Origin of the sequence: Vibrio toranzoniae (genome assembly GCF_024347655.1) — a bacterium.
In the GTDB taxonomy this organism is placed as follows: Bacteria; Pseudomonadota; Gammaproteobacteria; order Enterobacterales; family Vibrionaceae; genus Vibrio; species Vibrio toranzoniae.
Genome location: NZ_AP025514.1, coordinates 2,940,691 through 2,998,361 on the forward strand (window position 1 = coordinate 2,940,691; position 57,671 = coordinate 2,998,361).

General features: G+C 45.7%; 39 protein-coding genes, 9 tRNA genes and 6 rRNA genes (2 of these 54 only partly in view). 20 read left to right on the forward strand and 34 right to left on the reverse strand.

Annotation, left to right across the window (positions count from 1 at the left end; genetic code table 11):
* Both OCU50_RS13385 and OCU50_RS13390 read right to left on the reverse strand, forming a co-directional pair.
* On the reverse strand, positions 1–2,818 hold the 5' portion of the coding sequence (locus tag OCU50_RS13385; protein WP_167346766.1) for a hybrid sensor histidine kinase/response regulator. The gene continues 614 nt to the left of window position 1, outside the view; 2,818 of the gene's 3,432 nt are visible here — the first part of the coding sequence; it begins with the start codon at positions 2,816–2,818; its stop codon lies beyond the left edge, outside the window.
* A gap of 129 nt (positions 2,819–2,947) precedes the next feature.
* Complete coding sequence (locus OCU50_RS13390; protein ID WP_060468786.1) at positions 2,948–4,138, reverse strand: 3-phenylpropionate MFS transporter; 1,191 nt, start codon at positions 4,136–4,138, stop codon at positions 2,948–2,950.
* A gap of 228 nt (positions 4,139–4,366) precedes the next feature.
* Between OCU50_RS13390 and OCU50_RS13395 the strand changes: the two genes are divergently transcribed.
* From OCU50_RS13395 to fis, 9 genes are all read left to right on the forward strand, one after another.
* Complete coding sequence (locus OCU50_RS13395) at positions 4,367–6,196, forward strand: DUF294 nucleotidyltransferase-like domain-containing protein (RefSeq protein ID WP_060468787.1); 1,830 nt, start codon at positions 4,367–4,369, stop codon at positions 6,194–6,196.
* A gap of 11 nt (positions 6,197–6,207) precedes the next feature.
* Positions 6,208–6,840: a 3'-5' exonuclease gene (locus OCU50_RS13400; RefSeq protein WP_060468788.1), complete on the forward strand. Its 633-nt coding sequence runs from the start codon at positions 6,208–6,210 to the stop codon at positions 6,838–6,840.
* Positions 6,841–7,056: 216 nt separating this feature from the next.
* Entirely contained in the window at positions 7,057–9,006 is a 1,950-nt protein-coding gene (gene acs / locus OCU50_RS13405; RefSeq protein ID WP_046225014.1) for an acetate--CoA ligase, read from the forward strand.
* 326 nt (positions 9,007–9,332) lie between these two features.
* Positions 9,333–9,782 carry a type II 3-dehydroquinate dehydratase gene (gene aroQ, locus OCU50_RS13410; RefSeq protein WP_017055898.1) on the forward strand — a complete coding sequence of 150 codons (450 nt, stop codon included), beginning with the start codon at positions 9,333–9,335 and terminating at the stop codon, positions 9,780–9,782.
* Positions 9,783–9,855: 73 nt separating this feature from the next.
* Positions 9,856–10,308, forward strand: a complete 453-nt coding sequence (accB, locus tag OCU50_RS13415; RefSeq protein ID WP_046225013.1) for an acetyl-CoA carboxylase biotin carboxyl carrier protein — start codon at positions 9,856–9,858, stop codon at positions 10,306–10,308.
* 15 nt (positions 10,309–10,323) lie between these two features.
* A complete protein-coding gene (gene accC, locus OCU50_RS13420; protein WP_060468789.1) occupies positions 10,324–11,667 on the forward strand; it encodes an acetyl-CoA carboxylase biotin carboxylase subunit in 1,344 nt (447 codons plus the stop codon).
* A gap of 189 nt (positions 11,668–11,856) precedes the next feature.
* Positions 11,857–12,744, forward strand: coding sequence for a 50S ribosomal protein L11 methyltransferase (gene prmA / locus OCU50_RS13425; protein WP_060468790.1), 888 nt, complete (start codon positions 11,857–11,859; stop codon positions 12,742–12,744).
* A gap of 140 nt (positions 12,745–12,884) precedes the next feature.
* Positions 12,885–13,853, forward strand: coding sequence for a tRNA dihydrouridine synthase DusB (dusB, locus tag OCU50_RS13430; protein WP_060468812.1), 969 nt, complete (start codon positions 12,885–12,887; stop codon positions 13,851–13,853).
* Positions 13,854–13,876: 23 nt separating this feature from the next.
* Complete coding sequence (gene fis, locus OCU50_RS13435) at positions 13,877–14,173, forward strand: DNA-binding transcriptional regulator Fis (RefSeq protein ID WP_004729744.1); 297 nt, start codon at positions 13,877–13,879, stop codon at positions 14,171–14,173.
* A gap of 137 nt (positions 14,174–14,310) precedes the next feature.
* Here the strand turns inward: fis and zntR are convergent, their stop codons facing one another.
* Positions 14,311–14,736 (reverse strand): Zn(2+)-responsive transcriptional regulator, encoded by a 426-nt coding sequence (zntR, locus tag OCU50_RS13440; RefSeq protein ID WP_060468791.1) that lies wholly within the window; start codon positions 14,734–14,736, stop codon positions 14,311–14,313.
* A 324-nt stretch (positions 14,737–15,060) separates the two neighbouring features.
* On the opposite strand from zntR, the gene purH reads away from it, so the two are divergent.
* Complete coding sequence (purH, locus tag OCU50_RS13445) at positions 15,061–16,668, forward strand: bifunctional phosphoribosylaminoimidazolecarboxamide formyltransferase/IMP cyclohydrolase (RefSeq protein ID WP_060468792.1); 1,608 nt, start codon at positions 15,061–15,063, stop codon at positions 16,666–16,668.
* Between the two features lie 282 nt (positions 16,669–16,950).
* Positions 16,951–18,240 carry a phosphoribosylamine--glycine ligase gene (purD, locus tag OCU50_RS13450; RefSeq protein WP_060468793.1) on the forward strand — a complete coding sequence of 430 codons (1,290 nt, stop codon included), beginning with the start codon at positions 16,951–16,953 and terminating at the stop codon, positions 18,238–18,240.
* A 168-nt stretch (positions 18,241–18,408) separates the two neighbouring features.
* Here the strand turns inward: purD and OCU50_RS13455 are convergent, their stop codons facing one another.
* The gene (locus tag OCU50_RS13455) at positions 18,409–19,107 is read right to left on the reverse strand and encodes a DUF1481 domain-containing protein (RefSeq protein ID WP_060468794.1); all 699 of its coding nucleotides are present in this window, start codon (positions 19,105–19,107) and stop codon (positions 18,409–18,411) included.
* Between the two features lie 47 nt (positions 19,108–19,154).
* Positions 19,155–19,427, reverse strand: coding sequence for a nucleoid-associated protein HU-alpha (gene hupA, locus OCU50_RS13460; RefSeq protein ID WP_004729753.1), 273 nt, complete (start codon positions 19,425–19,427; stop codon positions 19,155–19,157).
* Positions 19,428–19,697: 270 nt separating this feature from the next.
* On the opposite strand from hupA, the gene OCU50_RS13465 reads away from it, so the two are divergent.
* Positions 19,698–20,846, forward strand: a complete 1,149-nt coding sequence (locus OCU50_RS13465) for a CNNM domain-containing protein (protein ID WP_060468795.1) — start codon at positions 19,698–19,700, stop codon at positions 20,844–20,846.
* Between the two features lie 80 nt (positions 20,847–20,926).
* Here OCU50_RS13465 and OCU50_RS13470 read toward each other — a convergent pair whose 3' ends face one another.
* The gene (locus tag OCU50_RS13470) at positions 20,927–21,514 is read right to left on the reverse strand and encodes a YjaG family protein (protein ID WP_017055908.1); all 588 of its coding nucleotides are present in this window, start codon (positions 21,512–21,514) and stop codon (positions 20,927–20,929) included.
* 71 nt (positions 21,515–21,585) lie between these two features.
* On the opposite strand from OCU50_RS13470, the gene OCU50_RS13475 reads away from it, so the two are divergent.
* A complete protein-coding gene (locus OCU50_RS13475; protein WP_060468796.1) occupies positions 21,586–22,512 on the forward strand; it encodes a D-2-hydroxyacid dehydrogenase in 927 nt (308 codons plus the stop codon).
* Positions 22,512–23,105 carry a uracil-DNA glycosylase family protein gene (locus OCU50_RS13480; RefSeq protein WP_060468797.1) on the forward strand — a complete coding sequence of 198 codons (594 nt, stop codon included), beginning with the start codon at positions 22,512–22,514 and terminating at the stop codon, positions 23,103–23,105. The genes OCU50_RS13475 and OCU50_RS13480 overlap by 1 nt, the downstream gene beginning before the upstream one ends.
* 102 nt (positions 23,106–23,207) lie before the next feature.
* Here OCU50_RS13480 and hemE read toward each other — a convergent pair whose 3' ends face one another.
* Positions 23,208–24,275 carry a uroporphyrinogen decarboxylase gene (gene hemE / locus OCU50_RS13485; protein WP_017060530.1) on the reverse strand — a complete coding sequence of 356 codons (1,068 nt, stop codon included), beginning with the start codon at positions 24,273–24,275 and terminating at the stop codon, positions 23,208–23,210.
* Between the two features lie 299 nt (positions 24,276–24,574).
* On the reverse strand, positions 24,575–25,381 hold the full coding sequence (gene nudC / locus OCU50_RS13490; RefSeq protein ID WP_060468798.1) for an NAD(+) diphosphatase: 807 nt from the start codon (positions 25,379–25,381) through the stop codon (positions 24,575–24,577).
* 164 nt (positions 25,382–25,545) lie between these two features.
* Here nudC and OCU50_RS13495 point away from each other — a divergent pair, with 164 nt between their 5' ends.
* Complete coding sequence (locus OCU50_RS13495) at positions 25,546–26,043, forward strand: Rsd/AlgQ family anti-sigma factor (protein ID WP_060468799.1); 498 nt, start codon at positions 25,546–25,548, stop codon at positions 26,041–26,043.
* Between the two features lie 333 nt (positions 26,044–26,376).
* On the opposite strand, the gene rpoC is transcribed toward OCU50_RS13495, so the two are convergent.
* The 12 genes from rpoC to OCU50_RS13555 all read right to left on the reverse strand — a co-directional run bounded on the left by rpoC (position 26,377) and on the right by OCU50_RS13555 (position 40,307).
* Positions 26,377–30,579, reverse strand: a complete 4,203-nt coding sequence (gene rpoC / locus OCU50_RS13500) for a DNA-directed RNA polymerase subunit beta' (RefSeq protein ID WP_046225005.1) — start codon at positions 30,577–30,579, stop codon at positions 26,377–26,379.
* A 91-nt stretch (positions 30,580–30,670) separates the two neighbouring features.
* Positions 30,671–34,699, reverse strand: coding sequence for a DNA-directed RNA polymerase subunit beta (rpoB, locus tag OCU50_RS13505; RefSeq protein ID WP_060468800.1), 4,029 nt, complete (start codon positions 34,697–34,699; stop codon positions 30,671–30,673).
* Between the two features lie 234 nt (positions 34,700–34,933).
* Positions 34,934–35,302: a 50S ribosomal protein L7/L12 gene (gene rplL, locus OCU50_RS13510; protein ID WP_017055916.1), complete on the reverse strand. Its 369-nt coding sequence runs from the start codon at positions 35,300–35,302 to the stop codon at positions 34,934–34,936.
* Between the two features lie 57 nt (positions 35,303–35,359).
* Positions 35,360–35,854 carry a 50S ribosomal protein L10 gene (rplJ, locus tag OCU50_RS13515; RefSeq protein WP_010435550.1) on the reverse strand — a complete coding sequence of 165 codons (495 nt, stop codon included), beginning with the start codon at positions 35,852–35,854 and terminating at the stop codon, positions 35,360–35,362.
* Positions 35,855–36,104: 250 nt separating this feature from the next.
* Complete coding sequence (rplA, locus tag OCU50_RS13520; RefSeq protein ID WP_017055917.1) at positions 36,105–36,809, reverse strand: 50S ribosomal protein L1; 705 nt, start codon at positions 36,807–36,809, stop codon at positions 36,105–36,107.
* Positions 36,810–36,813: 4 nt separating this feature from the next.
* Positions 36,814–37,242, reverse strand: coding sequence for a 50S ribosomal protein L11 (rplK, locus tag OCU50_RS13525; protein ID WP_026084318.1), 429 nt, complete (start codon positions 37,240–37,242; stop codon positions 36,814–36,816).
* Between the two features lie 213 nt (positions 37,243–37,455).
* Positions 37,456–38,004, reverse strand: a complete 549-nt coding sequence (gene nusG, locus OCU50_RS13530; protein WP_010435556.1) for a transcription termination/antitermination protein NusG — start codon at positions 38,002–38,004, stop codon at positions 37,456–37,458.
* A 13-nt stretch (positions 38,005–38,017) separates the two neighbouring features.
* Positions 38,018–38,395 (reverse strand): preprotein translocase subunit SecE, encoded by a 378-nt coding sequence (gene secE / locus OCU50_RS13535; RefSeq protein WP_017055920.1) that lies wholly within the window; start codon positions 38,393–38,395, stop codon positions 38,018–38,020.
* A 223-nt stretch (positions 38,396–38,618) separates the two neighbouring features.
* A complete protein-coding gene (tuf, locus tag OCU50_RS13540) occupies positions 38,619–39,803 on the reverse strand; it encodes an elongation factor Tu (protein WP_060468717.1) in 1,185 nt (394 codons plus the stop codon).
* A 185-nt stretch (positions 39,804–39,988) separates the two neighbouring features.
* Positions 39,989–40,063 (reverse strand) — tRNA-Gly (locus OCU50_RS13545).
* 39 nt (positions 40,064–40,102) lie between these two features.
* Positions 40,103–40,187, reverse strand: a tRNA-Tyr gene (locus OCU50_RS13550).
* 44 nt (positions 40,188–40,231) lie between these two features.
* Positions 40,232–40,307, reverse strand: a tRNA-Thr gene (locus OCU50_RS13555).
* A 210-nt stretch (positions 40,308–40,517) separates the two neighbouring features.
* Here OCU50_RS13555 and coaA point away from each other — a divergent pair.
* On the forward strand, positions 40,518–41,441 hold the full coding sequence (gene coaA / locus OCU50_RS13560) for a type I pantothenate kinase (protein ID WP_060468801.1): 924 nt from the start codon (positions 40,518–40,520) through the stop codon (positions 41,439–41,441).
* Between the two features lie 6 nt (positions 41,442–41,447).
* Here the strand turns inward: coaA and birA are convergent, their stop codons facing one another.
* Both birA and murB read right to left on the reverse strand, forming a co-directional pair.
* Complete coding sequence (birA, locus tag OCU50_RS13565) at positions 41,448–42,413, reverse strand: bifunctional biotin--[acetyl-CoA-carboxylase] ligase/biotin operon repressor BirA (protein WP_060468802.1); 966 nt, start codon at positions 42,411–42,413, stop codon at positions 41,448–41,450.
* A complete protein-coding gene (gene murB / locus OCU50_RS13570) occupies positions 42,410–43,456 on the reverse strand; it encodes a UDP-N-acetylmuramate dehydrogenase (protein WP_060468803.1) in 1,047 nt (348 codons plus the stop codon). Before murB ends, birA begins: the two co-directional genes overlap by 4 nt.
* A 66-nt stretch (positions 43,457–43,522) precedes the next feature.
* Between murB and OCU50_RS13575 the strand changes: the two genes are divergently transcribed.
* The 4 genes from OCU50_RS13575 (at position 43,523) to OCU50_RS13590 (ending at position 47,106) form a co-directional block, all read left to right on the forward strand.
* Positions 43,523–43,954, forward strand: a complete 432-nt coding sequence (locus OCU50_RS13575) for a GNAT family N-acetyltransferase (protein ID WP_060468813.1) — start codon at positions 43,523–43,525, stop codon at positions 43,952–43,954.
* Between the two features lie 91 nt (positions 43,955–44,045).
* Complete coding sequence (pssA, locus tag OCU50_RS13580) at positions 44,046–45,386, forward strand: CDP-diacylglycerol--serine O-phosphatidyltransferase (protein WP_060468804.1); 1,341 nt, start codon at positions 44,046–44,048, stop codon at positions 45,384–45,386.
* Between the two features lie 247 nt (positions 45,387–45,633).
* The gene (locus OCU50_RS13585; RefSeq protein ID WP_065311206.1) at positions 45,634–46,053 is read left to right on the forward strand and encodes a helix-turn-helix domain-containing protein; all 420 of its coding nucleotides are present in this window, start codon (positions 45,634–45,636) and stop codon (positions 46,051–46,053) included.
* 29 nt (positions 46,054–46,082) lie between these two features.
* Positions 46,083–47,106 (forward strand): IS630 family transposase gene (locus OCU50_RS13590; protein ID WP_167350337.1). Its coding sequence is split into 2 segments (ribosomal slippage): positions 46,083–46,537 and positions 46,536–47,106, totalling 1,026 coding nucleotides; the frame shifts between segments, so codons are not numbered across the junction.
* A 78-nt stretch (positions 47,107–47,184) separates the two neighbouring features.
* On the opposite strand, the gene OCU50_RS13595 is transcribed toward OCU50_RS13590, so the two are convergent.
* From OCU50_RS13595 to OCU50_RS13650, 12 genes are all read right to left on the reverse strand, one after another.
* Positions 47,185–47,261 (reverse strand) — tRNA-Asp (locus OCU50_RS13595).
* Between the two features lie 67 nt (positions 47,262–47,328).
* Positions 47,329–47,444, reverse strand: a 5S ribosomal RNA gene (gene rrf, locus OCU50_RS13600).
* 122 nt (positions 47,445–47,566) lie between these two features.
* Positions 47,567–50,459: ribosomal RNA gene (locus tag OCU50_RS13605) — 23S ribosomal RNA — on the reverse strand.
* A 456-nt stretch (positions 50,460–50,915) separates the two neighbouring features.
* Positions 50,916–50,991 (reverse strand) — tRNA-Val (locus tag OCU50_RS13610).
* A gap of 33 nt (positions 50,992–51,024) precedes the next feature.
* A tRNA-Lys gene (locus tag OCU50_RS13615) sits at positions 51,025–51,100 on the reverse strand.
* 2 nt (positions 51,101–51,102) lie between these two features.
* Positions 51,103–51,178: transfer RNA gene (locus OCU50_RS13620), tRNA-Glu, on the reverse strand.
* Positions 51,179–51,301: 123 nt separating this feature from the next.
* Positions 51,302–52,854, reverse strand: a 16S ribosomal RNA gene (locus OCU50_RS13625).
* 460 nt (positions 52,855–53,314) lie between these two features.
* Positions 53,315–53,430 (reverse strand): 5S ribosomal RNA (rrf, locus tag OCU50_RS13630).
* Between the two features lie 127 nt (positions 53,431–53,557).
* A 23S ribosomal RNA gene (locus OCU50_RS13635) occupies positions 53,558–56,451 on the reverse strand.
* A gap of 411 nt (positions 56,452–56,862) precedes the next feature.
* Positions 56,863–56,938: transfer RNA gene (locus OCU50_RS13640), tRNA-Ala, on the reverse strand.
* Positions 56,939–56,952: 14 nt separating this feature from the next.
* A tRNA-Ile gene (locus OCU50_RS13645) sits at positions 56,953–57,029 on the reverse strand.
* A gap of 67 nt (positions 57,030–57,096) precedes the next feature.
* Positions 57,097–57,671: ribosomal RNA gene (locus OCU50_RS13650) — 16S ribosomal RNA — on the reverse strand (it continues 978 nt past the right edge of the window).
* The 16S, 23S and 5S rRNA genes sit together here with 6 tRNA genes alongside, the layout of an rRNA operon.

Sequence of the window (57,671 nt, forward strand, 5' to 3'; positions counted from 1 at the left end):
TATCCCATACATCGATTCGAACCTGACCGTTAATTCGTTTCGCTCCGAGTATCACTTTACCTTCTGGGTTATAACGAAATGCATTGCTCAAAAAATTCTGAATAACACGCCTTAATAACTTCGGATCAGAGTGAATAAATAGCGACGATGGGACCATCTTAAACTCAATGTTCTGCTGCGTGGCTAGGGCGCTAAACTCGGCATTCAAATTGGCTAGTACATCACGCACTGCGATCGCGTGGATGTTGGTTTCTAATTTCCCCGATTCCAATCGAGAGATATCCAGCAGGTCACCAATCAGATCTTCCGCGGCTCCGAGTGCACTCTCGATATGGGACGAAAGCTGCTTCACTTCTTGATCTTTTGCCATCTCCGAAAGTGACGAAGCAAACAAGCGTGCCGCATTCAATGGCTGCATCAAATCGTGGCTTACTGCCGCGAGAAAACGACTCTTAGATTGAGATTCTTGATCAGAGATCTGTGTCGCCTTGACCAAGCGATGGTTAAGTTTTTCTAATTCTTGAGTTCGCTCGTGTACTCGCCACTCTAAGGTTTCATTAGCATCTTTTAGCGCTTGTTCTGCTTGTCTGAATACCGTGATGTCGGTAAAGCTCATCACAAAACCACCACTTGGCATCGGATTACCTTGCACTTCAATGACTCGTCCATCGGGGCGAATACGTGAAGAGGTATGTCGAGTACCTTGTTCAAGGTGATAGACACGACGTCGAACGTGATCTTCTGGGTCACCCGGGCCACATAGACCTTGCTGCGCATTGTGACGAATCACATCTGAAATGGGTCGGCCAACTTGAATCAAGCCTGCAGGGAATTCAAACAGTTCTAAATAACGTTGATTCCACGCCACCAACCTCATTTGTTTATCGATCACTGCGATACCTTGGCCAATATGTTCAATCGCACCTTGCAATAAGCCACGGCTGAAATCGTACAGCTCAGAGGCTTCATCAACGATAGTCGCGACCTCTTCAAGCTGCATGTTTCTTCCGCGCAAAGCCGAAGTAAGTACTAACTTAGCAGAAGAAGCGCCGAACACCCCAGCGAGTACGCGCTCTGCATGTCGGATCAGGCTTGCTGGTGCTTGTTGGTTAGGAAGCAGCGGCTGTCCGTGTTGCTGCCAATAACTGTGTAAGGCACTTTTCGCACGCTTTCGGCCCACAAAACGCGACGCCAACATCTCTAATTCAGCCACCGTCACGCGGCTCTGATACAGACTGATGTTCTCATTTTCAGGTAACGGTGTGCCAATAAAAGTGGCTGATTGCAAGCGCTCACTTAGGCTTGGTCTGGTCGATATCGAGACCACCGAGTAGCACAAGGTATTGAGTAAAATGCTCATCACAATTCCCCAGTTTGAGCTGCTGACACCCCAACTAATCAGCAGTTCAGGGGGCGTGATGATCCACAGTAGTAAGTTACTTTCACTATCGCCAGCCAGCATACTGGTTTGACTCATCAGGGTAATAAGCCAGATCACCGATCCGACGAGCAACCCCACATAAACCCCCTTTCGATTTCCGGGGCGCCAATACAAACCACCAATTAATGCTGGAGCAAACTGAGCAATAGCCGCAAACGAAAGAAACCCGATCGCTGACAGTGAATGAATGGTATCGAGTGCCTGATAAAACGCCCACGCACCAAGTAAAAGCAATAGGATTAATCCGCGACGAATCACCAACAACAAACCAGAAAAATGCTTATGCGTTCTCTGAGTTAGGCGCATACGACGCAACAACAACGGCATCACTAAATCATTCGACACCATGATCGCTAATGCGATAGTCGATACGATCACCATCCCACTCGCAGCTGATGTGCCGCCCAGAAAAGCGAGCAAAGCAACGTGGTTCGCTCCCACCGCCATTGGCACACTTATCACATAGGTATCTGCTGGCATGTTGGTGAGTAACCCCTGACCGGCCCAGGCAATGGGTAGTACAAACAACCCCATCAAGATCAAGTAAACCGGAAATAACCAACGTGCTGTGTGTAAATCCTGAGGGCGTTCGTTCTCCACAACCATGGTATGAAACTGACGCGGTAAACAAACAATCGCCAACATGGTCAAAACGGTATGAATGACTAAGGTAGGAATATTGGGGGATTCATACGTGGATGCAGCAACATCAAGCAAGTCAATTTTATCGTGACTCATCGCCAGATAAATAATAAACAAGCCGACAATCAAGAATGCCGCAAGCTTAACAATAGATTCAAACGCCACAGCCATCATCATACCGCGGTGATGTTCTGTGTTATCGATGTGCCGGGTACCAAACAGCATGGTAAAAATGGCCAATGCACCGACCACAAACCAAGAAACGTGATAGTCCTGATAGCCAAAATCAGTGGCTAGGTTTGGCGCAACAATATCCAATCCCATGGTAATGCCACGAAGTTGCAGTGCGATATAAGGAAGGATACCCACCACAGCAATAATGGTGACAGCAACGGCTAAGCCTTGAGATTTTCCGTAGCGAGCCGCGATAAAGTCGGCAATAGAAGTGATGTGCTCGCGCTTCGCAATAAGGATCAGCCGAGCTAAGATCCGCCACCCCAACGTAAACACTAAAATGGGGGCGAGATAGATAGGAAGAAAAGACCAAGGATTATCACTCGCCTGCCCGACCGTTCCATAAAACGTCCAAGAGGTACAATACACCGCAATGGAGAGACTATAAATCCATGGGCGCCAACGCGAAAGCCAACGCACCTGTCGGTCTCCATACCAAGCGATCAGAAATAACACGCCCAAATAGGCTAAAGAGACTGGAATTACTATCCATCCTTGCATTAACAACCCTTTTTCATCCATAAAAAAACCTCTCCATAAGGGAGAGGTTTCATTTAACTAAGGATGCACCATTAACTCAATCGCATCACTTAAATTCTGTGCTTTGGGCTTTAATAATGTACTTCGCCACTAACTTTTTGCTTCAGATTGTTCAGACCCAATTTGATTAACTTCAACAACCGAGCTTCTTTCATCAAGCTTAATAAATAACGCAAGAGCCCCCATCGCAGCCATACCCCAGAAAATATTAGCCCCCCATAACTCATAGCCCCAGCCACTCAACGTTGTCATTAGAGCAATAAACGCCCCCAATGGAATGGCGTTATAAAGCGCTTGTAAAGCCACCATTTTGTTTTGCTCTTCAGACTGAATGTACTGAATCGCCGCAATATGAGCCATTGCGAATGTCACGCCGTGCAACAGTTGAACCAAAATCAAAGCACCAATTGCCGTAGTCGATGCCGTAATTCCCCAACGAGCCATCACCCCTATTGCCGCGACCACAAAAAGAGTGCGCAGTGACCAACCAGAAAATAAGCGCTTACTTAAAGCAAACACAGCCACCTCTGCAACAACACCTAGGCTCCACAAATAACCGATGATCGCCTCTGAGTGCCCTGCTTCTTTCCAATAAATCGCACTAAAGCTGTAATAAGCCGCATGGCTACCTTGCAACAACGCCATCAAGGCTAAGAATTTCACCACTGACGACTCACGTAGTAACTCTCCTAACTTCGGTCGCACCGTTTGTTGCTCAGATTGCGTGACTGGCATCACGTTAGGGCTTCTCATCGCCAACACCAGTGACAACAACACGCCCGCAAGTGCTGTATACAAAATCATGTCTGTACCAAATTCAGCAACCAGATAGCCAACCACTGTAGAGCCCGCGATAAAGGCAATCGAACCCCATAATCGAGTACGCCCGTAATCAAGCATTTTTAGGCGGCTGTAATGATTCGCCATGGCGTCAGACAACGGAATAATTGGGCCACAACATAGATTGAATAATACCGTGGCTAGCAACATCAGCAGAAAGCTGCCACCGGTGAAGAAGTGGAAACCGACAAACAAGAGCGCGGCAAAACTCAGACAACGCAGAGCTGGCATTAAGTGCTCCACTTTATGGATGCGCGGCGTAATCACTAGGTTTGCAACACAACGCGTCGCAAAGCCGATACCAATTAAAACCCCAATATCACCAGCCGAGACGCCTTGATCTTCAAACCACAACGCCCAAAATGGCAAATAAACACCATAGGCAAAAAAGAAACCAAGGAAATACTGGGAAATCCAACCATAAGGTGAAGGGCTAAACATAAATAACCTATAAAGTGTATGGAAAAAGGCAGCACCAATTATGCCTATCTCGCATACAATGAAAAAGGGAATTATTACTAAGATAGCGTTCCCATATTGACTCAACTCGTCACTTCACTCTCCAGCAAAATCATACTTCAACCGAGAACTGCATTTGCGTTTAGACTAAAGTCGTCTGGAGGTTCGCTGGTAATTTGTCAGACTGAAAAGAGATTCCTAATTCTTTCGATGTTTATGCCTGATAAATTTAATATGCAGCACCCACCCTTCGATAGCCTGTCCGATACAGAACAGCTAACGCTGCGATCAGCATTAGATGTGGTTTACTACCGAACACACGAAGTGATATTGGAGGCCGACCGACCAAGTCGTCATTTGCATATTCTTATTAAAGGGGCTGTTGAAGAACGAGCCAGCAGCGATGGGGAAATCTACGCGCACTATGCCAATGACGATATTTTTGATGTCCGTAGCCAGTTTGAGTCTCATACCAAGCACCAATATGTCGCGCTTGAAGATACCTTAAGTTATTTGCTGCCAACCGATGTATTCCTTGAGCTTTACCATGCCAACGGCCAATTTTCGGCTTATTTTGATAGCAACCTATCGACCCGAAAAGCACTGATTGAAGCCGCTCAACAGCAACAGAATCTTGCCGAGTTCATACTGACCAAAGTAGACGACTCTATTTATCACCCACCGCTAATATTGGAACCAACCCAGCCGATTAACCAAGTCACTCAAACCCTAAAAGAACAGGGATTAGATTCGGCCTTAGTCCACCTAGATCATCAACTCAATACTTTTGGAACATCATCTATTTTCCCGTATGCCATCGTCACTCGGACCAATTTATTGCATGCTGTGATGCTCGACAATCGCCCGCTCGATAGCGCAGTTGGCGAGATAGCTACTTTCCCAGTGTTGCACGTTAACCAAGGTGACTTCTTGTTCAATGCCATGATTACTATGACCAGAAACAAGGTGAAAAGGCTGATGGTTTGTGATGACCAAAATGCTGTGGGTATGTTGGACATGACGCAGATTCTCAGTGCGTTCTCGACTCACTCGCACGTGCTGACTTTGCGAATCGCGCGAGCCACCAACATTGAAGAATTGGCCATGGCTTCTAACAAACAGCGTCAACTGGTCGAGAGCTTGCTCAGTAACGGGATTCGCACACGCTTTATCATGGAGCTGATTTCTGCTGTTAATGAACAGATCATAGAGAAGGCGTTTGAGTTGGTTATCCCACCCGCATTGCATAATCATTGCTGCTTAATCGTGTTGGGCTCAGAAGGGCGTGGAGAGCAAATTCTCAAAACCGATCAAGACAACGCTCTGATTATTCAAGATGGTTTGGAGTGGCATCAATGCCAAAGTGCCATGAACGACCTCACCCACACATTGCAGCAATTGGGCTATCCACTCTGCCCTGGCAACGTGATGGTCAACAATCCGAAATGGGTACACTCACAGCAAGAATGGAAACACATCCTCACAAGTTGGGTGAAGAAAGCCTCTCCCGATAGCGTGATGGAGGTTGCGATTATGGCGGATGCGCACGCCGTCGCGGGTAATAGAGAATTATTAAAACCGGTGAAACAGCACCTCAGTGATTTAATGCTAGGACAGGAATTAATTCTGACCGAGTTCTGCCGTCCAGCCCTGAACTTTTCAGTTCCCTTGACCCTGTTTGGTAACGTGAAACAGTCCAAATCAGGGCTCGACATCAAACAAGGCGGTATTTTCCCTATCGTGCATGGCATTAGAGCACTCTGTCTTGAACACGGCGTGACCGTAAACAACACCTTTGAGCGCATTGAACAGCTAGTCAGCAAGAATGTACTAGAGCAAAGCACAGCCGATAACCTCGGTGAAGCGCTCAAACAGTTCTTTAAGTGGCGTTTGGCCCAACGACTATCGCAACAGCACAGCAGCAATAAGATCAACATTAAATTGATGGATCGAGCAGACAGAGATTTGCTGCGTCATAGCCTGCATGTCGTTAAAAAGTTCAAGCAATGGCTCGGCTATCACTATCAGATACGGGATTAGACGACTGAACGATGAATAGACTGGTTCGCTATTACTGGCATTACAAGCTCAAAGACTCTCCGTATCAGCCTCTGTTTGCTGCGCCTGTTTTTCATGAATATGTATCACTCGACTGTGAAACCACCAGCCTCGACCCTAATCAGGCGGAATTAGTCACTATTGCCGCGACCAAGATCATCGGTAACCGAATCATTACCAGCCAACCTTTTGAAGTTCGACTACGAGCACCTCAATCGCTCGATTGCAATTCCATAAAAATCCACCGTATTCGCCATCAAGATCTTAAGCACGGCATTGAAGAAAAACAGGCTTTAATCGAGCTACTGAACTTCATCGGTAATAGACCTTTAGTCGGCTATCACATCCGCTATGATAAAAAGATTCTCGACCGCGCCTGTTTAAAACAGCTTGGATTTCCGCTGCCTAACCGATTAGTCGAAGTGAGCCAACTTTATCAAGACACACTCGAAAGACAGCTGCCTAATGCCTATTTCGATCTCAGTATGGACGCCATCTGTCGTCAGCTCGATTTGCCTATCTCCACCAATAAACATGATGCATTACAAGACGCTATCTCTGCTGCACTGATCTTTATTCGTCTAAAACACGGTGCTCTACCTCGCTTCAACTCCTCTTATTCTTAATTCAACTAGTGCATTTCCACATAGAGAGCAATCTCGCAAAAATGAACTTAACTCGCTATTTTGTAAGTAGAAAGCAGCATCTCATCCTAAAGTCTAATTGTGGAAATCATCGTCCTAGCTGAGAGTGATAACACAGACAGTCCTGTAATAGACTTAGAAACTGAACACAAAGGAAGTTGCCAGTTCATTAGGAATGTAGGCACAAGGAGAGATACAATGAGTGAAGCCCACGTTTATCCGGTAAAAGAAAATATTAAATCAACCACACACGCGGATAATGACACTTACCTAGCCATGTACCAGCAATCTGTTTCTGACCCTGAAGGCTTTTGGGGTGAACACGGAAAAATCGTTGATTGGATTAAGCCTTTCACACAAGTAAAAAATACCTCTTTCGACCCTGGCCACATCGACATCCGCTGGTTTGAAGATGGCACGCTTAACGTTTCGGCTAACTGTATCGACCGCCATCTTGCTGAGCGCGGTGATGAAGTCGCTATCATCTGGGAAGGCGATGACCCTGCTGATGATAAAACCCTAACCTTTAACGAACTACACAAAGAAGTGTGCCTGTTTTCAAATGCTCTAAAAGAGCAAGGCGTACGCAAAGGTGATGTGGTTTGTTTATACATGCCAATGGTGCCTGAAGCGGCAGTTGCTATGCTGGCGTGTACCCGTATCGGTGCGGTTCACACGGTAGTATTTGGTGGTTTCTCACCAGAAGCACTGTCTGGTCGTATTATCGATTCAAACTCTAAAGTCGTGATCACTGCCGATGAAGGCGTGCGTGGCGGCCGCGCGGTTCCACTGAAGAAAAATGTTGATGAAGCACTGACGAATCCTGAAGTGAAAAACATCGAGAAGGTTGTCGTATTCAAACGCACTGGCGGTGATGTTGCTTGGCATGAACACCGTGATGTGTGGTGGCATGATGCTATCGCAAACGTATCGGCAGATTGCCCACCAGAAGAGATGAACGCAGAAGACCCACTATTCATCCTTTATACGTCAGGATCTACGGGCAAACCTAAGGGTGTTATGCACACCACAGGTGGCTACCTAGTATATGCAGCAATGACCTTCAAATACGTATTCGACTACCAAGAAGGCGAGACTTTCTGGTGTACTGCGGATGTGGGGTGGATTACCGGCCACACCTACCTTGTTTACGGACCGCTTGCCAATGGTGCAAAAACCATTCTGTTTGAAGGCGTGCCGAACTACCCGAACACTAACCGCATGAGCGAAGTGGTCGATAAGCACCAAGTTAATATTCTTTATACTGCACCAACGGCGATTCGTGCGCTGATGGCGAAAGGTAACGAAGCCGTTGAAGGTACTTCTCGTGACAGCCTAAGAATCATGGGCTCCGTAGGTGAGCCTATCAACCCAGAAGCGTGGGAGTGGTACTACAAAACGATTGGTAATGAGCAATCTCCAATTGTCGATACTTGGTGGCAAACAGAAACGGGCGGCATCTTAATCGCACCACTACCGGGCGCAACCGATCTAAAGCCGGGTTCGGCGACTCGCCCATTCTTCGGTGTGCAACCAGCGCTTGTCGACAACATGGGTAACATCATTGAGGGCGCGACTGACGGCAACCTTGTGATTCTTGACTCTTGGCCAGGCCAAATGCGTACTGTCCATGGCGATCATGATCGTTTTGAACAGACTTACTTCTCTACTTTTAAAGGCATGTACTTTACCAGTGATGGTGCTCGTCGTGATGAAGACGGTTACTACTGGATCACTGGCCGTGTGGATGACGTGCTTAATGTATCTGGTCACCGTATGGGTACCGCTGAGATTGAATCGGCTCTAGTGGCGTTCGACAAAATTGCAGAGGCAGCGATTGTCGGTATTCCTCACGATATTAAAGGCCAAGCCATTTATGCTTATATCACCCTTAATGATGGTGAGTTTCCAACCGCAGAGCTACACAAAGAAGTGAAAGATTGGGTACGTAAAGAGATTGGCCCAATCGCAACACCCGACGTACTGCATTGGACAGACTCTTTGCCAAAAACTCGTTCGGGTAAAATCATGCGTCGTATCCTACGTAAGATAGCCACAGGTGATACGGGTAACTTAGGTGATACTTCGACACTGGCAGATCCTGGTGTGGTAGATAAGCTCATCGCCGAGAAAGCCGAACTGGCATAATCATCAACCAGTCACATCAGCTAATTACTGTTTAAAACAGGTTCATCCTAAACCGTCACCTATGTGGCGGTTTTTTTATGGCTGATCTTGATCTCAAATATCCTGCCCCAAATTAAGGCTAAGGCGCTTTTTTGTTAAGTTGGTAACAATTCCATGTTGTATCAATAGGAGATTAGACCAGTAAATTGCTGCGATTTGCGCTGAATTAGCTATAATCTGGTTCTAATTTTTAAATTTGGGTTTTCCTTACTGGAAATTAACCCCAAATTTTCAATAAAATGGCAACATTCACGTTCGTAATCACGATAAAGGAAGATAGCCCCATAATGTCTACAAAGTTTCGCATTCTAGTTTTAAATGGCCCAAACCTTAACCTGTTAGGCCTTCGAGAACCTGCACATTACGGTTCTCAAACACTTGACCAGATTATTAGCTCATTGACCGAGCAAGCGAAAACACATGATGTTGAGCTATCTCACTTACAGTCAAATCGCGAGTATGAACTGATTGAAGCTATCCATAGTGCTTCTCAAAGCGTTGATTTCATTATTATCAACCCAGCCGCCTTTACACATACCAGTGTGGCACTGCGAGATGCACTACTTGGTGTTGCTATCCCATTTATTGAGGTTCACCTATCGAATGTTCACGCGCGTGAACCATTCCGTCACCACTCTTACCTATCTGATAAAGCAGAAGGTGTGATTTGTGGCTTAGGGGCCCAAGGTTATCAATTTGCTTTGACCGCTGCGCTCAGCAAGCTCAACTCAAAGTAAACATAAACAACGAACTATACTAACCTACTCAGTCATAGAGTAAGTTCAATTAACAGATAAAGAGAAAGATACAATGGATATTCGCAAAATCAAAAAGCTAATCGAATTGGTTGAAGAGTCTGGTATTTCTGAACTAGAAATCTCTGAAGGTGAAGAGTCAGTACGAATCAGTCGTAACAGCACAGCACCTGTAGCACCGGTTCAATATGCAGCAGCTCCTGCACCTGTAGCGGCTCCAGCTCCTGCAGCGGCACCTGTAGCAGTGGAAGCAGCAGCTCCCGCAGCTCCAACTGGTCACCAAGTTCTTTCTCCAATGGTTGGTACTTTCTACGGTGCTCCAAGCCCAGATGCAAAACCATTCGTTAAGGTTGGTCAATCTGTAACGGCTGGCGAAACTCTATGTATCGTTGAAGCAATGAAAATGATGAACCAAATCGAAGCTGATAAGTCTGGTATTGTGACAGCGATTCTAGTTGAAGATGGTCAACCAGTAGAATTCGACCAAGCTCTAGTAATTATCGAATAATAGAGAGCACTCATTATGTTAGATAAATTAGTAATCGCAAACCGTGGTGAGATTGCACTACGTATTCTACGTGCATGTAAAGAACTTGGTATCAAAACGGTAGCGGTTCACTCAACGGCTGACCGCGATCTTAAGCACGTACTTCTTGCAGACGAAACCATCTGTATCGGCCCAGCTCGTGGTATCGATAGCTACCTGAACATTCCTCGTATCATCAGCGCAGCTGAAGTTACAGGTGCTGTTGCTATCCATCCAGGCTACGGTTTCCTATCTGAAAATGCAGATTTTGCAGAGCAGGTAGAGCGCAGTGGTTTTATCTTCGTTGGTCCTAAAGCTGAAACCATTCGTATTATGGGTGACAAAGTGTCAGCTATCACGTCAATGAAGAAAGCAGGCGTACCTTGTGTACCAGGTTCTGACGGTCCTCTTGATAACGACGACGCGAAAAACAAAGCGCATGCTAAGCGCATTGGTTTCCCAGTAATCATCAAGGCATCTGGCGGCGGCGGCGGTCGTGGTATGCGTGTTGTTCGTTCTGAAGCAGAACTAACAGAAGCTATCGCAATGACTCGTGCAGAAGCAAAAGCTTGTTTCAACAACGATATGGTTTACATGGAGAAATTCCTAGAAAACCCACGTCACATTGAAGTACAAGTACTTGCAGATGGCCAAGGCAATGCTATCCACCTCGGTGAGCGTGACTGTTCAATGCAGCGTCGTCACCAGAAAGTTGTGGAAGAAGCACCAGCGCCAGGTATTACTGAAGAGATGCGTAAGTACATCGGCGAACGTTGTACTCGTGCTTGTCTTGAGATTGGTTACCGCGGCGCAGGTACATTTGAATTCCTATACGAGAACGGTGAGTTCTACTTCATCGAAATGAACACTCGTATCCAGGTTGAGCACACGATTACTGAAATGGTAACGGGTATCGATCTAGTGAAAGAGCAACTGCGTATTGCTGCTGGTCAGCCTCTATCATTTACTCAAGATGATATTAAGCTGCGCGGTCACTCAATCGAATGTCGTATCAACGCGGAAGATCCCGTTCGTTTCCTACCTTCACCAGGTAAGATTCAACGTTTCCATGCTCCAGGCGGCATGGGTGTACGTTGGGAATCTCATATCTACAGTGGTTACACAGTGCCACCACACTACGATTCAATGATTGGTAAGCTGATCACTTACGGTGAGAACCGTGATGTTGCTATCGCTCGTATGAAGAACGCATTGGGTGAGATGATTATTGAAGGCATTAACGTTAATACTGAGCTTCAATTGGCTATTATGAACGACGAAAACTTCCAACACGGTGGTGCAAACATCCACTACCTTGAGAAGAAGCTCGGTCTACAATAGAAGCTAGCCTTCAATCATTCGTTCTTAAAAGAACAGGTAAAATGCTCACTTCGGTGGGCATTTTTTGTTTTTAGAGCACTCGAAAAAATCAATCGATAATCCCTTCTATATTCCATGGGGTTTTGGTGAATTTGCTCATATTTTCTGCTAGACTCGCCATCCAATTTTTCTCATATAGAAGATGCAGCCATGCCTTGGATTCAAATCAAGCTTAATGCTACCAATGAAAATGCCGAACAGATCGGCGACATGTTAATGGAAGAGACAGGTGCTCTTTCTGTAACTTTCCTGGATGCACAAGATACCCCTGTATTTGAGCCTCTGCCGGGTGAAACTCGTCTTTGGGGTGATACTGATATCCTCGCGCTTTACGACGCTGAGACTGATACTAGTGTCGTCCTAGCACAGATTAAAGCAAGCAACATGTTCCCAGCAGACTTTGCTCATAAAGTAGAGCAAATTGAAGACAAAGATTGGGAACGTGAATGGATGGACAACTTCCACCCGATGAAGTTTGGTGAGCGTTTATGGATCTGCCCTAGCTGGCGCGATATCCCTGAACCTGACGCAGTAAACGTCATGCTAGACCCAGGTCTTGCATTTGGTACCGGTACTCACCCAACAACGGCATTGTGTCTTGAGTGGCTTGAAGGCTTAGACCTGACAGGCAAAACCGTGATCGACTTCGGTTGTGGTTCAGGTATCCTCGCGATCGCTGCGATCAAACTTGGCGCTGCAAGAGTTATCGGGATCGACATTGATCCTCAAGCTCTGCTGGCTTCAAAAGACAACGCACAGCGCAACGGCGTGGCAGATCAATTAGACGTATTCTTACCGCAAGATCAACCGGAAGGTTTGCTCGCTGACGTTGTGGTTGCCAACATTCTTGCCGGTCCATTACGTGATCTTTCAGGCATCATCAAAGGCTTAGTGAAACCAAATGGTGTGCTAGCAATGTCGGGTGTTTTAGATACACAAGCGGAAGATGTAGCGACTTATTATCGTGATGAGCTTCACATTGATCCGATCATTGAGCAACAAGAATGGTGTCGCATCTCAGGTCGCAAGCAAGGCTAGACAAGACTTTGAGCGCTAATTGACTGATATTTAAACAAATTACAAAAACAAATTGTAAATGCTCAAATATTAGTCTTTTCACGCAGCGAAAAAATGCGTAAAATGCGCGCCCTTGCTGGTACAGAACTGTGATGACATTTTTGAAAATCGGAAATTATCAACTTAAGAACAATCTAATCGTCGCTCCTATGGCTGGCGTAACGGATAGACCATTCCGTGAGTTGTGTCTTCGCTACGGTGCGGGGATGGCAGTCAGTGAAATGATGTCCTCCAATCCGAAAGTTTGGAAAACGTCAAAATCTCAGCAGCGTATGGTACATGAAGGCGAATCGGGCATTCGTTCAGTACAAATCGCTGGTGCAGATCCACAGCTTATGGCCGAGGCTGCTCAATTTAATGTCGATAACGGTGCGCAAATCATCGATATCAACATGGGTTGTCCAGCCAAAAAAGTGAATAAGAAGCTTGCGGGCTCAGCCCTACTACAGCATCCAGAACTCATTGAAGACATTCTGAAAGCGGTGGTAAATGCTGTCAACGTTCCAGTAACGTTGAAAACGCGCACAGGCTGGGATACAGACAATAGAAACTGTGTCCAAATCGCTAAAATAGCCGAAGACTGCGGCATACAAGCTCTTGCCCTCCATGGAAGAACACGCGCTTGTATGTACAAAGGTGAGGCAGAATACAAACACATTAAAGCAGCGAAACAAGCAGTATCTATTCCGGTTATCGCTAACGGTGATATCGATAGCCCGGAAAAAGCGAAGTTTGTGCTGGAGTACACCGGCGCTGATGCTTTAATGATAGGTCGACCTGCCCAAGGGCGCCCTTGGATTTTTAACGAAATCCTACACTATTTGGAAAACGGTACCACGATGGATCCACTCCCGATTTCGGAAGTGAAAGACATCATGCTTGGTCATGTGAACGCTCTACATGAATTTTATGGCGAGTTTTTAGGCCCCCGAATTGCTCGTAAGCATGTGGGTTGGTACCTAAAAGAACATGAACAAGCGAGTGAGTTTCGCCGTACCTTTAACGCATTCGAAGCAGGTGATCTGCAGCTTGAAGCGCTAGAAGGTTTTTTTGATAACGTTGCACCATAATTACGAGAAGAGCTAGACCGAATATGTTCGAACAAAATCTGACTTCAGAAGCATTGACAGTAACTACAGTTACATCACAAGACCAAATCACGCAGAAGCCACTACGTGACTCAGTTAAAGCATCATTGAAAAATTACCTTGCTCAATTAAACGGTCAAGAAGTCAGCGAGTTATACGAATTAGTATTAGCTGAAGTTGAACAGCCACTACTAGACACCATCATGCAGTACACTCGCGGTAATCAAACTCGCGCAGCAACCATGATGGGTATTAACCGCGGTACTCTTCGCAAGAAACTTAAAAAATACGGCATGAACTAATCGTTCTTTCGTAATTTATTAAATTGAAAGCCAAACTCATTGATTGAGTTTGGCTTTTTTTTGGCTTGTCACTTGTGTCATTGAACCCTATGGATGTAAACAGGTGCTAGATCCCACTCCACAGCCACTGTTAGTTGCTACAATGGCCTTTTATCAAGATTGGCTGAGTCCAAGGCGGCCAAAATCGAACAATGGCTCGCATCTTCATCTATGTGGCCACAGCACGCATCATTAATTTTTTTAAGTGCAGTGCGAATCTTAGTTAATTCGGTAATCTTCTCATCGATCATCTCTAGTTTCGCTGTGGTAATCGACTTCACTTCGGCACAACTGTGCTGTGTTGCTTCCAAGCGAATCTCAAGCAATTCTTTAATCTCACCCAAACTCAATCCCAATGCTTTAGATTTGAGAATAAACGTCACCTGTTTCTGGTTATTTTCGTCATACAGGCGATAACCCGACTCACTGCGGCTGGCTGGAGCAATCAATTTATTCTTCTCATAAAATCGCAAGGTATCGGCCGTCACACCGCATCGTTTCGCTAATTCACCGATCTGAAACATGTTTTATCCTACTCTGTCGTCTAATGCACAATTAACCTTATCGTTACTTTTCAGGCTAAAATGGCACTTTTCATAATTAATTTTGAGATGCCAAACGATTGCGCGAGCTTTTTTGTAATAAATTAGTTAGAATCTGCGCCATCAAATTTGGAGTTGGTTATCTTATAGCGTGATCATAAGACTAACCCAAAGGTCTTTACCAAAACTGGCCAATATTTTATCTCTTACTGGTATCTAAGATAATCCACGCTGAGAAGATAGAAACAAGTTCTTTTTTGGCAAATATCTTTATTTTAACCCCATGAATTTGAGGAAGATGGAAGCATGAATAACGCTCGTCCAATTCGCCGCGCTCTCATCAGCGTATCAGACAAAACTGGTATCGTTGAATTTGCACAAGCTCTTGCTAACCGTGGTGTAGATATCTTATCTACTGGTGGCACTGCTCGCCTACTTGCTGAAAAAGGCATCTCTGTTACAGAAGTATCTGACTACACTGGTTTCCCTGAAATGATGGATGGCCGTGTTAAGACTCTACACCCAAAAGTTCATGGTGGTGTTCTAGGCCGTCGTGGTCAAGACGATGACGTGATGGAAACTCACGGTATCAACCCTATCGATATGGTTGTTGTAAACCTATACCCATTCGCAGAAACCGTTGCTAAAGAAGGTTGTACCCTTGCTGACGCCGTTGAAAACATCGACATCGGTGGCCCAACAATGGTTCGCTCTGCTGCGAAAAACCACAAAGACGTAACGATCGTTGTAAACGCACACGACTACGAACGCGTTGTTGCAGAAATGGACGCGAACGAGAAGTCTCTAACCTTAGAGACTCGCTTCGATCTCGCTATCGCAGCATTCGAGCACACCGCTTCTTACGACGGCATGATCGCCAACTACTTCGGCACTATGGTTCCTAGCTACGGCGCGAACAAGGAAGGTGATGAACCTTCTCCTGAAAACAAGAGCAAATTCCCTCGCACGTTCAACCAACAGTTCGAGAAGAAGCAAGACATGCGCTACGGTGAAAACAGCCACCAAGCCGCTGCATTCTACGTTGAAGCAAACCCTGAAGAGGCATCAGTTTCAACGGCTCATCAAATCCAAGGTAAAGCACTTTCTTACAACAACATCGCTGATACTGATGCAGCACTTGAGTGTGTGAAAGAGTTCGACCAGCCAGCATGTGTGATTGTTAAGCACGCTAACCCATGTGGTGTTGCACTAGGTAAAGACATCCTAGAAGCTTACGACCGTGCATTCAAAACAGACCCAACGTCTGCATTTGGCGGCATCATCGCATTCAACCGTGAACTAGACGCAGCTACGGCAACGGCTATCACTGAGCGTCAATTTGTTGAAGTGATCATTGCACCATCAGTTTCTGATGAAGCCGTAGCAATCGTCGCGGCTAAGAAAAACCTTCGCCTACTTGAATGTGGTGAGTGGACAACGAAGACAACTGGTTTTGACGTGAAACGCGTTAACGGTGGCTTGCTCGTTCAAGACCGCGACCAAGGCATGGCTTCTGAAGATGACCTTAAAGTGGTTTCTAAGCGCCAACCAACCGCTGAAGAGCTAAAAGATGCTCTATTCTGCTGGAAAGTAGCGAAATACGTGAAATCTAACGCGATTGTTTACTCGAAAGGCGACATGACGATTGGTGTGGGCGCAGGCCAAATGAGCCGCGTTTACTCTGCGAAAATCGCAGGCATCAAAGCGGCAGACGAAGGTCTGCAAGTTGAAGGTTGTGTGATGGCATCAGATGCATTCTTCCCATTCCGTGACGGTATCGACGCGGCAGCAGAAGCGGGTATCAAGTGTGTTATCCAACCGGGCGGCTCTATGCGTGATGACGAAGTTATCGCAGCAGCAGACGAACACGGCATGGCGATGATCTTTACGGGCATGCGTCACTTCCGCCACTAATTTCCTCTTCGTATTTGGCACTGTGGCATCGTTAGCTGCTTTCGCCCACCCCGGTCACATAGCGAGCTATGCTCCCGGGGATGGGCTCAATTGCTGCCTAGCCACATCACCAACTACTTTGAGCAAAACTTATAATTTTGTTTTTTGAATATTCCGATATTTGAAATACGTAGAGCAAGTCAGTGACTTTAGTTCAAGGAAAACACGCGGAGCTTATGACCATAAGTGAGCATGTTTGACACAGAAATAAAGGCTCTGAAGCAGCTATAAGGATTTTAAAACATGAATGTATTGATTATCGGTGCTGGCGGTCGTGAGCATGCACTTGGCTGGAAAGCAGCACAAAACCCAAACGTTGAAACAGTATTCATTGCTCCAGGTAATGCAGGTACTGCACTTGAGCCGAAACTTGAGAACGTAAACATCGGTGTTGAAGACATCGCAGGTTTAATCGCGTTTGCTCAAGAGAAAAAAATCGAACTGACTATCGTTGGCCCTGAAGCACCATTAGTTATTGGTGTGGTTGACGCATTCCGCGAAGTGGGTCTTCCTATCTTTGGCCCAACTCAAGCAGCAGCACAGCTTGAAGGTTCAAAAGCATTCACTAAAGACTTCCTAGCTCGTCATGACATCCCAACGGGTTACTACGCAAACTTCACTGAGATTGACCCAGCTATCGCTTACGTACGTGAGCAAGGTGCGCCAATCGTAGTAAAAGCTGATGGCCTTGCGGCTGGTAAAGGCGTTATCGTTGCGATGACGCTTGAAGAAGCAGAAGACGCAATCAAAGACATGCTAGCGGGCAACGCATTTGGCGAAGCTGGCAGCCGCGTGGTTATCGAAGAGTTCCTGGAAGGCGAAGAAGCAAGCTTCATCGTAATGGTTGACGGTTCTAGCGTATTGCCAATGGCCACCAGCCAAGATCACAAACGTGTTGGCGACAAAGACACTGGTCCTAATACTGGCGGCATGGGTGCTTACTCTCCAGCGCCAGTCGTGACTCCAGAAATCCATAACCGTATCCTTGAAGAAGTTATCTACCCAACGGTACGTGGTATGGACGCTGAAGGCGCACCTTACACTGGTTTCCTATACGCTGGCCTTATGATCGATGCTGACGACACGCCTAAGGTTATCGAATACAACTGCCGCTTCGGCGATCCAGAAACGCAACCTATCATGATGCGTATGGAGTCAGACCTTGTTGAGCTTTGCCTAATGGCTATCGACGAGAAGCTCGACGAAGCAGAGTCTAAGTGGGATCCTCGCGCTTCTATCGGTGTTGTTCTTGCGGCTGGCGGTTACCCTGCCGACTACGCAAAAGGTGACGTTATTTCACTACCAACAAGCGAAGTTGAAGGCCAAAAGGTATTTCACGCGGGCACCACAAATAACGAAGCTGGCGATGTGGTAACAAACGGTGGCCGCGTACTGTGTGCGACCGCACTAGGGAACACGGTTTCTGAAGCGCAGGAGCGCGCTTACGCGTTAACGAAGCAAGTTAGCTGGAATGGTATGTTCCACCGCAATGACATTGGTTACCGTGCGATTGCGCGTGAGCAAGAGCAGTAATCAATCTTGTTACTCGCTTACTTTCCAATAACAGTAAGCAAATGACAGCAAAAGGCGTCTCGATAGGCGCCTTTTTATTACTCAATCTTTCTAGAAATCTGTATCTGTACAGACAAATCAGCATTTGGCCTACAGTAGACCAAATGCTCTCCATCCTTTGATTGCTTGCTATTCTTTCAACAATGATGGCCTAACAACACAATCATGGCTATCTTCAGCCAGCATCAGTAACTCTTCAACCGTCATTTTACCGAGCGAGTCACTGCCCAGAAATGCCGCATAGCTTTCCACAGACGCCAATCGGTCAACCACGAAATTTGGCAAGGTCTGGTTAAACTCAAAGGTCTCAAACTCACCGCCAGAGCACGTTTCGAAAGAGCTGCCATTCCAGTACCCCTGAATCAATCGAAACCCTTCGTCATATTGTTTCATTGTGGTTTCTAGAGCCGACTTGGCTTCTTTCTGGTAGCCCTCCAACTGCTTAGTTTGAATAGGTAAGATCTTGTTGTTAAGACGATACTGTTGATACACAGCTTCGCCTGACTTATTGAAACGCACATGGACGCGATAAGGAACCAACTCATTCGATGAATTACGCAGTTCGCCCTCACGAATGAACTCACGTAGTACACCTTCCGACCAAGCATAGTCAGTTTGGTACCAGCCATAATCGCCCACAGTGACGTAGTCAGCTGAAGTATGAGGTTGTGTTAGCTTGTTGGTGACCCAGTAGAAACTTGTCGCGTCGCCCATCACTTGGCCGCCGGTGTAGGTTTCAAATTGCTCTAGGTTTTTGCGAGGACTGGTTGAAGAACAGCCAATGAGAAATGTAGATAACAGTGAAACGAGAAGAAATGCTTTTTTCATAAAAACCTGTACCGAGGTGGAATACGACTACCTCGGTACAGTTTAGATTATTTCACTGAATCTTTCAGCGCTTTACCTGCAACAAATGCTGGAACATTTGCAGCAGCGATTTGGATCTCATCACCAGTTTTTGGGTTACGACCAGTGCGAGCTGCGCGGTGGTTTACTTTAAAAGTACCAAAACCAATTAGCTGAACTTGATCGCCATCTTTAAGCGCATCTGTAACACCACCAAGAGTCGCTTCTAGAGCAGCTTTAGCTTGTGCTTTAGAAAGGTCCGCTTTTTCAGCAATAAAGTCGATTAATTGAGTCTTGTTCATTTTAGGTTTCCCTTCTTTGTATTTTTGAATTCAATTCACTCTAAAACATAAATGCCCCATCTGGCAAAGGTTTGTCGTCGATCTTTAGCTCTAATGCCGCAGTTTTAGCCATAATATGAGTAATCACTCACAATTTGTTACTGATTTTATTGAGTAAGCCCTTGTTTAAAAGGGGCTGAGCGCGAAATTAATGATGACCTAACCACTACTTTTTATCTATAATCCACGCTGAATCGCTGACAAAGCGTACAATTTAATTTAAGGGCAAACATGCTGCTGCTAACTATTTACGTCTCCATTGCTATTGGAGTTTCTTTTATTTGTTCTGTTTTGGAAGCTGTACTTTTGAGTATTAGTCCGAGCTACATTGCTCAACTAAAACAAAATGGGCACCCTGCAGCAAAGTCATTAGACAAACTGAAAACAGACATTGACCGTCCACTCGCGTCAATTTTAACGCTCAACACCATTGCACACACTATCGGAGCTGCGACAGCAGGTGCACAAGCAGCGGTTGTTTTTGGTAGCCAATGGCTGGGAGTATTTTCTGCCGTCCTCACTTTGGGTATTTTGGTTTTGTCTGAGATTGTTCCAAAAACAATTGGGGCAACCTATTGGCGCCAACTTGCTCCTGCATCATCAACCGTACTTCGCTGGATGGTGTTCTTCCTAACACCGTTTGTTTGGTTCTCAGAGCAAATTACCAAACGTCTGGCTCGCGGCCATCAGGCGCCCAAAATGCGTGACGAGCTATCTGCAATGGCTATTTTAGCAACAGAAAGTGGTGAGTTTGCTGAAGGCGAATCAAAAATTCTAAGTAACCTACTAGGCATTCAAGATGTACCCGTGACTCAAGTGATGACACCACGCCCAGTCGTGTTTCGTGTCGATGCAGAAATGAATGTGAATACGTTCTTAGAACAACATAAAGACACACCATTCTCACGTCCGCTGGTCTATAGCGAGCAGAGCGACAACATCATTGGTTTTGTTCACCGCTTGGAACTGTTTAAGCTACAGCAAACCGGTTGTGGTGAAAAAGCACTAGGTGATGTGATGCGCCCTATCCATGTATTACTGAACAATATGGGCTTAGCGAAGGCATTTGAGCAAATGATGGCAAACCGTTTGCAACTCTCTTTGGTTGTTGATGAGTACGGTACGATTCAGGGCATCATCACTCTAGAAGACATCTTTGAGCATTTAGTCGGTGAAGAGATCGTTGACGAAGCGGATAAAACGACCGATATGCAAGAATTGGCGTTTCAACGTTGGGAAAAGTGGAAAGAGACACACGGTGTTATCGAAAACCGCGATGAGGAAGAGGAGCTAGAAGAAGCTCTCGCTGACAACGATACCTCTCATTCAAAGCCAGCGGATGATTGCAAAGGACAGAAAGAAGAGAAAAAAGACGCTTAATCTAAACTTGAGATCGTCAGAGACAACAAAGGCTCCTTAGGGAGCCTTTGTTTTTATTCGTACTTTCGAACGATAGCGAATTATAAAGCCACACCAATGTTACTCACTGGGTCTTCACGCAGTTCGTGGCGCAAATCTTTGATAAGCTCTAGGTCACGCTCAGTCGTTTCACGTAGAGGTCTGAAGATGGCCCATTGCACATCCCACTCTTCACACACCGCTTCGTTTTCTTTCTGATTTTCGTTCGTCACTTCTTCAGCGCCCTGCGCAAACTCAAGCTCAGCAACTGTCTTTACTGACTGTTGGCTCACTTTAATCACAGCTTCAAGCATATGTTCACGATCTAGCAAGCCATGAATGAGCGTTGCTAAGCCTTGGCATGCATCCATTGCTGGGTAAACACCATAGAAATCAAAATCATCTGCGCTAGGGAATAGTTCTTCGACTTTCTCTAGTTGGCGTTCAAAGTTCACCTTTGCCGTTTTAACCGTTAAGATTTCCCAAATGCTATCCAAAACATCACGATAGATTCGAGCTTCCGCAAATTCTGTATTCTCACAAAACATGGCATAGTTAGGGTACATACGCTCACATAGACACGCCATAAAGGTAATTTGTTGCCAAGGTTCTAACTTTTCAAGACGAACCTGCAGTGGATTCTGAAGCATAGTCACTCAATAATTGCAGAAAAAGACAGCGAAAGTGTACTTGATAAACCTAGGATGGAAAAGGTAGGCCGATGAACAATTTTACGAATAAGCTCTATATTCTTACAGAGCATGACAATACCTATACGCAACTGATTCAAAACCAAGAGTTACCAGACCTCGAAATCACTCAAACCCCCGAATCAGCACAGATTATCTTAGCGTCACCTCCCCTGCTCGCTGAGCGTCTCGACGAGTTTAAAGCACTAGATTGGGTACAAAGTACCTATGCAGGCATCAATAAACTCACTCAGCCGGATCTACGTCAAGATTACACTCTGACCAATGTCAGAGGCATCTTCGGCCCCGCTATCGCAGAATACGTCTTAGGCTACACAATCAGCCATTTTAGACACTTTCCTCATTACCACCAGCAGCAACAGCAGCGAAACTGGCAGCCTCAGCTTTATTCTAGCCTAACAAGCAAAACCATGGTGATTTTAGGAACAGGCTCAATTGGCAGTCATTTGGCCAAAGCCGCTTCAGCGCTTGGCATCCATACCATTGGCGTCAATCGTACTGGTATCCCATCCCAACAAGAGACCTTTAAAGATACATTTCACATCAATGAGATGGAAGCCGCCCTTAAACAAGCAGATATTGTGGTCAATACTCTACCATCAACGGCCGAAACCTATCAGTTGCTCAATCAAACCACATTAAGTTACTGCTCAAATGTACTGCTGTTTAATGTCGGCAGAGGAGAAAGCCTCGATAATAAAGCTTTGCTGCTAGCAATTAAGAACCGATGGGTAGAACACGCTTTCTTAGATGTGTTTGAAAGCGAGCCCCTTTCGCAAGATCACCCTTTCTGGAAACTGCCTCAAGTGACGATTACGCCACACATTGCGGCACTCAGTGAGCCAAGACAAGTGGTGGAGATCTTCGCCGATAATTATCAGCAATGGCGAGATGGTTTTACACTGAACCATGTTATTGATTTTGATAAAGGCTACTGATGTCCTCACCGTTACTCACTCAAGTACGACAATGCAAAGCGTGTGAGCCTCACCTCTCACACGGTGCCAACCCTGTCATTCAAGCACATCCAAACGCGCGCTTGCTGATCATAGGTCAAGCGCCAGGTATCAAGGTGCATGAGTCATCCATCCCTTGGAACGATGCCAGTGGTGAAAGACTAAGAGAATGGCTAGGGATAGACAGCGATACCTTTTATGACGAGCAAAAAGTCGCGATTGTACCGATGGGGCTTTGTTACCCGGGCAAAGGAAAAAGTGGCGACCTCCCTCCAAGACCAGAGTGTGCTGAGTTGTGGCATCAGAAAGTACTGCAATCACTACCCAATATCCAAATGACACTATTGATTGGTCAGTATGCGCAAAACTATTATTTGAAGGAAAGGACAACCAAAACACTGACTGAGACAGTCAAGAACTGGCAGGCTTGGGCACCGGAGTTTTTACCACTTCCCCACCCTTCACCACGCAATAATATCTGGCTCAAGAAGAACCCTTGGTTTGAGAGTGACGTCATTCCTTATATCCGAATGCACATCTCAGAGCATTTGGCCTACCATGATCCAAATGCTTAATTAACTGCACACGGCGAAGTTCAACAAGTATTAAAGCCGAGCTTTAGGCAATAAAAAGCGCTGCAGGTTGCCCAGCAGCGCTTTCAATCACCTTACACAGAATTACTTGTGGTAAGGCTTAGACAGTTCGTGAACAGCGTCAACGAACACACCAGCGTTTTCTGGCGGCACATCTAAGTGAATACCATGGCCTAGGTTAAATACATGACCTGTACCACCGTCGCCAAAGCCTTCAAGGATGCTACCTACTTCTTCACGAATACGCTCTGGTTGAGCGTAAAGCATTGAAGGATCCATGTTGCCTTGTAGAGCAACTTTATCGCCAATACGTGCTTTTGCATCAGCGATATTGATTGTCCAGTCTAGACCTACAGCATCACAGCCAGTAGCTGCGATAGACTCTAGCCACATACCACCGTTCTTAGTAAACAGAGTCACTGGAACACGACGACCTTCGTTTTCACGGATTAAGCCATCAACGATTTTGTGCATGTACTGCAGTGAGAACAGGTTGTAATCACGAGGAGTCAATACACCACCCCATGTATCAAATACCATTACCGATTGAGCACCCGCTTTAATTTGTGCGTTTAGGTATTCAATCACACTGTCAGCCAGCTTATCTAGAAGCAGGTGCAGTGTTTGTGGTTCGGCATACATCATCTTCTTGATCTTAGTGAACGCTTTAGAGCTTCCACCTTCAACCATGTATGTCGCTAGTGTCCATGGGCTGCCAGAGAAACCGATCAGTGGCACTTCGCCTTTCAAATCTTTACGGATCTGACGAACGGCATTCATTACGTACTGAAGCTCACCTTCTGGATCAGGTAGGCCAATCTTTTCTACGTCAGCTTTACACGTAATAGGACGCTCAAACTTAGGACCTTCACCTGTTTCAAAGTACAAACCTAATCCCATTGCATCAGGGATAGTTAGGATGTCTGAGAACAAGATTGCCGCATCAAGCGGGAAACGACGCAAAGGTTGAAGGGTAACTTCTGATGCGAGCTCTGCGTTTTTACACAAAGACATGAAGTCGCCTGCTTCTGCACGCGTTGCTTTGTACTCTGGAAGGTAGCGGCCAGCTTGGCGCATCATCCATACTGGTGTGTAATCAACAGGCTGTTTTAAAAGTGCGCGTAAATAGCGATCGTTTTTTAATTCGGTCATTCCGTTAAATTCCAATTCAATCTTGTCTAGTTTTGATGGCCAGTATTCTAACACTGATTGAAGGGTAAAAGCTGTGTGCTTTGCAACCTAGATCAAGTTATTAACTTTTAAATCAATGCTTAATTTGCACCCAATTAAAGGACCATGTTAAAAATTTGTTTGCTAGCGAAAATTACAATTATAATATCTGAGTAGCTACTACTCAGCATCTCATAACGACATCTTACTTACCCCCTCCACTTGTGGAGGGTTTTTTTTAGCTTTTAGCCACCTATAGGCCTAATACTTTCACAGGCTTTTTAGTGCTCGAGCACCTGCTCAATCACCTCGCTTTTCATCACGCCATCGACTGTTTTTTCAATCAATTCTCTCGCAATCGTTCCTACTGGAGCCACATCAGGCAGGCTTGTTACATCAAACCATTGAGCATCTGAGAGCTCGCTGTAGTCAGGCTTAAGCGTACCACCAGCGTAATCAGCGAGAAAGCCCATCATCATACTCGATGGAAACGCCCATGGCTGGCTGCCAAAGTAACGAATATTACTGATATCGATCCCTGTCTCTTCTTTGACTTCTCTTGCCACGCACTGCTCTAAGGTTTCTCCAACCTCTAGGAAGCCCGCTATCACAGTATACATCCCTGTTTTATGTCTAGGATGCTGCGCCAGCAGTATCTTGTTGTCGTTTCGCACAGCGACAATGATGCACGGGAAGATACGAGGATAATGAAGCGCCCGACAATCACCGCACTGCATCGCTACCTGATTGTGATTAAGGTGATTACGACCGCCGCACTGTGGACAAAAACGCATACTCTGGGTCATGTGCCCATACTGGATGGCTTTGCTTGCCATGAGGAAACTAGATTCAGGCCAGTGAAGTAACTCTCTTAGGCTTACCATGACCAGTTCGCTCTCGACATCGCAGTCATTGAGCCAATAGACCTTATGCCCTTGGTGATGACCAATACAGATAGCGTACTCAGCATTCAGTCCTAATTCGTCAGCAGAACCGTAAGGAAACTGATCATTATTAACCCAAATATCACTAGCTGAAACGACGCACCAATAAGCTGACTCTGTCATTTTGTTATCACTTTTTAACATCCCTATCCCTCATTGCTTGCAGTTCGTTCATTTTACTGGCAATCTGATTTCATACTAGAGTGGTAGCAAATAATAATTCAAGCTATTACTTTAAGTAGATACCAATAAATGGACCCTGCTTAGGCAATTACTTGATCACAAGGTTGTGATCAGATCATGAGGACATGGTCATGCTAAATAAATTTAAAAAAGTACAAGAACAATGGGGTGGCTCTAATGAGGTCATCGATCATTGGCTCGACACTCGACAGTCTCTAATCGTTGAGTATTGTAAGCTTGCCGCTCTACAACCTTCATCATCAAAAACAACTGCTGTAACAGAATTACCCTCTCCTGAAGAGCTTCAAAAATTCAGCCAACACCTAGTTGATTACATTTCCGAAGGTCATTTCAAAATTTATGACATGGTGATGGACAAGTGGCAGGCTACAGGCTTCAAAGCAACAGACGAGATTAACCAATCTTATGGTCATATCGTCCTTACCACAGATCCTCTACTCAACTTTACCGATAAGTACGCCGCCATTGATGCTGATGATGCATTAGAAAGTTTGGATAGTGATTTATCACTCATTGGTGAAACCCTTGAAGTGAGGTTTGAAGTTGAAGATCAACTGATACAGCAAATTGCTGAGAGTCTAGCGGTTCCGCCAGGAGCTTAATGTTATAACGCTTTATAAGCTTGCCTCTGTGCAAGCTTTTTGTTTTGCCTATAAGGCTAATCCAAACTATCCAATTCCACCAAAACCTATTCGTTCTTACTTTAACCTTTAGCGATAGTATAGGTTATAGGCCAAATCAGGCTCAACACCAATAGCCAACCTGCCGTTAGCTTGAAAGAACAGAGCTCAGTGCCTACTCATGTCCAAGTCCATCAACCAAATAAGCCAAGCCAGTTTATTGTTTTATTCCTATCGCTAAATACCAATGCGCCAGATACAAAAAAGGCACCCGAAGGTGCCTTTTTCTTATCTCTTAGAGACAACTCGTAGAGCTTACTCTTCTGAAGAGAAACCAGCATTTAGAAGTGCTGCTAGATTGTCAGTAGCTTGTTCAGCTGAAGGACCGTCTTGCTCTTCTTCACGCTTAGCTTGACGCTCTTGGTGGTATGCGAAACCAGTACCAGCTGGGATCAGACGACCAACAATTACGTTCTCTTTCAGACCGCGAAGGTCATCACGCTTACCAGAAACCGCAGCTTCTGTTAGTACGCGAGTCGTTTCTTGGAATGATGCCGCTGAGATAAATGACTCAGTTGCAAGAGATGCTTTAGTAATACCTAGTAGATCACGTTCGAAACGTACTAGTTCTTTACCTTCAGCTTCTAGCTTACGGTTAGCAATCTTAACATTGTGATACTCAACTTGTTCGCCAGGTAGGAACTGAGAGTCACCAGAATGAGTGATTGTACACTTACGTAGCATTTGACGAACGATAGTTTCAATGTGCTTATCGTTAATCTTAACGCCTTGTAAGCGGTAAACTTCTTGAACTTCGTTCGCGATGTACTGAGTCACAGCGTGGATACCACGTAGACGCAGAATATCGTGTGGAGTTTCAGGACCGTCGGCGATTACATCACCACGTTCAATCTTCTCACCTTCGAACACGTTCAATTGACGATGCTTAGGAATCATCTCTTCGTAAGCTTCACCGCCTTCACGAGTGATTACTAGACGACGTTTACCTTTCGTTTCTTTACCGAAAGACACAGTACCTGTGTGCTCAGCAAGAATCGCAGGCTCTTTAGGCTTACGAGCTTCGAATAGGTCTGCTACGCGTGGTAGACCACCGGTGATATCTTTGTTTCCGCTCGATTTTTGAGGGATACGAGATAGTGTGTCACCAATGCCAACTTCAGCGCCATCTTCAATGTTTACAATCGCTTTACCAGGCAAGAAGTAGTGAGCTGGCATATCAGTACCAGGGATCATTACATCGTTACCTTGCTCGTCAACAAGTTTGATTGCTGGACGCATATCTTTACCTGCTGCTGGACGAGCTGCTGTGTCTGTCACTTCACTTGAAGAAAGACCAGTCAGATCATCTGTTTGACGAGAAACGGTTACGCCATCGATCATATCAACGAACTGGATGCGACCTGCCACTTCAGTGATGATTGGCATGGTGTGGGCTTCCCAGTTAGCGACAACTTCGCCAGCTTCCACTGCGTCGTTATCTGCTTTGCTCAGAATCGAACCGTAAGGAAGTTTATGCTTCTCTTTAGTACGACCGAACTCATCAATAATCGTCATCTCAGATGCACGAGAAGTAATGACTAGCTTCTTATCTTTGTTGATTACGAACTTAGCGTTGTGAAGCTTCACAGTACCCGTAGTCTTAGCTTGGATGCTGTTCTCTGCTGCTGCAGTAGATGCTGCACCACCGATGTGGAACGTACGCATCGTTAGCTGTGTACCCGGCTCACCGATAGATTGTGCAGCGATAACACCAACTGCTTCACCTTGGTTCACTAGGTGACCACGTGCTAAGTCACGGCCGTAACACTGCGCACAACAACCGAAGTCTGCATCACAGGTAACAACAGAGCGCACTTTCATGCTATCTACTGAGTTGTCTTCCATGATTTGACACCACTTCTCATCAATCAGAGTATTACGTGGAATCAGTACATCTTCAGTACCAGGCTTAAGAACGTCTTCAGCAACTACACGACCTAGAGCAAGCTCAGAAAGTGCAACTTTAACGTCACCACCTTCGATGTGAGGCATCATGTCGATACCTTCTTGCGTACCACAGTCATGTTCGTGTACTACAACGTCTTGAGCAACGTCTACTAGACGACGAGTTAGGTAGCCCGAGTTTGCTGTTTTCAGTGCTGTATCCGCAAGACCCTTACGAGCACCGTGCGTTGAGATAAAGTACTGAAGGACGTTTAGACCTTCTTTAAAGTTCGCAGTGATCGGCGTTTCGATGATTGAACCATCTGGACGCGCCATCAGACCACGCATACCCGCTAGCTGACGAATCTGAGCTGCAGAACCACGTGCGCCCGAGTCGGCCATCATGTAGATGCTGTTGAACGATTCTTGCTGTTCTTCTTCACCGTCACGGTTGATAACGGTTTCAGAAGATAGGTTATCCATCATTGCTTTCGCAACGCGGTCATTCGTAGATGCCCAGATATCGATAACTTTGTTGTAACGTTCACCCGCAGTAACAAGACCAGATTGGAATTGCTCTTGGATTTCACGAACTTCTTCTTCAGCAGATTCAATTTCGTCGTATTTCGCTTGAGGTACAACCATATCGTCGATACCTACAGAAACACCAGAAAGTGCCGCGTATGCAAAACCTGCGTACATGATTTGGTCAGCGAATACGACTGTGTCTTTAAGACCAAGCTTACGGTACGCTTCGTTAAGAAGGGTAGAAATTTGCTTCTTACCTAACTTTTGGTTAACGATGCTGTACGGTAGGCCAGCTGGAACGATTTGCCATAGCATTGCACGGCCGACAGTTGTATCAACCATCTTCGTTTCAGTAGTGCTGTTACCATCTTCGTCTACTACGGTCTCAGTGATACGAACTTTAACGCGAGCGTGTAGCTCTGCACTCTTAGTACGGTATGCCTTCTCAGCCTCTTCAGGGCCAGCAAGGTACATACCTTCGCCTTTCACATTGATCTTTTCACGAGTCATGTAGTAAAGACCCAATACAACGTCCTGAGAAGGTACGATGATCGGATCACCTGACGCTGGCGACAGAATGTTATTCGTCGACATCATCAGTGTACGTGCTTCAAGCTGTGCTTCTAAAGTTAGAGGCACGTGTACCGCCATTTGGTCACCATCGAAGTCGGCGTTGTATGCCGCACACACAAGTGGGTGAAGCTGAATCGCTTTACCTTCGATTAGTACTGGTTCAAACGCTTGGATACCTAGACGGTGAAGTGTAGGTGCACGGTTAAGCAGTACTGGGTGTTCGCGGATTACTTCGTCTAGGATATCCCAAACGATAGCCTCTTCGCGCTCTACCATCTTCTTAGCAGCTTTGATTGTCGTAGCCATGCCACGAGTTTCTAGCTTGCTATAGATGAACGGCTTAAATAGCTCAAGTGCCATCTTCTTAGGAAGACCACACTGATGTAGACGAAGGTATGGACCTACTGTGATTACAGAACGGCCAGAGTAGTCTACACGTTTACCTAGAAGGTTCTGACGGAAACGACCTTGTTTACCCTTGATCATATCAGCAAGAGATTTCAGAGGACGCTTGTTAGAACCAGTGATAGCTCGACCACGACGACCGTTATCTAGAAGTGCATCAACAGACTCTTGCAGCATACGCTTTTCGTTACGTACGATGATGTCCGGAGCAGCGAGCTCTAGAAGACGCTTCAAACGGTTGTTACGGTTGATCACACGACGGTAAAGGTCGTTCAGATCTGAAGTCGCAAAACGACCGCCATCTAGTGGTACTAGAGGACGAAGATCTGGCGGTAGAACCGGAAGTACAGTCAGAATCATCCATTGCGGATCGTTACCCGATGCAATGAACGCTTCCACTAGCTTCAGGCGCTTAGTAACTTTTTTACGCTTAGTTTCTGAGTTAGTCGTTTCTAACTCTTCGCGCATTTCTTCCACTTCTTGATGAAGGTCCATTGTTGAAAGCAGATCTTTGATCGCTTCAGCACCCATCTTAGCAGTGAATTCGTCACCCCACTCTTCTAGACGATCCAGATACTCTTCTTCAGTAAGCATCTGAGATTTTTCTAGATCCGTCATACCTGGTTCAGTAACTACGTACATCTCGAAGTAAAGAACACGTTCGATATCACGTAGAGGGATATCCATTAGTAGACCGATACGAGACGGCAGTGATTTTAGGAACCAGATGTGAGCAACTGGTGAAGCTAGTTCGATGTGGCCCATACGGTCACGACGAACTTTAGTTTGTGTAACTTCAACGCCACACTTCTCACAGATAACACCACGGTGCTTCAGGCGCTTGTATTTGCCACAAAGACATTCGTAGTCTTTAACTGGACCAAAAATACGTGCACAGAACAGACCATCACGTTCAGGTTTGAACGTACGATAGTTAATTGTTTCCGGCTTTTTAACTTCACCAAAAGACCATGAACGGATCATGTCTGGTGAAGATAGACCGATTTTGATTGCATCAAATTCTTCGGTCTTATGCTGTGCTTTTAGAAAGTTTAATAAGTCTTTCACATTCAGCTCCTGTAAGGAGTTAAAGGAGCTCACTGCTGTAGCAAGCTCCCTTTTACCAAATAATCCTATCTTCTTTTAAAAAGAGGAGGGATTACTCTTCGTCTTCTAGCTCGATGTTGATACCTAGCGAGCGAATCTCTTTCAACAGTACGTTGAACGACTCAGGCATACCAGGTTCCATGCTATGGTTACCGTCTACGATGTTCTTATACATCTTAGTACGGCCGTTAACGTCATCTGACTTAACTGTTAGCATTTCTTGTAGAGTATATGCAGCACCGTATGCTTCTAGTGCCCATACTTCCATCTCACCGAAACGCTGACCACCGAACTGAGCTTTACCACCAAGTGGTTGCTGAGTTACTAGGCTGTAAGAACCCGTCGAACGAGCATGCATCTTGTCATCAACCAAGTGGTTTAGTTTTAGCATATACATGTAACCAACAGTTACAGGACGCTCAAACGAATCACCAGTACGACCATCAAACAGTTTAAGCTGACCAGATTCTGGCAGATCACCCAGTTTAAGTAGTTCTTTGATTAGAGGCTCAGAAGCACCGTCGAACACAGGAGTAGCAATCGGTAGACCGCCACGTAGGTTCTTAATCAGTGTACGAACTTGATCATCAGACAGTTCTGCAATATCAACTTTCTGACGAGTATCACCAAGATCATAAACCTTCTGTAGGAACTCACGGAACTTATGCAGTTCTTGTTGTTCCTTAACCATTTGGTTGATCTTGTCACCGATACCTTTCGCAGCCAAACCTAAGTGTACTTCTAAGATCTGACCGATGTTCATACGCGATGGTACACCCAGTGGGTTAAGTACGATGTCTACAGGCTGACCTTTTTCATCGTATGGCATGTCTTCAACAGGGTTAATCTTAGAGATTACACCTTTGTTACCGTGACGACCGGCCATCTTATCACCAGGCTGGATACGACGTTTAACCGCTAGGTAAACTTTAACAATCTTAAGAACGCCAGGCGCTAGATCATCACCTTGAGTGATTTTACGACGCTTAGTTTCAAACTTCTTATCGAAGTCTGCTTTTAGCTCATCCCACTGCTCAGCAAGTTGCTCAAGCTGTGTTTGTAGCGCGTCGTCTTCTAGAACTTGCTCTAGCCATTGCTTACGACCGATAGTATCAAGCTTAGCTTCAGAGTAACCACCAGACAGAAGTACAGCTTTAACACGGTTAAGAAGGCCACCCTCAAGAATTTGGAACTCTTCAGTTAGGTCTTTCTTAGCTTCTTTAAGCTGCATCTGTTCGATTTCGAGTGCACGCTTGTCTTTCTCTACGCCATCGCGAGTGAAGACTTGTACATCGATGATAGTACCCGAAACAGAGTTTGGTACACGTAGAGAAGTATCTTTAACATCAGATGCTTTCTCACCGAAGATAGCACGTAGTAGCTTCTCTTCAGGAGTCAGTTGAGTTTCACCTTTAGGGGTTACTTTACCAACTAGGATGTCGCCACCCTTAACTTCAGCACCAATGTAAACGATACCTGACTCGTCTAGTTTAGACAGAGCAGACTCACCTACGTTTGGAATATCAGCTGTGATCTCTTCAGAACCCAGCTTAGTATCACGAGCCACACAAGATAGTTCTTGGATGTGGATAGTCGTGAAACGGTCTTCTTGAACTACGCGCTCAGATACTAAGATCGAGTCTTCGAAGTTGTAACCGTTCCAAGGCATAAACGCGATACGCATGTTTTGGCCAAGAGCGAGTTCACCAAGGTCTGTTGAAGGACCGTCAGCAAGAACGTCGCCGCGTGCAACTGGTTCGCCAGGAAGTACAGTTGGACGTTGGTTGATACATGTGTTTTGGTTCGAACGCGTGTACTTAGTCAGGTTGTAGATATCGATACCAGCTTCGCCAGGTACCAATTCATCTTCGTTAACCTTAACTACGATACGAGAAGCGTCTACAGACTGAACTTGACCACCACGTTTAGCAACCGCTGTAACACCAGAGTCAACGGCGATATTACGTTCAATACCAGTACCGACTAGAGGCTTATCAGCCTTAAGTGTTGGTACAGCTTGACGTTGCATGTTCGCACCCATCAATGCACGGTTCGCATCATCGTGTTCTAGGAACGGGATAAGCGAAGCTGCGATAGATACAACTTGGTTTGTCGCAACGTCCATGTAGTCAACGTGATCACGAGGGTGAAGACCAGATTCACCTTTTTGACGAGCTGTGATTAGCTCATCGGCAAACGTACCTTCTTCTGTAAGAACAGTGTTTGCCTGCGCGATGACGAATTGACCTTCCTGGATTGCAGACAGGTAATCAACTTCTTCTGTTACTACACCATCCACTACACGACGGTACGGAGTTTCTAGGAAACCGTAATCGTTACAACGTGCAAACGCAGATAGCGAGTTAATTAGACCGATGTTTGGACCTTCAGGCGTTTCGATCGGACATAGACGACCGTAGTGAGTTACGTGAACGTCACGTACTTCGAAGCCTGCGCGCTCACGAGTAAGACCACCAGGACCTAAAGCAGAGATACGACGCTTGTGCGTAACTTCTGACAATGGGTTGTTTTGGTCCATGAACTGTGAAAGCTGTGAAGAGCCAAAGAATTCTTTCACTGCAGCAGAGATCGGCTTAGCGTTGATAAGATCTTGAGGCATGATTGCATCGAGGTCACCAAGGCTTAGGCGCTCTTTAACGGCACGTTCTACACGAACTAGACCAACACGGAATTGGTTTTCTGCCATTTCACCTACAGAACGGATACGACGGTTGCCAAGGTGGTCGATGTCGTCCACTTCACCAATACCGTTACGGATACCAATCAGTTTCTTCATCACTTCGATGATGTCTGATTCATCCAGAGTACCGCGCTCTTCTTCTTCTTCACGCTCGATAGAGCTGTTGAACTTCATACGGCCTACAGTTGATAGGTCGTAACGATCTTCAGAGAAGAATAGGCTTTCGAACAATGATTCTGCAGCTTCTTTCGTTGGTGGCTCGCCAGGACGCATCATGCGGTAGATTTCTACCAATGCAGAGATGCGATCTACTGTGCTATCGGCACGTAGAGTGTCCGACATGAATGGACCGTGATCTAGGTCATTCGTGAACAGAGTTTGTAGAGCCTTGTGGCCTGCTTGAGACAGGTTAGCAAGTGCTTCTAGGCTAATCTCTTGGTTCGCGCCAACGATGATCTCGCCAGTTGCTTCATTGATGTAATCTTTAGATGCAACTTTACCAACGATGTACTCTACTGGTACTTCGATGTGCTCAACGCCATCTTTTTCAAGTTGACGGATATGGCGAGCAGTAACACGACGACCAGTCTCAACGTAAGTTTTGCCGTTTGCTTCGATGTCGAATGACGCAGTTTCACCACGTAGACGATCAGGAACCAACTCCATAAGAAGAGTTTGATCTTTCACTTCGAAGTTCACTTTGTCGAAGAACAGATCAAGGATCTCTTCCGTCGATTTACCAAGTGCACGAAGAATAATCGATGCTGGTAGTTTACGACGACGGTCGATACGTACGAATAAGTTATCCTTAGGATCGAACTCAAAGTCTAACCATGAGCCACGGTAAGGAATTACACGTGCGTTATAAAGAACTTTACCTGATGAGTGAGTCTTACCCTTATCACTGTCGAAGAACACGCCTGGGCTTCGGTGCAGCTGGGATACGATAACCCTCTCGGTACCATTAATTACGAAAGTACCATTGTCTGTCATAAGCGGAATTTCGCCCATGTAGACTTCTTGTTCTTTAATGTCTTTTACAGTACCTGCTGGTGCGTCTCGATCAAAGATAACTAAACGTAGTTTTACGCGTAGTGGCTTTGAGTAAGTAACACCGCGGATTTGACATTCTTTAACGTCAAAAACTGGCTCACCAAGACGGTAGCTAACGTATTGCAGCTCAGAATTGCCGTTGTAGCTCTGAATTGGAAATACAGAACGGAAAGCAGCTTCAAGACCGTATTGACCTTCAGGATCCTGTTCGATGAATTTGTCGAAAGAATCAAGCTGGATCGATAGTAGGTATGGAATGTCCAAAACTTGTGGACGAGTACCAAAATCCTTACGGATGCGCTTTTTCTCGGTATAAGAGTAAACCATGGGGTTCCTCAGCTCGCTGATAAGTGACCCAAACCACCCAAAACACTCTTCAGAGGGGGTGGTGACAAACAGCTGTTTACTGTAGTGAACAATCATTTCGAAAAAATGACTGTTTTTTTGCTCGGATTATGACGGTTAAACAGCGGAAATTTCGTCATAGCCCTACAGCGCAAAAAGGCCGGTGGTTAATTAACCACCAGCCATTAGCCTTTCGGCTATGAAATTAAGTAGTAATTACTTAACTTCAACAGAAGCGCCAGCTTCTTCTAGCTGTGCTTTAAGAGCTTCAGCTTCAGCTTTGTCAACGCCTTCTTTAAGCGCTGCAGGAGCTGAGTCTACAAGACCTTTAGCTTCTTTAAGACCTAGGCCAGTTGCGCCACGTACAGCTTTGATAACTTGTACTTTGTTAGCGCCAGCACCTGTTAGGATAACGTCGAATTCAGTTTGCTCAGCAGCAGCTTCGCCGCCAGCAGCGCCGCCAGCTACAACAGCAGCTGCTGCAGTAACGCCGAATTTCTCTTCCATAGCTTCGATAAGCTCAACAACTTGCATTACAGACATTTCTGCAACTGCGTCTAGGATTTGCTCGTTAGTAATAGACATAACAATTCTCTTTTAAGTCAACAATAAGTTTAAATAGCAACCAGTGAAAAGCAAGGCTTATGCCGCAGCTTCTTCTTTTTGGTCGCGAACAGCAGCGATAGTACGAACCAGCTTGCCAGCAGAAGCTTCTTTCATGCACATCATTAGGCGTGCAATTGCTTCGTCGTAAGTTGGTAGTGTCGCTAGTACTTCAGCATCAGTAACTGCGCCTTCAAATGCAGCAGCTTTGATCTCGAAATCTTTATTCTCTTTAGCGAAGTCTTTGAAAAGACGCGCTGCAGCACCTGGGTGCTCATTAGAGAATGCGATCAGAGTAGGACCAGTGAAAGTGTCTACTAGACACTCGTAGTCTGTACCCTGAACCGCACGGCGTGCTAGTGTGTTACGAACAACTTTCATGTAAACACCCGCTTCGCGAGCTTGTTTACGTAGAGAAGTCATTGCGCCAACTTCAACGCCACGAGAATCAGCTACAACTGCAGAAAGTGCACCACTGGCAGCTTCGTTGACTTCAGCAACAATTGCTTTTTTGTCTTGAAGATTTAAAGCCATTTGGATTAACCTCTGGTTGTGATTACAGCACCCAATACAAAATGTATTGAGCGTTTACGATGTTATTTAAAAATGAATAAATTCATTTCAAACCACAACATCGCCTACGTAGGTTTTATTAAGCCATCAACAATCTAATGAAAATCGATAGCGCCTACGGTCTTGGGATAGATAATTTCAAATTGCTTTAAAACCATCCAACCACAAATATTAGGCGCAGAAGTATACACTAAATCTGCGCCTAAGCAAATTAGTTTGCTTGAGTATCAAGACTAGCTTGATCAACAGCAACACCAGCACCCATCGTAGTCGAGATGCTTACTTTCTTCAGGTAAGAACCTTTAGCTGAAGAAGGCTTAGCTTTCTTAAGAGCAACTAGAAGTGCTTCTAGGTTCTCTTGAAGCTGGTTAGCTTCGAAAGATGCTTTACCGATAGTAGTGTGGATGATGCCGTTCTTGTCGTTACGGTAACGAACCTGACCAGCTTTAGCGTTCTTAACCGCTTCAGCAACGTTAGGAGTTACAGTACCAACTTTAGGGTTTGGCATAAGGCCGCGTGGACCTAGGATTGTACCTAGTTGACCAACAACGCGCATTGCATCTGGAGAAGCAACAACAACGTCGAAGTTCATTTCGCCTTTTTTCACTTGCTCAGCAAGATCTTCCATACCAACGATATCTGCGCCAGCAGCTTTAGCAGCTTCTGCGTTTGCACCTTGGGTGAAAACAGCAACGCGGATGTCACGGCCAGTACCGTGAGGTAGCACAGTTGCGCCACGAACGTTTTGGTCAGATTTACGAGCATCGATGCCTAGGTTAACAGCAACGTCTACAGACTCAACGAACTTAGCAGTTGCTAGTTCTTTAAGAAGAGCAACAGCTTCGTTGATCTCGTATTCTTTAGTTGAATCAACTTTGTCGCGGATTACGCGCATACGCTTAGTAAGTTTTGCCATGATCTTATCCCTCTACCACTAGGCCCATTGAACGAGCAGTACCAGCAATAGAACGCTTCATTGCTTCGATGTCAGCACCAGTCATATCAGCAGCTTTAGTTTCTGCGATTTCTTGGATTTGAGCGTCAGTTACAGTGCCCACTTTTTCAGTGTTTGGACGACCAGAACCAGACTTAACGCCAGCAGCTTTCTTAAGAAGAACAGCAGCAGGTGGAGTCTTAGTTACGAACGTGAAAGAACGGTCGTTGTAAACAGTAATAACTACTGGAGTAGGTAGACCTTTCTCAACAGATTCTGTTTTTGCGTTGAACGCTTTACAGAATTCCATGATGTTCACGCCGTGTTGACCTAGAGCAGGACCAACCGGTGGACTTGGGTTTGCCATACCAGCTGCAACTTGCAGTTTGATATAAGCTTCAACTTTCTTAGCCATGATATTTCCTAATATTTGGGTACATGCGCCAGCCGTCAAGCAAGCTCCCCATAATTTCAATTAACTCTTTTCCGCTTCCATAGAAGCAAAAAGGCGCGAAATTATAATCATAATTCGCGCCTTTAACAACCCTAAAAAGGTGATTTTTTATACTCTTTGATTTTGAACAGCTTATAAACTATTTATCCACAACTTGCTCAAAAGATAAGAGTATTAATCCAGTTTTTCGACTTGACCAAATTCAAGCTCAACCGGTGTTGCACGACCAAAGATCGATACAGATACCTTAATGCGGCTTTTCTCGTAATCTACTTCTTCAACAGTACCGTTAAAATCAGCAAATGGACCATCGTTCACACGAACCACTTCACCCGCTTCGAACATTGTCTTAGGACGTGGAGACTCGCTCGCTTTCTCTAGACGGTTCAAAATAGCATCAGCTTCTTTATCAGTGATTGGTGCAGGACGATCAGAGGTACCACCAATGAAGCCCATAACACGCGGAATGCTGCGTACTAAGTGCCATGATTCATCATTCATGATCATTTGAACTAAGACGTAGCCAGGGAAGAATTTACGTTCACTTTTACGGCGTTGACCTGCACGCATTTCTACTACTTCTTCAGTAGGTACTAGCACATCGCCGAATAGTTCTTCCATGTTGTGCATTTTAATATGCTCGCGCAGCGACTGTGCAACACGACCTTCAAAACCAGAAAAGGCTTGAACTACATACCAACGTTTTTTTGGAGCTTCACTCATGAATCAGAACCCTCTACACCCCAGTTGCTAGAGAAACTAGACGGACCATAATGCCGTCAATTCCCCAAAGCACTAGAGACATAACAATACATACAGCTAAAACGATCAATGCAGTTTGCATAGTTTCTTGGCGAGTAGGCCAAACAACTTTACGAATCTCCATACGAGATTCTTTTGCAAAATCGATCGCAGCTTTACCTTTAGTTGTTGTTGCTGCAACGCCTAGTGCGGCAGCAATCAGCACAACTACACCTGCAGCGCGAATCACAACAGACAATTCACCATACAGGTAATTACCCACAACAGCAGCAGCCAACAGAACAAAAGCGACAATCCACTTCATTGTATCTGCTGCACTTGAGCTATCAGGAGTTTCAGCGTTTGCTTTCATAAAACCAACCTGTGACAAGCCTTAAATATAGACGACAATAACCCCGCTGTTGCAGGGCACATTCCTTTGCGTTGCAAAACAACACATCTAACAGTCATTTTAGCCAAAAAGACCGTTTAATTCCTTGCTAAGAGTCGAAATTGATGTCAAATCGCTCAACTCTTTTTTCAGCGCAGAAAAAGGGCATCAAATGATGCCCTTTTTACTAGTGGTTCGTCAAATCTTATGCAAAGATTTTAGCTACAACACCAGCACCAACTGTACGGCCACCTTCGCGGATTGCGAAACGTAGGCCTTCGTCCATTGCGATTGGAGCGATTAGCTCAACAGTCATTTGAACGTTGTCACCTGGCATTACCATTTCTACGCCTTCTGGTAGAGTGATGTCGCCTGTTACGTCAGTTGTACGGAAGTAGAACTGTGGACGGTAACCTTTGAAGAAAGGAGTGTGACGGCCGCCTTCGTCTTTAGAAAGTACGTATACTTCAGACTCAAACTTAGTGTGTGGGTTGATTGAACCTTTCGCAGAAAGTACTTGACCACGTTCAACGTCATCACGCTTAGTACCACGTAGAAGTGCACCAACGTTCTCACCTGCACGACCTTCGTCAAGCAGTTTACGGAACATCTCAACACCAGTACAAGTAGTAAGAGTTGTCTCTTTGATACCAACGATTTCTACTTCGTCACCTACACGTAGGATACCGCGCTCGATACGACCAGTTACAACAGTACCACGACCTTGAATTGAGAATACGTCTTCAATTGGTAGTAGGAACGGTTGGTCTACTGCACGCTCTGGCTCTGGGATGTAAGAATCTAGTGCTTCTGCAAGCTCAACAATCTTGTCTTCCCACTGCTTCTCGCCGTTTAGTGCGCCAAGTGCAGAACCTTGGATAACTGGTAGGTCATCACCTGGGAAGTCGTATTCAGAAAGAAGTTCACGAACTTCCATCTCAACTAGCTCAAGTAGCTCTTCGTCATCAACCATGTCACATTTGTTCATGAATACGATGATGTAAGGGATACCAACTTGACGACCAAGTAGGATGTGCTCACGAGTTTGAGGCATAGGGCCGTCAGTCGCAGCAACAACTAGGATGCCGCCGTCCATTTGTGCAGCACCAGTGATCATGTTTTTAACATAATCCGCGTGTCCTGGACAGTCTACGTGTGCGTAGTGACGTGATGGAGTGTCGTACTCAACGTGAGAAGTAGCGATTGTGATACCGCGCTCACGCTCTTCTGGAGCGTTATCGATAGATGCGAAATCTTTAGCAACACCACCGTACACTTTTGAAAGTGTAGTACAGATAGCAGCAGTTAGAGTTGTTTTACCGTGGTCAACGTGGCCGATAGTACCAACGTTTACGTGCGGTTTCGTACGTTCAAATTTTTCTTTAGACATGGGGTGTCCCTCTAGGTACGGATTAGGTGGCTTACAATAAGACCACGCAACCAAAAAATGGTTTTCTTAATTAAAAGGAGAAGAAGCTTTAGACTGGTGCTAATACTCAGAGTCGAATTGGTGTCTTCACCCTTTACTAAGGGTGTAATCTACCGACTGAGCTTATATCAGCACACAAAATGAGTTGGAGCGTGCAGCGGGAATCGAACCCGCATCATCAGCTTGGAAGGCTGAGGTAATAGCCATTATACGATGCACGCAACACGTAACTCTGTTTGAGCTATTTAACCTTTAGAATATGGTGGAGGGGGACGGATTCGAACCATCGAAGGCAGTGCCGGCAGATTTACAGTCTGCTCCCTTTGGCCACTCGGGAACCCCTCCAAATTTTGAGCTTTTTCTCGCTTACCTTATTGGAAGGGAGAAAGTGGTGCCGACTACCGGAGTCGAACTGGTGACCTACTGATTACAAGTCAGTTGCTCTACCTACTGAGCTAAGTCGGCACAAGTGGGGCGCATTTTATTGAATGATTTTCCACCTTGCAATAGCAAATTGAAAAAAAATGAAAAAATCTCGTCTCAAATTCCTCTATACCGCTATTTCGCTCAAGGTTTCTGTCTTTAACTCGTATCTAACACAGGAAGATATTTTATTTATCTAGCGCTTGATGTATTTTCCATGCTCTTATTTTGTTATCCACTGTAGAGTTTTGTATGAGCCCATTTATGTCATTTGACCGCGAACGCTGGTCGGAGTTAAGGAATTCAGTTCCTATGACACTTTCTGAAAGCGACTTAAAAGAGCTTCAAGGCATCAATGAAAAGCTCACTATGGAAGAAGCTGTGGAGATCTATTTACCGCTATCTCGTCTATTGAACCTCTATGTGGCAGCCAGACAAAACAGAAATTCAATACTTCATCAATTTCTTGATAAGAAAGAAAAAGCGCCACCTTTCATCATCGGTATCGCAGGTAGTGTTGCGGTTGGCAAAAGTACAACGGCTCGATTGCTCAAGGCATTATTATCACGTTGGGAGAATCATCCAAAGGTCGAGCTTGTGACCACAGATGGTTTCTTGTATCCAAATGAAGTTTTGGAAGAAAAAGGCTTAATGAGCAAGAAAGGGTTTCCCGAATCCTACGACATCAAACGTTTAGTGAAGTTTGTCTCGGATGTAAAAGCATGCCAAAGGAATGTCACCGCACCAGTATACTCGCATCTTACTTATAACATCACAGATGAGGAAAAATGCGTTGACCTGCCAGATGTGCTTATTATTGAAGGGCTTAATGTCTTACAGACAGGCATGAACTACCCACACGAGCCGCATCGTGTCTTTATCTCCGATTTCCTCGACTTTTCACTCTACGTTGATGCTGATAGTCAACAAATTAAAGAGTGGTACATCAATCGTTTTTTCAAATTCCGCGATGGTGCATTTACTAAACCAGGTTCATATTTTAGTCATTACACTAAGCTATCAAACCAAGCGGCATTGGACAAAGCGGAAGGTATCTGGAGTTCAATCAATGGCTTGAACCTTGAACAAAATATCCTTCCGACAAGAGAAAGAGCGCACCTGATTCTGCGAAAAGGAGCAGATCATATGGTTGAAGAAGTGTTACTCAGAAAATAATGCGCCTTAATCGCCTTTTCGTAACGATATTTCGCCGCCAATATAACTCTCTATGCCATTATCGGTTTTAAGTAGTACAGCACCTTGTTCATCAATCCCCTGAACAATACCTTCAATTTCTCTAGGTCCAATAATGAGCTTTACATTGCGACCTAAGAAGTTATCCAAGCGATTCCAACGAGCGACAAAATTCGACATCCCTTTCAGCTCATAGTCGACGAGAGCTTTGTCCCAAGCATTAATCAGAGTCTGAGCCAAATGGTTGCGATCCGGCACTTTACCACCGCAAACTTCTTTGAGAGAGGTCCAAGGCTGGCCAATTCCGGAGGTTTTTGGATCCATTGATAGGTTTAACCCCAAGCCAATAACGATATGAGCAGCGCCACCGGACTGTCCTGATAATTCCACCAAGATACCCGCAAGTTTCTTATCATTATGATAAAGGTCATTTGGCCATTTCAGCTTAACACCCTCAACACCCATCACTTCTAAAGCTTCAACAACGGCAACACCAACAACAAGGCTTAACCCCATAGCTGCAGCCATACCAGCATCTAATCTCCAATACATGGATAGGTATAGATTCGCACCGAATGGGGACACCCACTCTCGCCCACGACGTCCACGACCTGCAGATTGATATTCTGCAACACAAACAGAGCCTGATTTAAGGGTATTCGTGCGTTCTAATAGATGCTGGTTTGTTGAACCAATAATAGAAATAAGCTCAAGAGAAGCATCGTGGCTTACTGCTGATAGTTTCTGTTGGTCAAGCATGTCTAATCGTTCAGCTAACTTGTAACCCTTACCTTGCACGCGATAAATATCCAAACCCCACTCTTGAATACCTTTAATATGCTTACTGATAGCCGCTCGTGATACGCCAATCATCTCACCGAGATCTTCTCCAGAGTGAAACTCACCATCGGCCAGGCATTTCAACAGTGCGAGCTTAGTCGTGTGCTCCTTCATGCCAACGCCTCCAAAGCTCTATCTAGGTTTGTCTCGCTGTCTCGTCCTATAAATCGCACTTCATGCTCCAATCGAATATCGAATTTTTTCAATACAGACCGGCGAATCCGCTCCGCAAGCTTAAGGATGTCCGCAGCAGAAGCCTCGTCATAATTGATGATCACCAATGCTTGATTTGGATGGACTTGAGCTCCTCCTTCAACCACACCTTTGAGCCGACATTGATCAATAAGCCACCCAGCGGCGACTTTGATCATATCGTTACTCTCATAGCCGACGATGTCTGGGTACAAAACCAACAAACGATCAAAGTGGTCTTTGGTGATCACGGGGTTTTTGAAAAAGCTACCGGCATTGCCTTGTACTGATGGATCGGGCAACTTGCTTGAACGAATGGCACATACTTTTTCAAATATCACGCTAGGAGAAAGTGTCTCCGCAGGCAAACTTTTAAGCGGACCGTAGTGATTACAGGGCTTCCACTCTTTCGGCAGTATTAAACCAATAGCGACAACAATCGCTTTTCCATAGAGAGCGTGTTTAAAAATAGAATCTCGATAACCAAAGAAGCACTCCTCTTTATTTAATCGCTTAACTGTATAAGTATCCAGACATAGAATATCGACGTATTCACAGATGTCTTGTAGTTCAACGCCATACGCGCCAATATTCTGAATCGGCGCTGAGCCTGAACAGCCCGGTATCATTGCTAGGTTTTCTAGACCACCCAGACCTTTATCAACACTCCACTTAACCAAGCTAGGCCAATCCTCACCGCCATTAACATGCAATAGATGATGAGTCGTTGTCTCGGCTAGCTTAATCCCAACTAGCTGATTCACAACAACCAGTCCAGCAAAGTGTTCGGTAAAAAGCATATTACTGCCCTTACCTAATATTAACTTAGGTATGGTTGACCACTTTGGGTCCTTGTAAATCGAAATCAGCTCTTCAATAGTGGTCACTTCGACCAACGCATCACACGTCTGGTCGATGGAAAAAGTATGAGCATTTTTTAAACTTGCATTGAGATGGAATTGCATGACGATATTCAATTAACTTACACTGTGATCATTCTACAGCAGATAAACCAGTGGCGCAGTGACAGAATGAGCAATGTCATCATTACCCAGTTAGATCCAGTAAAGGTTCCCCTAGTTAAACGTTTCTATAAAGAACATTATCCAATAGGGAAAGCCAACAAGAGTGAACTTATCTACTCGCTATCACTTGATAATGAGCTTTGTGGCGTCGTGCGTTTTAGGGTGATAGAAGATGCGCGCTTACTTACCGGCATGGCGATTTCAAAGCAACATCGTGGTAAGCATCTAGGCTCTAAGCTTATGGACTATTGTGCTAAACACACGTTGACCAACAACGATTACTGCTTTGCTTACGCTTATCTCATTAACTTCTACACCCGACATCAGTTCGTACCAATCCCCCCTAAAGAACTACCAAATGGTTTAAAGGTTTTATTCGAGCGCTATTCAAATAGCGGAAAAGATCTCATTCCTATGCATTATCAGCAAAATTGTTAGAGAATGACTCGATTATCTAGTATTTGATGCTATGCCTTTGGTAAAATTAAAGGTTCGCAATTTTGCATATTTATAAGGTAAAACAGTCAATATGATTGCCAGTAGGAATCCATTCATACAGTTGCCAACCATAGCGCAGAATCCTGACAAGTTTGAAGTACTACTATCAGCACAAGAGTTTCGAGTTCGTTTACTTAATGAGATCGCTCGCGCAACGACTCGTATTAGTTTAGTCGCTTTGTACCTTGAAGATGATGAGGCTGGCCGTGAGATCCTAACTGCCTTATATGAAGCAAAGCAAAAGAATCCAGAACTAGACGTGAGTGTATGTGTCGATTGGCACAGAGCGCAACGTGGATTGATTGGCGCAGAGTCCTCTGAAGGCAACGCGGCAATGTATAAAGAGTTTGCTGAAAAGTATCAGCACCCTGTACCTGTCTATGGTATCCCGGTTCGTGGCAAAGAAGTCTTTGGTGTGTTACATCTAAAAGGCTTTATCGTCGATGATAACGTGATATATAGCGGTGCCAGTCTTAATAATATCTATCTTAATTACCATGACCGTTATCGCTTTGACCGCTACCATGTTTTAAACAACGCAGCGCTTGCAGATTCAATGTTTGCGTATGTACACGATCAGATGGTCCCAGACAGTGCGGTTTACGACTTGGCTGATAAAAACAAGCCAATCACAAAAGAACTAAAACCAACAATTCGTCAGTTCCGCGCATCACTTGCGAGATCTAAGTATAAGTTCGATGGGCAAGATGTATCTCCAGAGCAAGTCGCCGTTACGCCATTAGTCGGAATAGGTAAAAGACGTAACCGTTTGAATCAAGGAATCAACCAACTCATTGCCCAAGCTAAAGATGAGATATTCATCTGCACCCCTTACTTTAATTTCCCTCCTAGCTTAGCTAAGGAAGTTAAGAAGGCGTTAAAACGCGGAGTCAAGGTTAGTATTGTTGTTGGTGATAAAACAGCGAACGATTTTTTTATTTCACCAGAAGAAGAGTTTAAAACGATCGGTGGATTACCATACCTTTATGAGTTGAACCTACGCCGTTTTGCCAAAGCAAATGAAGCGAATATCGCCAGTCGCAATCTATCGATCCGCCTTTGGAAACATGACTCCAATAGTTTTCATCTTAAAGGTATTTGGGTCGATAAACGCTATATGCTGCTAACAGGTAGTAACCTAAATCCTAGAGCATGGAAACTTGATCTAGAGAACGGTATATTTATCCAAGACAATTACCATCATCTAACCGATAAGTTCCAAGCTGAGGTTGATAATATCCTTCAACATACCCAGTTAATTTGCACTTATAAACAGTTAGACAAGATAGATAGCTACCCGGTGGAAGTGCAGAAACTACTTCGCAAGATAACTCGAGTGAAAGCCGACAGAGTACTCAAGCAAATACTTTAAGTTTCTTTCTAGCTATTATCTAGGTGCCCAGCCTCATCGCTGGGCATTTTATTCTAGGTAAGAAGCTTAAAATTAATATCAAATGGCGATACCTATTCTGAAATCATGTCCTCAAGAGCCTACTACCATCCACTCACAGCAATGGTATTTAGGTAACTCTTAACAAACCTCAGATTCGATAAGACTTTGATGTAATACCAATTCCGTTAATTTTGCGAGCTAATGTGATTTCTTAAAAGGAGTCCTTATGAAGCATGATTTTCCGAGTCTGATTAATTCCACATCCAATGCTCGACTTAGAATGCGTTATTTATCCATTTCTCATTTTGTTGACGGTAAAAGCCGCACACAAATAGCTAAGTACCTTAAAGTTAGCAGAGTAAGCGTCAATAAATGGGTCAAAGCATATCTCGACAATGGTCTTGAAGGACTTCAAGAGAAACCACATTTAGGTAAACCTCATCGCCTAACAGACGAGCAGAAGTCACAACTCAAAGAATATGTTATCGAACATGCCGTAAATGAGAATGGCGGTCGCCTTCAAGCGAGAGACATTGGGCGCTATATAGAAAGCAACTTCAATACATCCTATAAAAAGTCGGCGCTCTATCAGTTATTACATGACATAGGCTTGAGTTGGATTATACCAATTCCGTTAATTTTGTGATCTAATGTGATTTCTTAAAAGGAGTCCTTATGAAGCATGATTTTCCGAGTCTGATTAATTCCACATCCAATGCTCGACTTAGAATGCGTTATTTATCCGTTTCTCATTTTGTTGACGGTAAAAGCCGAACTCAAATAGCTAAGTACCTTAAAGTTAGCAGAGTAAGCGTCAATAAATGGGTCAAAGCATATCTCGACAATGGTTTTGAAGGACTTCGAGAGAAACCACATTCAGGTAGACCTCATCGCCTAACAGACGAGCAAAAGTCACAACTCAAAGAATATGTTATCGAACATGCCGTAAATGAGAATGGCGGTCGCCTTCAAGCGAGAGACATTGGGCGCTATATAGAAAGCAACTTCAATACATCCTATAAAAAGTCGGCGCTCTACCAGTTATTACATGACATAGGCTTGAGTTGGATTACTACTCGTTCCAAACATCCTAAGCAATCAGTTGAAGCTCAAGAAACTTTTAAAAAAATTCCCAATCGAAACGATCCTTAAGATCCCTGGTCACATCCCCTTAAAAGATGTTCAAATATGGTTTCAGGATGAAGCTAAATTTGGTCAACGCAATACAACAACGCGAATATGGACAGAGAAAGGTACGCGCCCTAGAGTAGTACAACAACAGCAATTTGAGTATGCATACCTTTTCGGAGCTGTATGTGTCACGACAGGAGAAGCTGAAGCTATAGTGGTTCCCCTTAGCAATATGGAAGCAATGAAAGAGCAACTCAGATTAATTTCTCAAGCCACACCAGTTGGCAAGCATGCAGTTGTGATCATGGATCAAGCGAGTTGGCACCAAAGCTACCTTGCAGATGAATTTGAGAACCTCACCATAATTCATATCCCACCTTATTCTCCCGAACTTAACCCTATAGAACAGGTATGGAGTTGGCTCCGTCAAAATGAAGTAGCAAACAGGTGCTTCGAAAACTATGACGATATCGTAGAGACATTATGTAGAGCGTGGAATAGGTTTTGTGAAGATAAAAGCAGAGTTATCTCACTCTGCTTTAGAGATTGGCTAAGACTGATAAGCTAATTAACGGAATTGGTATAACTAAAACCCATACGCCAGAAACGACAAAAGCCTAGTCATAAGACTAGGCTTTTTAATAAGTGGCGGAGTAGACGGGACTCGAACCCGCGACCCCCGGCGTGACAGGCCGGTATTCTAACCAACTGAACTACCACTCCGCAGTGGTCAACTCACTAAGTGAGCGTCCATATCTCCAGGTCGGTCAACCTAAAGATTTAATTTAAAGCCTGGCGATGTCCTACTCTCACATGGGGAAGCCCCACACTACCATCGGCGCTATTGTGTTTCACTACTGAGTTCGGCATGGGATCAGGTGGGTCCACAATGCTATGGTCGCCAAGCAAATTCTGTTTAATTGACGCTTCAGCGACAATTAATAATTCGGAAAACTGATTTAAAAGTCTCTTCAAACTCATTCAAGGTCTGGTCTTTCTTTGAGTCCACAAAACCCCTTGGGTGTTGTATGGTTAAGCCTCACGGGCAATTAGTACAGGTTAGCTCAATGCCTCGCAGCACTTACACACCCTGCCTATCAACGTCGTAGTCTACGACAACCCTTTAGGACACTTATAGTGCCAGGGAAAACTCATCTCAAGGCTCGCTTCGCGCTTAGATGCTTTCAGCGCTTATCGATTCCGAACGTAGCTACCGGGCAATGCCATTGGCATGACAACCCGAACACCAGAGGTTCGTCCACTCCGGTCCTCTCGTACTAGGAGCAGCCCCTTTCAATTTTCCAACGCCCACGGCAGATAGGGACCGAACTGTCTCACGACGTTCTAAACCCAGCTCGCGTACCACTTTAAATGGCGAACAGCCATACCCTTGGGACCGACTTCAGCCCCAGGATGTGATGAGCCGACATCGAGGTGCCAAACACCGCCGTCGATATGAACTCTTGGGCGGTATCAGCCTGTTATCCCCGGAGTACCTTTTATCCGTTGAGCGATGGCCCTTCCATTCAGAACCACCGGATCACTATGACCTGCTTTCGCACCTGCTCGAATTGTCATTCTCGCAGTCAAGCGGGCTTATGCCATTGCACTAACCACACGATGTCCAACCGTGTTTAGCCCACCTTCGTGCTCCTCCGTTACTCTTTGGGAGGAGACCGCCCCAGTCAAACTACCCACCAGGCACTGTCCGTAACCCCGATTCAGGGGCCAACGTTAGAACATCAAAACTACAAGGGTGGTATTTCAAGGACGACTCCATCACATCTAGCGACGCAATTTCATAGTCTCCCACCTATCCTACACATGTAGGTTCAATGTTCAGTGCCAAGCTGTAGTAAAGGTTCACGGGGTCTTTCCGTCTAGCCGCGGGTACACTGCATCTTCACAGCGATTTCAATTTCACTGAGTCTCGGGTGGAGACAGCGTGGCCATCATTACGCCATTCGTGCAGGTCGGAACTTACCCGACAAGGAATTTCGCTACCTTAGGACCGTTATAGTTACGGCCGCCGTTTACCGGGGCTTCGATCAAGAGCTTCGACCGAAGTCTAACCCCATCAATTAACCTTCCGGCACCGGGCAGGCGTCACACCGTATACGTCATCTTACGATTTTGCACAGTGCTGTGTTTTTAATAAACAGTTGCAGCCACCTGGTATCTGCGACTCTCGTCTGCTCCATCCGCAAGGGACTTCACTGATAAGAGCGTACCTTCTCCCGAAGTTACGGTACCATTTTGCCTAGTTCCTTCACCCGAGTTCTCTCAAGCGCCTTGGTATTCTCTACCCGACCACCTGTGTCGGTTTGGGGTACGATTCCTTACAATCTGAAGCTTAGAGGCTTTTCCTGGAAGCATGGCATCAATGACTTCACACCCGTAGGTGCTCGACATCGTATCTCAGCGTTAAGAAAGTCCGGATTTACCTAAACTTTCCGCCTACATACTTGAACCTGGACAACCGTCGCCAGGCCCACCTAGCCTTCTCCGTCCCCCCATCGCAATTGTAAGAAGTACGGGAATATTAACCCGTTTCCCATCGACTACGCCTTTCGGCCTCGCCTTAGGAGTCGACTTACCCTGCCCCGATTAACGTTGGACAGGAACCCTTGGTCTTCCGGCGAGGGAGTTTTTCACTCCCTTTATCGTTACTCATGTCAGCATTCGCACTTCTGATACCTCCAGCAGCCCTTACAGACCACCTTCAACGGCTTACAGAACGCTCCCCTACCCCACGCACCCTAAGGTACGTAGCCGCAGCTTCGGTGTATAGCTTAGCCCCGTTACATCTTCCGCGCAGGCCGACTCGACCAGTGAGCTATTACGCTTTCTTTAAATGATGGCTGCTTCTAAGCCAACATCCTGGCTGTCTGAGCCTTCCCACATCGTTTCCCACTTAGCTATACTTTGGGACCTTAGCTGGCGGTCTGGGTTGTTTCCCTCTCCACGACGGACGTTAGCACCCGCCGTGTGTCTCCCGGATAGTACTTACTGGTATTCGGAGTTTGCAAAGGGTTGGTAAGTCGGGATGACCCCCTAGCCTTAACAGTGCTCTACCCCCAGTAGTATTCGTCCGAGGCGCTACCTAAATAGCTTTCGGGGAGAACCAGCTATCTCCAGGTTTGATTGGCCTTTCACCCCTAGCCACAAGTCATCCGCTAATTTTTCAACATTAGTCGGTTCGGTCCTCCAGTTGATGTTACTCAACCTTCAACCTGCCCATGGCTAGATCACCTGGTTTCGGGTCTAATCCTAGCAACTGTACGCCCAGTTAAGACTCGGTTTCCCTACGGCTCCCCTAAACGGTTAACCTTGCTACTAAAATTAAGTCGCTGACCCATTATACAAAAGGTACGCAGTCACACCACGAAGGTGCTCCTACTGCTTGTACGTACACGGTTTCAGGTTCTATTTCACTCCCCTCACAGGGGTTCTTTTCGCCTTTCCCTCACGGTACTGGTTCACTATCGGTCAGTCAGTAGTATTTAGCCTTGGAGGATGGTCCCCCCATATTCAGACAGGATATCACGTGTCCCGCCTTACTCGATTTCACTGATGATGATGTGTCGGTTACGGGGCTATCACCCTTTACTGCGCCACTTTCCAGAGGCTTCACCTGCATCATTAAAAGCTTAAGGGCTAATCCAATTTCGCTCGCCGCTACTTTCGGAATCTCGGTTGATTTCTCTTCCTCGGGGTACTTAGATGTTTCAGTTCCCCCGGTTTGCCTCCTGTTGCTATGTATTCACAACAAGATACGTGCTTATGCACGTGGGTTTCCCCATTCAGAAATCCCAGACTCAAAAGGTTATTACTACCTAATCTGGGCTTATCGCAAGTTATTACGTCTTTCATCGCCTCTGACTGCCAAGGCATCCACCGTGTACGCTTAGTCACTTAACCATACAACCCGAAAGGGTCTTGTGTATGATACAAATTTGCTTTCACTTTTAAAAAGTGAAGACAAAAAGCAACCAAGGTTTTTGGTTGTTATCAAGAAGGGTTAATTCTTGATGACTGTTTGCCGGACTCAATTGTGAATCAAACTAAGTTTGATTCGAATACAAGACACTTGAATGTGTTTGTTGTGTTTATGCTGTTCTTATTAAATAAGAGCAGATAAACATTGAGAACTTTTAAATTTGATTAACTTAATCACAGCCTAGAGCTGTTTGATTTCACTTTTTAAAGTGAAAACCAATTAAGTAATCAGTCAGCTTTCCAAATTGTTAAAGAGCATGAGACTTCCAGAACCTTGTTCTAAAATTCACATTTTCTAAAGACTCTCAGGGACAAAAATACTAACCAACAACAAAAGAAGTGGTTTAAATATTTAAGTAACCAAGAATATTTAGAGAATGGTGGGCGATACCGGGCTCGAACCAGTGACCCCCTGCTTGTAAGGCAGGTGCTCTCCCAACTGAGCTAATCGCCCACTAAAAGTTTTAATTCCTTCGCGGAGAAAGAATGGTGGGTCGTGCAGGATTCGAACCTGCGACCAATTGATTAAAAGTCAACTGCTCTACCAACTGAGCTAACGACCCAATGGTATCCCGTAGGGGAGTCGAACCCCTGTTACCGCCGTGAAAGGGCGGTGTCCTAGGCCTCTAGACGAACGGGACACTGCTAATTTATCTCCACTTTAAAAAGTAGAAACAAACCTTGAAGAACTTGGGAGTTCTTCGTCTCTTTGCTTTTCTAAACCTAATCAATCTGTGTGGACACTCATCGTCAATATCTTCGTATAAGGAGGTGATCCAGCCCCAGGTTCCCCTAGGGCTACCTTGTTACGACTTCACCCCAGTCATGAACCACAAAGTGGTAAGCGTCCTCCCGAAGGTTAGACTACCTACTTCTTTTGCAGCCCACTCCCATGGTGTGACGGGCGGTGTGTACAAGGCCCGGGAACGTATTCACCGTGACATTCTGATTCACGATTACTAGCGATTCCGACTTCATGGAGTCGAGTTGCAGACTCCAATCCGGACTACGACGCACTTTTTGGGATTCGCTTACCATCGCTGGCTCGCTGCCCTCTGTATGCGCCATTGTAGCACGTGTGTAGCCCTACTCGTAAGGGCCATGATGACTTGACGTCGTCCCCACCTTCCTCCGGTTTATCACCGGCAGTCTCCCTGGAGTTCCCGACATTACTCGCTGGCAAACAAGGATAAGGGTTGCGCTCGTTGCGGGACTTAACCCAACATTTCACAACACGAGCTGACGACAGCCATGCAGCACCTGTCTCAGAGCTCCCGAAGGCACTCCTGCGTCTCCGCTGGATTCTCTGGATGTCAAGAGTAGGTAAGGTTCTTCGCGTTGCATCGAATTAAACCACATGCTCCACCGCTTGTGCGGGCCCCCGTCAATTCATTTGAGTTTTAATCTTGCGACCGTACTCCCCAGGCGGTCTACTTAACGCGTTAGCTCCGAAAGCCACGGCTCAAGGCCACAACCTCCAAGTAGACATCGTTTACGGCGTGGACTACCAGGGTATCTAATCCTGTTTGCTCCCCACGCTTTCGCATCTGAGTGTCAGTATCTGTCCAGGGGGCCGCCTTCGCCACTGGTATTCCTTCAGATCTCTACGCATTTCACCGCTACACCTGAAATTCTACCCCCCTCTACAGTACTCTAGTTCACCAGTTTCAAATGCAGTTCCGAGGTTGAGCCCCGGGCTTTCACATCTGACTTAATGAACCACCTGCATGCGCTTTACGCCCAGTAATTCCGATTAACGCTCGCACCCTCCGTATTACCGCGGCTGCTGGCACGGAGTTAGCCGGTGCTTCTTCTGTTGCTAACGTCAAGAGATAGCGCTATTAACGTTACCCCCTTCCTCACAACTGAAAGTACTTTACAACCCGAAGGCCTTCTTCATACACGCGGCATGGCTGCATCAGGCTTGCGCCCATTGTGCAATATTCCCCACTGCTGCCTCCCGTAGGAGTCTGGACCGTGTCTCAGTTCCAGTGTGGCTGATCATCCTCTCAGACCAGCTAGGGATCGTCGCCTTGGTGAGCCATTACCTCACCAACTAGCTAATCCCACCTAGGCATATCTTGACGCGAGAGGCCCGAAGGTCCCCCTCTTTGGCCCGTAGGCATCATGCGGTATTAGCCATCGTTTCCAATGGTTATCCCCCACATCAAGGCAATTTCCTAGGCATTACTCACCCGTCCGCCGCTCGACGCCCATTAACGCACCCGAAGGATTGTTAGTGTCGTTTCCGCTCGACTTGCATGTGTTAGGCCTGCCGCCAGCGTTCAATCTGAGCCATGATCAAACTCTTCAATTTAAGATTTTGTCGGCTCAATGAATACTGACTTCAAAACTACAAAAAGTAATTCTAAAGCTATTATCTTTCCAACAGAAAGATAATGAATTGACTGTGCCAAATACTTTCTTTCTACAAGAGAAAGTAGTTATTCGTATTGGTCACTCAGTTCATTGAAACCAAAATTGATTCCGAGGAATCTGTTTTACTTCTCTTAATAAAAAGGGAAAATAAAACGTTTTGATATTCATCAACGAGTGCCCACACAGATTGATAGGTTTAAATTGTTAAAGAGCGTGTTCTCTAAAAAGAGAACGCTTTCAGTGCCTTAGCACGTAAGCAGGACGCGTATAATACGCTTTCCACTTTGAAAGTCAACATAAAACACTAAGAAAACTTAGAACTCTATGGTGACTTGTCTACTTAGTAGACAAAGTCGAACTTTTTGTCTTCACTTTTAAAACGTGAAAATAAATTTGGAGCCTGGCGATGTCCTACTCTCACATGGGGAAGCCCCACACTACCATCGGCGCTATTGTGTTTCACTACTGAGTTCGGCATGGAATCAGGTGGGTCCACAATGCTATGGTCGCCAAGCAAATTCTGTTTAATTGACGCCTCAGCGACAATTAATAATTCGGAAAACTGATTTAAAAGTCTATCTCTTCAAACTCATTCAAGCGTTTGGTATTGCTTTGAGTCCACAAAACCCCTTGGGTGTTGTATGGTTAAGCCTCACGGGCAATTAGTACAGGTTAGCTCAATGCCTCGCAGCACTTACACACCCTGCCTATCAACGTCGTAGTCTACGACAACCCTTTAGGACACTTATAGTGCCAGGGAAAACTCATCTCAAGGCTCGCTTCGCGCTTAGATGCTTTCAGCGCTTATCGATTCCGAACGTAGCTACCGGGCAATGCCATTGGCATGACAACCCGAACACCAGAGGTTCGTCCACTCCGGTCCTCTCGTACTAGGAGCAGCCCCTTTCAATTTTCCAACGCCCACGGCAGATAGGGACCGAACTGTCTCACGACGTTCTAAACCCAGCTCGCGTACCACTTTAAATGGCGAACAGCCATACCCTTGGGACCGACTTCAGCCCCAGGATGTGATGAGCCGACATCGAGGTGCCAAACACCGCCGTCGATATGAACTCTTGGGCGGTATCAGCCTGTTATCCCCGGAGTACCTTTTATCCGTTGAGCGATGGCCCTTCCATTCAGAACCACCGGATCACTATGACCTGCTTTCGCACCTGCTCGAATTGTCATTCTCGCAGTCAAGCGGGCTTATGCCATTGCACTAACCACACGATGTCCAACCGTGTTTAGCCCACCTTCGTGCTCCTCCGTTACTCTTTGGGAGGAGACCGCCCCAGTCAAACTACCCACCAGGCACTGTCCGTAACCCCGATTCAGGGGCCAACGTTAGAACATCAAAACTACAAGGGTGGTATTTCAAGGACGACTCCATCACATCTAGCGACGCAATTTCATAGTCTCCCACCTATCCTACACATGTAGGTTCAATGTTCAGTGCCAAGCTGTAGTAAAGGTTCACGGGGTCTTTCCGTCTAGCCGCGGGTACACTGCATCTTCACAGCGATTTCAATTTCACTGAGTCTCGGGTGGAGACAGCGTGGCCATCATTACGCCATTCGTGCAGGTCGGAACTTACCCGACAAGGAATTTCGCTACCTTAGGACCGTTATAGTTACGGCCGCCGTTTACCGGGGCTTCGATCAAGAGCTTCGACCGAAGTCTAACCCCATCAATTAACCTTCCGGCACCGGGCAGGCGTCACACCGTATACGTCATCTTACGATTTTGCACAGTGCTGTGTTTTTAATAAACAGTTGCAGCCACCTGGTATCTGCGACTCTCGTCTGCTCCATCCGCAAGGGACTTCACTGATAAGAGCGTACCTTCTCCCGAAGTTACGGTACCATTTTGCCTAGTTCCTTCACCCGAGTTCTCTCAAGCGCCTTGGTATTCTCTACCCGACCACCTGTGTCGGTTTGGGGTACGATTCCTTACAATCTGAAGCTTAGAGGCTTTTCCTGGAAGCATGGCATCAATGACTTCACACCCGTAGGTGCTCGACATCGTATCTCAGCGTTAATGAAAGTCCGGATTTACCTAAACCTTCCGCCTACGTACTTGAACCTGGACAACCGTCGCCAGGCCCACCTAGCCTTCTCCGTCCCCCCATCGCAATTGTAAGAAGTACGGGAATATTAACCCGTTTCCCATCGACTACGCCTTTCGGCCTCGCCTTAGGAGTCGACTTACCCTGCCCCGATTAACGTTGGACAGGAACCCTTGGTCTTCCGGCGAGGGAGTTTTTCACTCCCTTTATCGTTACTCATGTCAGCATTCGCACTTCTGATACCTCCAGCAGCCCTTACAGACCACCTTCAACGGCTTACAGAACGCTCCCCTACCCCACGCACCCTAAGGTACGTAGCCGCAGCTTCGGTGTATAGCTTAGCCCCGTTACATCTTCCGCGCAGGCCGACTCGACCAGTGAGCTATTACGCTTTCTTTAAATGATGGCTGCTTCTAAGCCAACATCCTGGCTGTCTGAGCCTTCCCACATCGTTTCCCACTTAGCTATACTTTGGGACCTTAGCTGGCGGTCTGGGTTGTTTCCCTCTCCACGACGGACGTTAGCACCCGCCGTGTGTCTCCCGGATAGTACTTACTGGTATTCGGAGTTTGCAAAGGGTTGGTAAGTCGGGATGACCCCCTAGCCTTAACAGTGCTCTACCCCCAGTAGTATTCGTCCGAGGCGCTACCTAAATAGCTTTCGGGGAGAACCAGCTATCTCCAGGTTTGATTGGCCTTTCACCCCTAGCCACAAGTCATCCGCTAATTTTTCAACATTAGTCGGTTCGGTCCTCCAGTTGATGTTACTCAACCTTCAACCTGCCCATGGCTAGATCACCTGGTTTCGGGTCTAATCCTAGCAACTGTACGCCCAGTTAAGACTCGGTTTCCCTACGGCTCCCCTAAACGGTTAACCTTGCTACTAAAATTAAGTCGCTGACCCATTATACAAAAGGTACGCAGTCACACCACGAAGGTGCTCCTACTGCTTGTACGTACACGGTTTCAGGTTCTATTTCACTCCCCTCACAGGGGTTCTTTTCGCCTTTCCCTCACGGTACTGGTTCACTATCGGTCAGTCAGTAGTATTTAGCCTTGGAGGATGGTCCCCCCATATTCAGACAGGATATCACGTGTCCCGCCTTACTCGATTTCACTGATGATGATGTGTCGGTTACGGGGCTATCACCCTTTACTGCGCCACTTTCCAGAGGCTTCACCTGCATCATTAAAAGCTTAAGGGCTAATCCAATTTCGCTCGCCGCTACTTTCGGAATCTCGGTTGATTTCTCTTCCTCGGGGTACTTAGATGTTTCAGTTCCCCCGGTTTGCCTCCTGTTGCTATGTATTCACAACAAGATACGTGCTTATGCACGTGGGTTTCCCCATTCAGAAATCCCAGACTCAAAAGGTTATTACTACCTAATCTGGGCTTATCGCAAGTTATTACGTCTTTCATCGCCTCTGACTGCCAAGGCATCCACCGTGTACGCTTAGTCACTTAACCATACAACCCGAAGAAGTTTCGTGTTGATGTCAAATCACCAAGGTTTTTGGTTGTCATCAAAGAAGGGTTAATTCTTGATGACTGTTTGCCGGACTCAATTTACTTTTTGTTTCCACTTTTTAATAAAAAGTAGAATCAAAAAATGAACAATCATTTCTGATTATTCGAATACAAGACACTTGAATGTGTTTGTTGTGTTTATACTGTTCTTATTAAATAAGAGCAGATAAACATTGAGAACTTTTAAATTTGATTAACTTAACCACAGCCTTGAGCTGTTTGATTTCACTTTTTAAAGTGAAAACCAATTAAGTAATCAGTCAGCTTTCCAAATTGTTAAAGAGCTTGATTCAACTTCTATTAAAAGAAGGGAACCATTTTTAAAGATTCTTAGGGAAAAACCCTTAAAGATGGTGGAGCTATGCGGGATCGAACCGCAGACCTCCTGCGTGCAAGGCAGGCGCTCTCCCAGCTGAGCTATAGCCCCATCTCGGTCGATATTGGTGGGTCTGAGTGGACTTGAACCACCGACCTCCCGCTTATCAGGCGAGCGCTCTAACCAGCTGAGCTACAGACCCAATATCGTCTCTTAACTTTTCTAAACCTAATCAATCTGTGTGGACACTCATCGTGACTATCTTCGTATAAGGAGGTGATCCAGCCCCAGGTTCCCCTAGGGCTACCTTGTTACGACTTCACCCCAGTCATGAACCACAAAGTGGTAAGCGTCCTCCCGAAGGTTAGACTACCTACTTCTTTTGCAGCCCACTCCCATGGTGTGACGGGCGGTGTGTACAAGGCCCGGGAACGTATTCACCGTGACATTCTGATTCACGATTACTAGCGATTCCGACTTCATGGAGTCGAGTTGCAGACTCCAATCCGGACTACGACGCACTTTTTGGGATTCGCTTACCATCGCTGGCTCGCTGCCCTCTGTATGCGCCATTGTAGCACGTGTGTAGCCCTACTCGTAAGGGCCATGATGACTTGACGTCGTCCCCACCTTCCTCCGGTTTATCACCGGCAGTCTCCCTGGAGTTCCCGACATTACTCGCTGGCAAACAAGGATAAGGGTTGCGCTCGTTGCGGGACTTAACCCAACATTTCACAACACGAGCTGACGACAGCCATGCAGCACCTGTCTCAGAGCTCCCGAAGGCACTCCTGCGTCTCCGCTGGATTCTCTGGATGTCAAGAGTAGGTAAGGTTCTTCGCGT

Coding starts and splice junctions, on each gene's coding strand:
- OCU50_RS13390 (WP_060468786.1), bottom strand. CDS start 4,138: ATGTTTAGCCCTTCACCTTATGGTTGGATTTCCCAGTATTTCCTTGGT.
- OCU50_RS13395 (WP_060468787.1), top strand. CDS start 4,367: ATGTTTATGCCTGATAAATTTAATATGCAGCACCCACCCTTCGATAGC.
- OCU50_RS13400 (WP_060468788.1), top strand. CDS start 6,208: ATGAATAGACTGGTTCGCTATTACTGGCATTACAAGCTCAAAGACTCT.
- acs (WP_046225014.1), top strand. CDS start 7,057: ATGAGTGAAGCCCACGTTTATCCGGTAAAAGAAAATATTAAATCAACC.
- aroQ (WP_017055898.1), top strand. CDS start 9,333: ATGTCTACAAAGTTTCGCATTCTAGTTTTAAATGGCCCAAACCTTAAC.
- accB (WP_046225013.1), top strand. CDS start 9,856: ATGGATATTCGCAAAATCAAAAAGCTAATCGAATTGGTTGAAGAGTCT.
- accC (WP_060468789.1), top strand. CDS start 10,324: ATGTTAGATAAATTAGTAATCGCAAACCGTGGTGAGATTGCACTACGT.
- prmA (WP_060468790.1), top strand. CDS start 11,857: ATGCCTTGGATTCAAATCAAGCTTAATGCTACCAATGAAAATGCCGAA.
- fis (WP_004729744.1), top strand. CDS start 13,877: ATGTTCGAACAAAATCTGACTTCAGAAGCATTGACAGTAACTACAGTT.
- zntR (WP_060468791.1), bottom strand. CDS start 14,736: ATGTTTCAGATCGGTGAATTAGCGAAACGATGCGGTGTGACGGCCGAT.
- purH (WP_060468792.1), top strand. CDS start 15,061: ATGAATAACGCTCGTCCAATTCGCCGCGCTCTCATCAGCGTATCAGAC.
- purD (WP_060468793.1), top strand. CDS start 16,951: ATGAATGTATTGATTATCGGTGCTGGCGGTCGTGAGCATGCACTTGGC.
- OCU50_RS13455 (WP_060468794.1), bottom strand. CDS start 19,107: ATGAAAAAAGCATTTCTTCTCGTTTCACTGTTATCTACATTTCTCATT.
- hupA (WP_004729753.1), bottom strand. CDS start 19,427: ATGAACAAGACTCAATTAATCGACTTTATTGCTGAAAAAGCGGACCTT.
- OCU50_RS13465 (WP_060468795.1), top strand. CDS start 19,698: ATGCTGCTGCTAACTATTTACGTCTCCATTGCTATTGGAGTTTCTTTT.
- OCU50_RS13470 (WP_017055908.1), bottom strand. CDS start 21,514: ATGCTTCAGAATCCACTGCAGGTTCGTCTTGAAAAGTTAGAACCTTGG.
- OCU50_RS13475 (WP_060468796.1), top strand. CDS start 21,586: ATGAACAATTTTACGAATAAGCTCTATATTCTTACAGAGCATGACAAT.
- OCU50_RS13480 (WP_060468797.1), top strand. CDS start 22,512: ATGTCCTCACCGTTACTCACTCAAGTACGACAATGCAAAGCGTGTGAG.
- hemE (WP_017060530.1), bottom strand. CDS start 24,275: ATGACCGAATTAAAAAACGATCGCTATTTACGCGCACTTTTAAAACAG.
- nudC (WP_060468798.1), bottom strand. CDS start 25,381: ATGTTAAAAAGTGATAACAAAATGACAGAGTCAGCTTATTGGTGCGTC.
- OCU50_RS13495 (WP_060468799.1), top strand. CDS start 25,546: ATGGTCATGCTAAATAAATTTAAAAAAGTACAAGAACAATGGGGTGGC.
- rpoB (WP_060468800.1), bottom strand. CDS start 34,699: ATGGTTTACTCTTATACCGAGAAAAAGCGCATCCGTAAGGATTTTGGT.
- rplL (WP_017055916.1), bottom strand. CDS start 35,302: ATGTCTATTACTAACGAGCAAATCCTAGACGCAGTTGCAGAAATGTCT.
- rplJ (WP_010435550.1), bottom strand. CDS start 35,854: ATGGCTTTAAATCTTCAAGACAAAAAAGCAATTGTTGCTGAAGTCAAC.
- rplA (WP_017055917.1), bottom strand. CDS start 36,809: ATGGCAAAACTTACTAAGCGTATGCGCGTAATCCGCGACAAAGTTGAT.
- rplK (WP_026084318.1), bottom strand. CDS start 37,242: ATGGCTAAGAAAGTTGAAGCTTATATCAAACTGCAAGTTGCAGCTGGT.
- nusG (WP_010435556.1), bottom strand. CDS start 38,004: ATGAGTGAAGCTCCAAAAAAACGTTGGTATGTAGTTCAAGCCTTTTCT.
- secE (WP_017055920.1), bottom strand. CDS start 38,395: ATGAAAGCAAACGCTGAAACTCCTGATAGCTCAAGTGCAGCAGATACA.
- tuf (WP_060468717.1), bottom strand. CDS start 39,803: ATGTCTAAAGAAAAATTTGAACGTACGAAACCGCACGTAAACGTTGGT.
- coaA (WP_060468801.1), top strand. CDS start 40,518: ATGAGCCCATTTATGTCATTTGACCGCGAACGCTGGTCGGAGTTAAGG.
- birA (WP_060468802.1), bottom strand. CDS start 42,413: ATGAAGGAGCACACGACTAAGCTCGCACTGTTGAAATGCCTGGCCGAT.
- murB (WP_060468803.1), bottom strand. CDS start 43,456: ATGCAATTCCATCTCAATGCAAGTTTAAAAAATGCTCATACTTTTTCC.
- OCU50_RS13575 (WP_060468813.1), top strand. CDS start 43,523: ATGAGCAATGTCATCATTACCCAGTTAGATCCAGTAAAGGTTCCCCTA.
- pssA (WP_060468804.1), top strand. CDS start 44,046: ATGATTGCCAGTAGGAATCCATTCATACAGTTGCCAACCATAGCGCAG.
- OCU50_RS13585 (WP_065311206.1), top strand. CDS start 45,634: ATGAAGCATGATTTTCCGAGTCTGATTAATTCCACATCCAATGCTCGA.